The organism is Paenirhodobacter sp. CAU 1674, from assembly GCF_029222945.1.
In the GTDB taxonomy this organism is placed as follows: Bacteria; Pseudomonadota; Alphaproteobacteria; order Rhodobacterales; family Rhodobacteraceae; genus Rhodobacter.
This window is the reverse complement of the sequence record NZ_JARHUH010000004.1, coordinates 109553-165341: the sequence shown is the minus strand read 5'-3', so window position 1 is coordinate 165341 and position 55789 is coordinate 109553. Positions and strand designations below refer to the sequence as shown.

At 67.6% G+C, this 55789-nt stretch carries 49 protein-coding genes, 1 tRNA gene and 1 pseudogene (2 of these 51 cut by a window edge); 26 read left to right on the top strand and 25 right to left on the bottom strand.

All coding sequences use genetic code 11. The features are described from left to right. Positions 1-670, top strand: the 3' portion of a protein-coding gene (locus P2G62_RS07470; protein WP_275734253.1) for an SDR family oxidoreductase. Its footprint begins 140 nt before the window's first position; the window shows 670 of its 810 coding nt (coding positions 141-810); its start codon lies beyond the left edge, outside the window; its stop codon occupies positions 668-670. A gap of 21 nt (positions 671-691) precedes the next feature. Here P2G62_RS07470 and P2G62_RS07465 read toward each other — a convergent pair whose 3' ends face one another. Continuing rightward, positions 692-1102: a hypothetical protein gene (locus P2G62_RS07465; RefSeq protein ID WP_275734252.1), complete on the bottom strand. Its 411-nt coding sequence runs from the start codon at positions 1100-1102 to the stop codon at positions 692-694. 109 nt (positions 1103-1211) lie between these two features. On the opposite strand from P2G62_RS07465, the gene hemF reads away from it, so the two are divergent. The 4 genes and pseudogenes from hemF (at position 1212) to P2G62_RS07445 (ending at position 5427) form a co-directional block, all read left to right on the top strand. Further along, positions 1212-2111 (top strand): oxygen-dependent coproporphyrinogen oxidase, encoded by a 900-nt coding sequence (gene hemF / locus P2G62_RS07460; RefSeq protein WP_275734251.1) that lies wholly within the window; start codon positions 1212-1214, stop codon positions 2109-2111. Between the two features lie 45 nt (positions 2112-2156). Next, positions 2157-2774, top strand: a complete 618-nt coding sequence (locus P2G62_RS07455) for a LysE family translocator (protein ID WP_275734250.1) — start codon at positions 2157-2159, stop codon at positions 2772-2774. Between the two features lie 91 nt (positions 2775-2865). Further along, positions 2866-3441: pseudogene (locus P2G62_RS07450) on the top strand (LysE family translocator). Between the two features lie 63 nt (positions 3442-3504). Further along, a complete protein-coding gene (locus tag P2G62_RS07445) occupies positions 3505-5427 on the top strand; it encodes a DEAD/DEAH box helicase (RefSeq protein WP_275734249.1) in 1923 nt (640 codons plus the stop codon). Positions 5428-5512: 85 nt separating this feature from the next. Here P2G62_RS07445 and hemE read toward each other — a convergent pair whose 3' ends face one another. Continuing rightward, positions 5513-6544 carry a uroporphyrinogen decarboxylase gene (gene hemE / locus P2G62_RS07440; RefSeq protein ID WP_275734248.1) on the bottom strand — a complete coding sequence of 344 codons (1032 nt, stop codon included), beginning with the start codon at positions 6542-6544 and terminating at the stop codon, positions 5513-5515. Between the two features lie 97 nt (positions 6545-6641). On the opposite strand from hemE, the gene hemC reads away from it, so the two are divergent. From hemC to P2G62_RS07420, 4 genes are all read left to right on the top strand, one after another. Beyond that, entirely contained in the window at positions 6642-7595 is a 954-nt protein-coding gene (hemC, locus tag P2G62_RS07435) for a hydroxymethylbilane synthase (protein WP_275734247.1), read from the top strand. A gap of 139 nt (positions 7596-7734) precedes the next feature. Beyond that, positions 7735-9117 (top strand): FAD-binding oxidoreductase, encoded by a 1383-nt coding sequence (locus tag P2G62_RS07430; RefSeq protein WP_275734246.1) that lies wholly within the window; start codon positions 7735-7737, stop codon positions 9115-9117. A gap of 69 nt (positions 9118-9186) precedes the next feature. Continuing rightward, positions 9187-10398: a hypothetical protein gene (locus P2G62_RS07425; RefSeq protein ID WP_275734245.1), complete on the top strand. Its 1212-nt coding sequence runs from the start codon at positions 9187-9189 to the stop codon at positions 10396-10398. A gap of 51 nt (positions 10399-10449) precedes the next feature. Next, entirely contained in the window at positions 10450-11118 is a 669-nt protein-coding gene (locus P2G62_RS07420) for a YceI family protein (RefSeq protein ID WP_275734244.1), read from the top strand. Here P2G62_RS07420 and P2G62_RS07415 read toward each other — a convergent pair. Further along, positions 11115-11801 (bottom strand): arylesterase, encoded by a 687-nt coding sequence (locus P2G62_RS07415; protein WP_275734243.1) that lies wholly within the window; start codon positions 11799-11801, stop codon positions 11115-11117. The genes P2G62_RS07420 and P2G62_RS07415 overlap by 4 nt on opposite strands. On the opposite strand from P2G62_RS07415, the gene P2G62_RS07410 reads away from it, so the two are divergent. Together P2G62_RS07410 and P2G62_RS07405 are read left to right on the top strand one after the other, a co-directional pair. Then, entirely contained in the window at positions 11800-12468 is a 669-nt protein-coding gene (locus tag P2G62_RS07410) for an ABC transporter ATP-binding protein (RefSeq protein ID WP_275734242.1), read from the top strand. The two genes, P2G62_RS07415 and P2G62_RS07410, sit on opposite strands and share 2 nt — an antisense overlap. Then, positions 12465-14966 carry an FtsX-like permease family protein gene (locus P2G62_RS07405; RefSeq protein WP_275734241.1) on the top strand — a complete coding sequence of 834 codons (2502 nt, stop codon included), beginning with the start codon at positions 12465-12467 and terminating at the stop codon, positions 14964-14966. Before P2G62_RS07410 ends, P2G62_RS07405 begins: the two co-directional genes overlap by 4 nt. A gap of 102 nt (positions 14967-15068) precedes the next feature. On the opposite strand, the gene P2G62_RS07400 is transcribed toward P2G62_RS07405, so the two are convergent. Further along, complete coding sequence (locus P2G62_RS07400) at positions 15069-15590, bottom strand: lytic transglycosylase domain-containing protein (protein WP_275734240.1); 522 nt, start codon at positions 15588-15590, stop codon at positions 15069-15071. A 107-nt stretch (positions 15591-15697) separates the two neighbouring features. Between P2G62_RS07400 and glpD the strand changes: the two genes are divergently transcribed. Together glpD and glpK are read left to right on the top strand one after the other, a co-directional pair. After that, complete coding sequence (gene glpD / locus P2G62_RS07395; RefSeq protein ID WP_275734239.1) at positions 15698-17263, top strand: glycerol-3-phosphate dehydrogenase; 1566 nt, start codon at positions 15698-15700, stop codon at positions 17261-17263. A 29-nt stretch (positions 17264-17292) separates the two neighbouring features. Next, complete coding sequence (glpK, locus tag P2G62_RS07390) at positions 17293-18774, top strand: glycerol kinase GlpK (protein WP_275734238.1); 1482 nt, start codon at positions 17293-17295, stop codon at positions 18772-18774. Between the two features lie 24 nt (positions 18775-18798). Here the strand turns inward: glpK and P2G62_RS07385 are convergent, their stop codons facing one another. Next, a complete protein-coding gene (locus P2G62_RS07385; RefSeq protein ID WP_275734237.1) occupies positions 18799-21258 on the bottom strand; it encodes a heavy metal translocating P-type ATPase in 2460 nt (819 codons plus the stop codon). A gap of 137 nt (positions 21259-21395) precedes the next feature. Here P2G62_RS07385 and P2G62_RS07380 point away from each other — a divergent pair, with 137 nt between their 5' ends. The 3 genes from P2G62_RS07380 to mnmH all read left to right on the top strand — a co-directional run bounded on the left by P2G62_RS07380 (position 21396) and on the right by mnmH (position 23357). Continuing rightward, a complete protein-coding gene (locus P2G62_RS07380; protein WP_275734236.1) occupies positions 21396-21605 on the top strand; it encodes a DUF2892 domain-containing protein in 210 nt (69 codons plus the stop codon). 109 nt (positions 21606-21714) lie between these two features. Then, complete coding sequence (locus tag P2G62_RS07375; RefSeq protein WP_275734235.1) at positions 21715-22308, top strand: L,D-transpeptidase; 594 nt, start codon at positions 21715-21717, stop codon at positions 22306-22308. Further along, positions 22308-23357: a tRNA 2-selenouridine(34) synthase MnmH gene (gene mnmH, locus P2G62_RS07370; protein ID WP_275734234.1), complete on the top strand. Its 1050-nt coding sequence runs from the start codon at positions 22308-22310 to the stop codon at positions 23355-23357. The genes P2G62_RS07375 and mnmH overlap by 1 nt, the downstream gene beginning before the upstream one ends. Here the strand turns inward: mnmH and selD are convergent. Further along, a complete protein-coding gene (selD, locus tag P2G62_RS07365) occupies positions 23347-25515 on the bottom strand; it encodes a selenide, water dikinase SelD (RefSeq protein WP_275734233.1) in 2169 nt (722 codons plus the stop codon). The two genes, mnmH and selD, sit on opposite strands and share 11 nt — an antisense overlap. A gap of 146 nt (positions 25516-25661) precedes the next feature. Here selD and P2G62_RS07360 point away from each other — a divergent pair. Next, a tRNA-Met gene (locus P2G62_RS07360) sits at positions 25662-25738 on the top strand. A 63-nt stretch (positions 25739-25801) separates the two neighbouring features. Here the strand turns inward: P2G62_RS07360 and P2G62_RS07355 are convergent. Together P2G62_RS07355 and P2G62_RS07350 are read right to left on the bottom strand one after the other, a co-directional pair. Continuing rightward, positions 25802-26941: a cytochrome c peroxidase gene (locus P2G62_RS07355; protein WP_275734232.1), complete on the bottom strand. Its 1140-nt coding sequence runs from the start codon at positions 26939-26941 to the stop codon at positions 25802-25804. A 7-nt stretch (positions 26942-26948) separates the two neighbouring features. Then, on the bottom strand, positions 26949-29588 hold the full coding sequence (locus tag P2G62_RS07350) for a TonB-dependent receptor plug domain-containing protein (protein WP_275734231.1): 2640 nt from the start codon (positions 29586-29588) through the stop codon (positions 26949-26951). Between the two features lie 275 nt (positions 29589-29863). Between P2G62_RS07350 and P2G62_RS07345 the strand changes: the two genes are divergently transcribed. Both P2G62_RS07345 and P2G62_RS07340 read left to right on the top strand, forming a co-directional pair. After that, positions 29864-30166 carry an SH3 domain-containing protein gene (locus tag P2G62_RS07345; protein ID WP_275734230.1) on the top strand — a complete coding sequence of 101 codons (303 nt, stop codon included), beginning with the start codon at positions 29864-29866 and terminating at the stop codon, positions 30164-30166. 256 nt (positions 30167-30422) lie between these two features. Next, positions 30423-31232, top strand: a complete 810-nt coding sequence (locus tag P2G62_RS07340; protein WP_275734229.1) for a transglutaminase family protein — start codon at positions 30423-30425, stop codon at positions 31230-31232. 31 nt (positions 31233-31263) lie between these two features. Here the strand turns inward: P2G62_RS07340 and P2G62_RS07335 are convergent, their stop codons facing one another. Genes P2G62_RS07335 through P2G62_RS07320 form a run of 4 tightly spaced genes read right to left on the bottom strand, consistent with a single transcriptional unit; the run spans position 31264 to position 35024 of the window. Continuing rightward, entirely contained in the window at positions 31264-32058 is a 795-nt protein-coding gene (locus P2G62_RS07335) for a heme ABC transporter ATP-binding protein (protein WP_275734228.1), read from the bottom strand. A gap of 2 nt (positions 32059-32060) precedes the next feature. Beyond that, positions 32061-33116: an iron ABC transporter permease gene (locus tag P2G62_RS07330; protein WP_275734227.1), complete on the bottom strand. Its 1056-nt coding sequence runs from the start codon at positions 33114-33116 to the stop codon at positions 32061-32063. A gap of 7 nt (positions 33117-33123) precedes the next feature. Further along, a complete protein-coding gene (locus P2G62_RS07325) occupies positions 33124-33984 on the bottom strand; it encodes an ABC transporter substrate-binding protein (protein ID WP_275734226.1) in 861 nt (286 codons plus the stop codon). After that, a complete protein-coding gene (locus tag P2G62_RS07320) occupies positions 33981-35024 on the bottom strand; it encodes a ChuX/HutX family heme-like substrate-binding protein (RefSeq protein ID WP_275734225.1) in 1044 nt (347 codons plus the stop codon). Before P2G62_RS07320 ends, P2G62_RS07325 begins: the two co-directional genes overlap by 4 nt. A 197-nt stretch (positions 35025-35221) precedes the next feature. On the opposite strand from P2G62_RS07320, the gene P2G62_RS07315 reads away from it, so the two are divergent. Next, positions 35222-37324 (top strand): TonB-dependent receptor, encoded by a 2103-nt coding sequence (locus tag P2G62_RS07315; RefSeq protein ID WP_275734224.1) that lies wholly within the window; start codon positions 35222-35224, stop codon positions 37322-37324. A 58-nt stretch (positions 37325-37382) separates the two neighbouring features. Here P2G62_RS07315 and P2G62_RS07310 read toward each other — a convergent pair whose 3' ends face one another. Continuing rightward, the gene (locus P2G62_RS07310) at positions 37383-37640 is read right to left on the bottom strand and encodes a DUF6525 family protein (RefSeq protein ID WP_275734223.1); all 258 of its coding nucleotides are present in this window, start codon (positions 37638-37640) and stop codon (positions 37383-37385) included. Beyond that, positions 37637-38845 carry a GTP-binding protein gene (locus tag P2G62_RS07305; RefSeq protein ID WP_275734222.1) on the bottom strand — a complete coding sequence of 403 codons (1209 nt, stop codon included), beginning with the start codon at positions 38843-38845 and terminating at the stop codon, positions 37637-37639. The genes P2G62_RS07310 and P2G62_RS07305 overlap by 4 nt, the downstream gene beginning before the upstream one ends. A gap of 138 nt (positions 38846-38983) precedes the next feature. On the opposite strand from P2G62_RS07305, the gene pth reads away from it, so the two are divergent. Further along, positions 38984-39685 (top strand): aminoacyl-tRNA hydrolase, encoded by a 702-nt coding sequence (gene pth, locus P2G62_RS07300; RefSeq protein WP_275734221.1) that lies wholly within the window; start codon positions 38984-38986, stop codon positions 39683-39685. A 21-nt stretch (positions 39686-39706) separates the two neighbouring features. On the opposite strand, the gene P2G62_RS07295 is transcribed toward pth, so the two are convergent. Genes P2G62_RS07295 through P2G62_RS07285 form a run of 3 tightly spaced genes read right to left on the bottom strand, consistent with a single transcriptional unit; the run spans position 39707 to position 42551 of the window. Continuing rightward, complete coding sequence (locus P2G62_RS07295) at positions 39707-40135, bottom strand: VOC family protein (RefSeq protein ID WP_275734220.1); 429 nt, start codon at positions 40133-40135, stop codon at positions 39707-39709. 54 nt (positions 40136-40189) lie between these two features. Next, positions 40190-41632, bottom strand: coding sequence for a hypothetical protein (locus P2G62_RS07290; RefSeq protein ID WP_275734219.1), 1443 nt, complete (start codon positions 41630-41632; stop codon positions 40190-40192). Beyond that, on the bottom strand, positions 41619-42551 hold the full coding sequence (locus P2G62_RS07285) for a hypothetical protein (protein ID WP_275734218.1): 933 nt from the start codon (positions 42549-42551) through the stop codon (positions 41619-41621). The genes P2G62_RS07290 and P2G62_RS07285 overlap by 14 nt, the downstream gene beginning before the upstream one ends. 269 nt (positions 42552-42820) lie before the next feature. Between P2G62_RS07285 and P2G62_RS07280 the strand changes: the two genes are divergently transcribed. The 5 genes from P2G62_RS07280 to P2G62_RS07260 are packed head-to-tail and all read left to right on the top strand — an operon-like array spanning position 42821 to position 46036. Further along, positions 42821-43654 carry a thymidylate synthase gene (locus tag P2G62_RS07280; RefSeq protein ID WP_275734217.1) on the top strand — a complete coding sequence of 278 codons (834 nt, stop codon included), beginning with the start codon at positions 42821-42823 and terminating at the stop codon, positions 43652-43654. Between the two features lie 3 nt (positions 43655-43657). Beyond that, positions 43658-44137 carry a dihydrofolate reductase gene (locus P2G62_RS07275; RefSeq protein WP_275734216.1) on the top strand — a complete coding sequence of 160 codons (480 nt, stop codon included), beginning with the start codon at positions 43658-43660 and terminating at the stop codon, positions 44135-44137. 3 nt (positions 44138-44140) lie between these two features. Next, the gene (locus P2G62_RS07270) at positions 44141-44848 is read left to right on the top strand and encodes an ABC transporter ATP-binding protein (RefSeq protein WP_275734215.1); all 708 of its coding nucleotides are present in this window, start codon (positions 44141-44143) and stop codon (positions 44846-44848) included. After that, the gene (locus P2G62_RS07265; RefSeq protein WP_275734214.1) at positions 44842-45462 is read left to right on the top strand and encodes an energy-coupling factor transporter transmembrane protein EcfT; all 621 of its coding nucleotides are present in this window, start codon (positions 44842-44844) and stop codon (positions 45460-45462) included. Before P2G62_RS07270 ends, P2G62_RS07265 begins: the two co-directional genes overlap by 7 nt. A 1-nt stretch (position 45463) precedes the next feature. Continuing rightward, entirely contained in the window at positions 45464-46036 is a 573-nt protein-coding gene (locus P2G62_RS07260; protein WP_275734213.1) for a biotin transporter BioY, read from the top strand. Positions 46037-46201: 165 nt separating this feature from the next. Here the strand turns inward: P2G62_RS07260 and P2G62_RS07255 are convergent, their stop codons facing one another. From P2G62_RS07255 to xdhB, 8 genes are all read right to left on the bottom strand, one after another. Then, a complete protein-coding gene (locus P2G62_RS07255) occupies positions 46202-47485 on the bottom strand; it encodes an FAD/NAD(P)-binding oxidoreductase (protein ID WP_275734212.1) in 1284 nt (427 codons plus the stop codon). Between the two features lie 201 nt (positions 47486-47686). After that, positions 47687-49522 (bottom strand): OmpA family protein, encoded by a 1836-nt coding sequence (locus P2G62_RS07250; protein WP_275734211.1) that lies wholly within the window; start codon positions 49520-49522, stop codon positions 47687-47689. A gap of 180 nt (positions 49523-49702) precedes the next feature. Next, positions 49703-50785, bottom strand: a complete 1083-nt coding sequence (locus P2G62_RS07245; RefSeq protein WP_275734210.1) for a BMP family ABC transporter substrate-binding protein — start codon at positions 50783-50785, stop codon at positions 49703-49705. A gap of 69 nt (positions 50786-50854) precedes the next feature. After that, complete coding sequence (locus P2G62_RS07240; protein WP_275734209.1) at positions 50855-51784, bottom strand: ABC transporter permease; 930 nt, start codon at positions 51782-51784, stop codon at positions 50855-50857. Beyond that, positions 51781-52860, bottom strand: coding sequence for an ABC transporter permease (locus P2G62_RS07235; RefSeq protein WP_275734208.1), 1080 nt, complete (start codon positions 52858-52860; stop codon positions 51781-51783). Before P2G62_RS07235 ends, P2G62_RS07240 begins: the two co-directional genes overlap by 4 nt. Then, positions 52857-54365: an ABC transporter ATP-binding protein gene (locus P2G62_RS07230; protein WP_275734388.1), complete on the bottom strand. Its 1509-nt coding sequence runs from the start codon at positions 54363-54365 to the stop codon at positions 52857-52859. Before P2G62_RS07230 ends, P2G62_RS07235 begins: the two co-directional genes overlap by 4 nt. A gap of 8 nt (positions 54366-54373) precedes the next feature. Then, entirely contained in the window at positions 54374-55312 is a 939-nt protein-coding gene (xdhC, locus tag P2G62_RS07225) for a xanthine dehydrogenase accessory protein XdhC (protein ID WP_275734207.1), read from the bottom strand. After that, positions 55309-55789, bottom strand: partial view of a xanthine dehydrogenase molybdopterin binding subunit gene (gene xdhB, locus P2G62_RS07220; RefSeq protein WP_275734206.1) — the final stretch only. Its footprint extends 1811 nt past the window's final position; the window shows 481 of its 2292 coding nt (coding positions 1812-2292); its start codon lies beyond the right edge, outside the window; it ends in the stop codon at positions 55309-55311. Before xdhB ends, xdhC begins: the two co-directional genes overlap by 4 nt.

Genomic DNA, 55789 nt, shown 5'->3' with positions numbered 1-55789 from the left:
ACTGGGCGAAGAGGCCAAGACCGAAGGCCCCGCGCGCTACTTTGCGGGCGATCTGTGCCAGAAGCTGACGGTGAACAACCTGCTGTCGGCCACCATCGACGCCTTCGAACGGATCGACATTCTGGTCAATGCGGCGCGCGCTTTCGCGCCCTCGGACCCGCTCGATCCCTGCGAGGATACGCTGGATGCGATGCTCAACCACAATATGAAAGGCGCGCTGCGGTTGTCGCAGATGACCGCCAAGCGGATGATCGCGCAGGCCGAGAAAGAGGGCCGCACCACGGGCGAGGTCGGCTGCATCATCAACATGTCTTCGCTGGCGGCCTGCCGGACCCATCCGTCCCTGTTGTCCTATTCGATCGCCTGTGCCGCGCAGGATCAGGCCACGCGCAGCCTGGCGGTGGCCCTTGCGCCGCACCGTATCCGGGTGAATGGCGTGGCCTTCGCCTCGGTGATGAGCGCCTCGCTGCAGGCGACGCTGAAGGAAAACGGTGACTGGCGCGAGGCCATCACCGCAGGCACGCCCTTGGGCCGGATTGCCCCGCCCAGCGAACTGGCGGAAACGGTGCAATATCTGGCCTCGTCGGGGGCGGGTTTCGTCACCGGCCAGATCGTCACGGTCGACGGCGGGCGCGGTGTGCTGGATGCCGTGCAGGTCCCGGCCTACTGAGCGCGCCGCGCGCCGGTCGTTTTATTCGGGATAGGCGATCTTGCAGGCGGCGATATTGGCCTCTGCCTGCGGGGTCAGCGCCTTGATCTTGGCAATCAGCCCGTCACGCTTGCGCGCTTCGGACACCGGGTCGATCGCGACCCGGCGCTGCTCGGTCTCGGAATGCGGGCGCATGCAGAACCGGGGCCGCTCGATCACCGTGCCGTCGGGTTGGGTCAGGGTGACGGTGCCGCAGATATCACGTTCCCAGCGGACGACCTCGTAATCCTCCCAGGCGTAGCCGCGCGCCAGATTGGCCTCTGTCTCATCCAGCAGTTTTTGCAGGGCGCGGATTTCGCGGGTTGAGCGATTGATGCATTGTTCCTGGGGTGTGCCGCAGGCGGCCAGAAAGGCAAGACCGGCAAGGGCAAGAACGGACAGGCGCGGGACCATGGCAGAATCTCCGATTTCTTGCCCGATCTTAGCCCTCTGACCGCAAAACGCAATTCACGCTTGCGGACAGGCCTGCTAAGCAGGCCGCACCAGATGAGGAGAAGCGCCGATGACCGAGACCGACGAATTCACCGCCCGCAAAGCGACGGCAAGCGCGTGGTTTTCCGAGTTGCGCGATCGGATCGTCGGCGCCTTCGAGGCGTTGGAAGATGGTTTCGAAGGCCCCGGCGCGCCCGGGCGGTTCGAGGTCACACCGACCACCCGCACCGGCCCCGCAGGCGAAGATCAGGGCGGCGGCAAGATGAGCGTGATGCGCGGCGGGCGCGTGTTTGAAAAGGTCGGCGTCAATATCTCGACCGTCTGGGGCACGCTGGCGCCGCGTGCACAGGCGGCGATGGCCGCGCGTGGCGTGCCGGGCATGGCCGAAGATCCGCGCTTCTGGGCCAGTGGCATCAGCCTGGTCGCCCATATGCAAAACCCGCATACGCCGGCAGTTCACATGAACACGCGGATGTTCTGGACCCCGGGCGCCTGGTGGTTCGGGGGCGGCGCCGATCTGAACCCCTGCATCGAATATTCCGAGGATACCGCGCATTTCCACGTCACGCTGAAGCAGGCCTGCGATGCGCATGACCCCGACTATTACCCGCGGTTCAAGGCCTGGGCGGACGAATATTTCTTTGTGCCGCACCGCGGGCGGGCGCGCGGTGTCGGCGGGATCTTCTATGATGACCTGAACACCGGCGGCGCGCTGTCCGACAGTTGGGATAAGGATTTCGCCTTCACCCGGGACGTGGGGGCGGCCTTCCTGCCCGCCTTCGTGCCGGTGACCGAGCGTCGCCTGGGCACCCCCGCCACGACCGACGACCGCGAGACCCAGCTGATCCATCGCGGGCTTTATGCCGAATATAACCTCGTCTACGACCGGGGCACGAAATTCGGGCTGGAAACCGGCCATAACGCCGATGCGGTGCTGATGAGCCTGCCGCCCGTAGCGAAATGGCCCTGAGGTCGGACGCGCGCGGGCCGGAGATGCAAGGGGCCGGGGCCGATCATGCTGTTTGAGACGCTGTTGGGCTTCGCGCTGACCAGTTTCGTGATCGAACTGACGCCGGGTCCGAACATGGCCTATCTGGCCGTTGTCGCCGCGACCGAGGGGCGGCGTCCTGCGCTTTCGGCGGTGGCGGGCGTGGCGCTGGGGCTTGGGCTCGTGGGGCTGGGCGCGGCGCTTGGTCTGGCGGCGGCGATTTCGGCATCGGATCTGATGTATCAGGGGCTGCGCTGGGGCGGCGTGGTTTATCTGCTGTGGCTGGCCTGGGACGGCTGGCGTGGCGCGGATGAGGCGGTGGCCCATGCGCCCCCCGGTTCGACCAACTGGCGCTATTTCCGGCGCGGGCTGGTGACCAATCTGCTCAACCCCAAGGCGGCGGTTTTCTACGTCGCGGTGCTGCCCGGTTTCCTGCTTACCCCCGAGGACGTGCTGCGTGAAACCCTGCTGCTGACCGTGATCTATGTGACCGTGGCGACGGCGGTGCATGCAACCATTGCCGTGCTGGCAGGGACGGCGCGGGCGTTGTTCGAGCATCCGGCCCGGGAACGTGCGCTGCGCCGCACGCTGTCGCTGGTGCTGGCCGCGATCGCGTTCTGGTTTGCATGGAAGACGGGGCGCTAGGCGCGCGATTGTAACGGGTGCAATCGTGCGCTTGGCGGTGCGCGCCGGGCGCGTCAGATTGGCGCCCTGACCTTTCTTGTGCGATGCCCCCATGAACACGCTGATCCTGCCGCTGATGTCCTTCGCCTTCGTCTCGTCGATCACGCCGGGGCCGAACAACCTGATGCTGATGGCCTCGGGGGCGAATTTCGGCTTTCGCCGCACGGTGCCGCATATGCTGGGCGTGGCGCTGGGGTTTACCTTCATGGTCTGACTGATGGGGCAGGGCGCGGCGCAGGTCTTCGCGCGCTGGCCGGTGCTGCGCACGCTGCTGGAGGGGGTGAGCGTCCTCTACATGCTGTGGCTGGCCTGGAAGATCGCCCATGCCAGCGCCCCGGGCGAGGGCATCGTGGGGCGGCCGATGACGTTTTTGCAGGCGGCGGCGTTTCAGTGGGTCAATCCCAAGGCCTGGGCGATGGCCCTGGGGGCGGTGACGATCTATGCGGCCTTGGGGCCCCTGGCGATCGCCGCGATCTTCGGGGCGGTCAACCTGCCGTCGGTCTCGGTCTGGGTACTGATGGGGCAGGGCGTGCGGCACTGGCTGGCAGCGCCTGCCCGGCTGCGGGCCTTCAACTGGACGATGGCGGCGCTGCTGGTCGCCTCGCTTTACCCGGTGTTGATGCATTGACCCTATACAGCGGGGCCAAAACCCATTAGAAGGCCGCTTTCCGCACTGTTGAAAGCCTCCTCCATGACCGATTTCCCGAATGTCCATCCCGCGCTGAACGAGGCGCTGGCGGCCAAGGGCTATGCCTCTCTTACGCCTGTTCAGGAGGCGGTGATCGACCCTGCGCTGGCGGGGGCGGACCTGCTGGTCTCGGCGCAGACAGGTTCGGGCAAGACGGTGGCCTTCGGTCTTGCGATGGCGGCGGAACTGTTGGCCGAGGGGCGCCTGGCCTTCGCCGATATTCCGCGCGCGCTGATCGTGGCGCCGACGCGGGAACTGGCGGTGCAGGTGCAACGCGAATTGCAATGGCTCTACGGTCCCTCGGGGGCGGTGATCGCGGGGGCCGTGGGCGGCATGGATGCCCGCGCCGAACGCCGGGCACTGGAACGCGGCGCCCATATCGTCGTCGGCACCCCGGGCCGGATCTGCGATCACATCCGCCGCAACGCGCTGGATCTGTCGGCGCTGCAGGTCGCGGTGCTGGACGAGGCCGACGAGATGCTCGACCTCGGGTTCCGCGAAGACCTTGAGTTCATTCTGGAATCGGCCCCGGCCGAGCGTCGCACCCTGATGTTTTCGGCCACCGTCAGCCCGGGCATCGCGAAACTGGCCACCAATTTCCAGCGCGACGCGCAGCGGATCTCGACCGTGTCGCAGCGTGAACAGCACGCCGATATCGAATACCGCGCGCTTCTGGTCGACAATTCCGACCGCGAAAACGCGATCGTCAACGTGCTGCGCTTCTACGAGGCCAAGCGCGCCATCGTGTTCTGCTCGACCCGGGCCATGGTCACCCATCTGACCGGCAAGTTCCTGAACCGCGGCTTCTCGGTCGTGGCCCTGTCGGGCGAGTTGAGCCAGGACGAACGCTCGCGCGCGCTGCAGATGATGCGCGACGGGCGCGCGCGGGTCTGCGTGGCGACCGATGTCGCCGCCCGCGGGATCGACCTGCCGGGGCTGGAACTGGTGGTGCATGCCGATCTGCCGCAGAACAAAGAGGCGCTCTTGCACCGGTCGGGTCGCACCGGGCGGGCGGGCTCCAAGGGCGTTTCGGCGCTGATCGTGCCCTTCGGTGGCCGCAACAAGGCCGAACGGCTGCTGGGATTCGCGCAGATCAACGCAACTTGGGCCGCCGCGCCCTCGGCCGAGGAAATCAACGCGCGCGACATCGAACGTCTGATGGGCGACGAGGTGCTGACCCGCACCGCCACTGCCGACGAGGCCGCGCTGGTGACCAAGCTGACCGGCGCCTATTCGGCCGAACAGCTGGCCGCCGCGGTCGCCCGGCAATATCTGGCGGGCCGCTCCGCGCCCGAAGATCTGGTTCCGGTCTCGCTCGATGGCGTGAAACCGCGCGCGCGGGTGGAATTCGACCGCGCCACCTGGCTGCGGCTGGATATCGGCCATGACGAACGCGCCGATCCGAAATGGCTCTTGCCGATGCTGTGCCGTGCGGGCGATCTGTCGCGCCGCGACATCGGCATGATCCGCATCATGGGCGATCATACCTTCGTGCAGATCCACGCCGATGCGACCGAACGCTTCCTGGCCGCGATCGGGCCCGAACGCGCGCTGGAAGACAAATGCGGCGTCGATCTGCTGCCGGGCCAACCCGAGGGGATGGAAGAGGCGCTGGCGCGTCAGGGCTCGCGCGCGGATCGCAAGCCGGCTCCGGGCAAGAAACCCTACGAGAAAAAATCCTTCGACAAGAAACCCTACGACAAGAAACCGCACCGCAAGGGCGGCGATTTCGAGGGCGAGCGTCCGGCCCGCCCCGCAGCCGCAAAACCCTGGGACAAGAAGGGCGCCGAGGGCAAACCCGCCGCCAAATACGGCAAGCCGGGCGCGAAACCCGCAGCCAAGCCCTTCGGCAAGCCGGGTACAAAACCGGCGGGCAAACCGGGCGCCAAGCCCGGTGCAAAACCCTGGGAAAAGAAGGGCCGCTAAGCCGCCCTTAATAACCAAAACGGCGGATCGGTCACCCGGTCCGCCGTTTGCATTTCTTCTTGGCAAAAATACTCGAAATCCGCGTTCAGGCCCCGCGCACGGTCTCGATCATCAGCGCCACATTGTCGGGGTCGGCATCGGGGGTGATGCCGTGGCCGAGGTTGAAGATATGCGGCCCGTTGCGGAACGCCCGCACCACCTCGCGCGTGGCCTCGATCAGCGCCTCGCCGCCGGTGACCATGTGGCGCGGGTCCAGGTTGCCCTGCACGCAACCGTCCTTTTGCACATTCGCCGCCGCCCATTGTGCGGACACCGAATTGTCCAGCGCGACGCAATCGGCGCCGGTCTTCTTGGCAAAGCCGACATAGCCCGGCCCCGCCTCGCGCGGGAAGGCGATGACGGGCAGGCCGGGGTGACGGGCCTTGAGTTCGGAAATGATCCGCGCCGCGGGTTTCACCGCGAAATCCTCGAAATCGGCGCCTTTCAGGCTGCCCGCCCAGCTGTCGAAGATCTTGATGACCTCGGCGCCGGCCTCGACCTGTTTGGACAGATATTCGATGCTCGCCTCGGTCAGCAGGTCGATCAGCGCGCTGAAGGTCGCGCGGTCGGTATCCTTGAGCAGATGCGCAGGCCCCTGATCCTTGGTGCCGCGCCCGGCGATCATATAGGTCGCCACCGTCCAGGGCGCGCCCGCGAACCCGATCAGCGTCGTCTCGCGCGGCAATTCGCGCGACAGGATGCGCACGGTTTCATAGATCGGCGCCAGATGGTCGTGGATGTCATCGCGGCCCTTGAGCGCGCGCAGTCCTTCCGGGTCGGTGATCGTCGACAGCCGCGGGCCTTCGCCGGTTTCGAACCACAGCTCGGCGCCAAGCGCCTGCGGCAGCAGCAGGATATCGGCAAACAGGATCGCCGCATCAAAACCGAAGCGGCGGATCGGCTGCAGCGTGACCTCGGCGGCCAGATCGGAATTGTAGCACAGCGACAGGAAATCCCCGGCCTGCGCCCGGGTCGCACGATATTCGGGCAGATAGCGCCCGGCCTGCCGCATCATCCAGATCGGCGGGGTGGGCAGAACCTCGCCCTTCAGGGCGCGCAGGATCGTCTTGTCACTCATCGGGGTCTCCTTGTTGGTCCCCACAAGCCCGCCCTGCGGCGTGATGTCAAGCTTTGTGCCGCTTGCAAGGGCCCATTGTCGCAGCTATCGGTGGGCCATGACACAGATGCCTTCCTCGATGGACCCGCTGAAGATCGGCACGCGCGGCAGCCCGCTGGCGCTGGCTCAGGCCCATGAAACGCGCGCGCGGCTGATGGCGGCGCATGATCTGCCCGAAGACGCGTTCGAGATCGTGGTGATCAAGACCAGCGGCGACAATGCCGCGCTGATCGCTGCGGACAAGCCGCTGAAAGAGGTGGGCGGCAAGGGCCTGTTCACCAAGGAAATCGAAGAGGCGATGCTGGCCGGCCGCATCGACATCGCCGTGCATTCGATGAAGGACATGCCGGTGCTGCAGCCCGACGGTCTGCTGCTCGATTGCTATCTGCCGCGCGAAGACGTGCGCGATGCCTTCGTCTCGCCCGTCTCGGAACGGCTGGCCGATCTGCCGCAGGGCGCGCGGGTGGGCTCGTCCAGCCTGCGGCGGCGCGCGCAGCTGGCGCATGTGCGCCCCGATCTGGAACTGGTCGAGTTTCGCGGCAATGTGCAGACCCGGATGAAGAAACTCGAAGACGGCGTGGCCGCGGCGACCTTCCTGGCGATGGCGGGGCTGAACCGTCTGGGCATGGCGCATGTCGCGCGCTCGGCCATCGAAGTGACCGAAATGCTGCCCGCCGTGGCGCAGGGCGCCATCGGGATCGAGCGCCGCATCGCCGATCCGCGCGCCGAGGCGCTGCTGGCGGCGATCCACGACACACCCACCGGCCAGCGGCTGGCCGCCGAACGCGCCTATCTCGCCACGCTTGACGGGTCGTGCGAAACCCCGATTGCCGGGCTTGCCGTGTTCGAGGGCGATCAGCTCTGGCTGCGCGGCGAAATCCTGCGCCCCGATGGCTCCGAAGCGATCGCGGGCGAGGCGCGCGGCGCGATTTCCGATGCGGCCGAGCTGGGCGCCGATCTGGCGCGCCGGCTGCTGGCGCAGGCGCCCGAAGGGTTCTTCAGCTGGCGCTGAGACCCGGCGGCTGCGCCTGCCGCAACCGGCGGATGCCTCCGGCGGGGATATTTGATCCAAAGAGAAAGCCCTTTCTTTCTGGTCTAAATATCCCCCGCGGAGCGTCCCGCCCTCTCCTCCAATCCTGCCGGAGCCGATGATGGACCTGCTTGCCCGCCTGCGTGATCTGATTGGCCCCGCCCATGTCCTGACCGGCGCAGATGCCGCGGGTTTCGGGCGGGAATGGACAGGGCATTACCAGTGGCAGCCCCTGGCGGTGGTGCGCCCCGGCAGCACCGCCGAGGTGGCGGGGGTGCTGCGGCTGGCGCATGCGACGGGCACGCCGGTGGTGCCGGTGTCGGGCAATACCGGGCTGAACGGCGGCACGGTGGCCGAGGGCGCGCTGATGCTGTCGCTGGCGCGGATGACTCAGATCCGCGATCTCAATCCCGCCGCGCGCACCATCACCGCCGAGGCGGGCGTGGTGCTGGAAACCCTGCATGCGGCGGCCGAGGCGCGGGGTCTGGTGTTTCCGCTGACCTTCGGGGCCAAGGGCTCGGCCATGGTGGGCGGGTTCTTGTCGACCAATGCCGGGGGCTCCAACGTGCTGCGCTATGGCTCGGCGCGGGCGCTGTGTCTGGGTCTGGAGGTCGTGCTGGCGGATGGCCGGGTGATGAACCTGCTCAGCGCGCTACACAAGGACAACACCGGCTATGACCTGCGCGATCTGATGATCGGGGCCGAGGGCACGCTGGGGGTGATTACCGCCGCCGTGCTGAAGCTGGCCCCGGCGCCGGTGGCCTATGGCACGGCGCTGCTGGGGATGGGCAGTCTGGGGGCCGCGCTGGATCTGCTGAACCGCTTGCAGGCCGGCAGCGGTGGCGCGGTCGAGGCGTTCGAATTCATGCCGGCGGGCTATATGCACCGTCTGGGGCGGATCAAGCCCGATCTGGCCTGTCCCTTCGCGCCGCAGCCGGTGAATATTCTGGTGGAACTGGCCAGCACGATCCCCGGCTCCGACCCCGCCGCGCAGATGGAGGACATGCTGGCTGGGGCATTCGAGGCGGGCGATCTGGCCGAGGCGGTCGTGGCGACATCGGGCGCGCAGCGGCGCAAGTTGTGGGCGATGCGCGAGGCGGCGGCCGAGATCACCTTCACCCAGCCGGTGCTGGTCGACACCGATGTGGCGCTGCCGCTGGACCGGCTGGAGGCGTGGCTTGCGCGGATGTCGGTGCGGTTGGCGGCAATTGACCCGGAGGCCGAGGAGCTGGTGGTGGCGCATCTGGGGGACGGCAATATCCATTACACCGCCTATCCCGGCCGCGACGACCCGGCGCATCTGGCGGCAATCCGCGCCGCCGTCGCCGAAGAGGCGGTGGCGATGGGCGGCAGTTTCAGCGCAGAGCATGGCGTGGGTCTGTCCAAACGCGCCACCATGGCCGCGCACAAGGACCCCGTCGCGCTGGATGTGATGCGGGCGATCAAGGCGGCGCTGGACCCGGCGGGCATCCTGAACCCGGGCAAGACGATCCCCGACGCCTGAGACCTGCCGGGTCGCTTGCAATCGGCGCGCCGCGGGCGCATCAGGGACTGTAACAGCCAGAGCCCAAACATGCGCCTTTTGACCCCGTTCCGCCCGCTGATCCGTGACCCCGCGCTGGCCCTGGCGGCGGGGCTTCTGGTGCTGTTTGGCGCCCATGCGGCGACGCTTGCCCCCTATGTCTCGGCGCTGGCGGTGACGGTGTTCGGGCTGTCGAACAGCGCCTATTCCGCACTGCTGGTTGTGGCCTCGGTGCTGTCGGTGGCCAGTTCGGTGGGCTTTGGCATTCTGGCCGATCAGCGGGCGAACCGGCGGGCGATCGCCCTGGCCTGCGTGGGGTTTCTGACCGCGGGCACGGCGCTGATGGCATTGGGGCCGTCGGTGCCCGCCTTCGTGCTGGCGCATGCGCTGGTTCTGCCGCTGTCGGGGTCGCTGTTCGGGCAGTTGTTCGCACTGGCACGGCTGGCGGCGACCACCCACCCCGAGGCCGACCGCCCCGCGATCCTGTCGACGCTGCGCGCGGCCTTTGCGCTGCCCTGGGTGGTGGTGTTGCCGCTGTGGTCGCTGGCCTTCGAGGCGGACGTGCCCTTGATGCGGGTCTATCCGGTCAGCCTGATCGTGGCGGCGGCGATGCTGGCGCTGGTCTGGGCGTTCTGGCCGCGCGATGGTGCCACCCGCTGGCCCGACCCGAAATCGGGGCTGAGCTTTCGTGACAGCCTGCGCGAGATGGCCGAGGGGCGCGTGCTGGCGCGGGTGCTGTGTCTGGGCACGGTGCATGGGTCGGTCACGCTGTATCTGGTGGTGATCGGGCTGGTTTTTGCCACGATCCCGTTTCGCGGGGCGGGGGATGTCGCGCTCTATGCCGGGGCGGTGGCCGGGCTGGAGGTGCCCTTCATGCTGGCGCTGCCGCTGGTGGTGGGGCGGATTGCGCGCGGCAAGCTGATCGTGATCGGCACCGCGCTTTATGCCACCCACCTGGCGTTTCTGCCGGTGCTGGCACCCACGCCTTTTGTCTGGCTGCTGGTGCTGCCCGCGGCCCTGGGCGGCGCGGTGGTTCTGACCCAGCCGATGGCTTATCTGCAGGATCTGCTGGCGGCGCGCCCGGGGGCTGGGGCCTCGCTGATGGCGCTGCAGAAACTCGCGGGCGATGCGATCTGTGCCAGCGTTTTCGCCGTCGGCACGGCGATTGCGGGCTATGGTCTGGCGGCAGCGCTTGGCGCGGGGCTGGCGCTGTGCGGCGCCACGACGCTGTGGCTGATGGACCGGCACCAAACGCGGGCGTGAGTTGACAGCCCCGCCCGCAGCGCGGACCATGGCGGAAACGAAAGGCAGATCATGCGCGCACCCCTTCTGGCCCTGACCCTTGCCCTGATGCCGCTTGCCCCCGCATGGGCCGGCCCGCAGATCGAGCCCGCGCCGACGCTGGCGCCCGCGGGTGACTACCACCTCGACCCGGCGCATGCCCGGCTGATGTTTCGCGTCAACCATCTGGGATTTTCGAATTACACCGCGTTCTTCCGGGATTTCGACGCGCAGCTGACCTTCGATCCGGTCGATCCGCAGGCGATGGTGCTGCAGGCTAGCGTCGATCCGGCCTCGGTCGAGACGCTGTTTCCCGACCCGGGCTTCGATTTCAACGCGGTGATCGCGGGGCCGCAGTTTCTGGATGCCGCGCAATTCCCCGAGATGCGCTTCGACAGCACCAAGATCACCCTGACCGCCCCCGACCGCGCTGCGCTGAGCGGCCTGCTGACCCTGCATGGCGTCACCCGTCCGGTGACGTTGCGCGTCACCTTCAACGGCGGCTATGGCGGGCACCCGATGGACCCGGGCGGCGCGCGGGTGGGGTTTTCGGCCACCGGCACGCTGTTTCGGTCGGATTTCGGCATCGGCTTCGGCATTCCCGAACCGGGCAGCAGCCTTGGCGTATCGGATGCGGTCGAAATCGTGATCGAGGCCGAATTCATCAACCCCGCCGCCTCGGGCGTGCAGGTCGGGCCTTAGGGCGCGGGAACTTTCGCCAGCAACTCCAGCACTTTCGGCCCCAGTGCCGCAACCACCAGCGCAACGCCCGCAGGCGCGGGATGGATGTTGTCGTCCTGCATCAAATTGGCGCCAATCCGGTCTTCCAGCGGCAGTTCGGCAATCGGGGCCAGCAGATTGGGCACCAGAACCACGTCGTATTGCGTGGCCAGATCGGGCCAGATCGCGTCGAATTCCGCCTGATAGGCGGGGCCGTAGTTGCCCGGCGCGGGCAGCCCCGCCAGCAGAACCGGCAGCCCGCGCGCCTGCACAGTGACCAGCATCGCCTCCAGATTGGCGCGGGCTTCGGCGGGGGGCAGGCCGCGCAGCAGGTCATTGCCGCCAAGCGCGATCATCACCGCGTCAACCTCGGGCGTCAGCGACCAGTCGAGCCGCGCCCGCCCGCCCGCCGTCGTGTCACCCGACACACCCGCGTTGATGACCGTGACCTCGGCGCCCTGCGCGGTCAGCCAGGCCTGCAATTGTGGCACCAACCCGTCCTCGGGCGCCAGACCATAGCCCTGGGTCAGGCTGTCGCCCAGGGCCAGCAGGGTCACCGGCTCGGCCCATGCGGGGGAAGCCGCGAAAATAACCGCCGCCGCAAGGTTGCGCGCGCCCCGGATCGGCCCATATCCCTTTGAGACCCAACGAAAGACCGATTTCATGACCGACCCTGTTCTGAGCCTTTCCGACGCCCGTCTGACGCTGGACGGCAATGCAGGCCCGGTCGAGATCTTGCGGGGTATCACGCTGGCGGTGGCGCGGGGTGAAAGCGTGGGGCTTACGGGGCCGTCGGGGTCGGGCAAATCATCGCTCCTGATGCTCATGGGCGGGTTGGAACAGGCCACGGGGGGCACGGTCACGGCGCTCGGCCAGGATCTGTCGCGCATGGGCGAGGACGATCTGGCGCGGTTCCGCAGGGGGAATATGGGGATCGTTTTCCAATCCTTCCACCTGATTCCGACCATGACCGCGCTGGAAAACGTGGCCCTGCCGCTGGAAATCGCGGGCGCGCCCGATGCCTTCGACCGCGCCGCGGCAGAGTTGCAGGCCGTGGGGCTGGCTCATCGCGCGGGCCATTACCCGACCGAGATGTCGGGCGGCGAGCAGCAGCGCGTGGCGCTGGCCCGCGCCATTGCGCCGCGCCCGGCGATCCTGCTGGCGGATGAACCCACCGGCAATCTGGATGCCGCCAACGGCGCGGCGATCATGGATCTGCTGTTCGGCCTGCAGGCGCGCCATGGCGCCACGTTGATCATGGTGACCCATGCGCCCGAACTGGCGGCGCGCTGCGACAGGGTGGTGGCGCTGGCCGACGGGAGGCTGGCATGAGCCTTGCGCTGCGTCTGGCGGGGCGCGAGCTGCGCAGCGGGCTGCGGGGGTTTCGGGTCTTCGTTCTGTGCCTGATGCTGGGGGTGGCGGCGATTGCGGCGGTTGGGCTGGTGCGCGCGGCGATCCACGCCGGGCTGGCCGATCAGGGCGCCGTGCTGTTGGGCGGCGATGCGCAATATGAATTCACCTATCGCCGCGCCACGCCCGAGGAACGCGCGTGGATCGACAGCCGCGCCGATGCGGTGTCCGAGGTTATCAGTTTCCGCTCGATGCTGGCGGTGGGGGATGAACGCGCGCTGACGCAGGTCAAGGCGGTCGACGGCGCCTATCCGCTGGTCGGGCAGATGGCGCTTGATCCGCCTGTGGGGATGGCGGCGCTGGCGGGGCAGGGTGGTCGACCGGGGATTTTTCTTGATCCGGTTCTGGCAGATCGGCTGGGGGTGCAAATCGGCGATCCGGTCAGTCTGGGCGGGATCGAGTTTGTGCTGCGCGCGCGGATCTTGCGCGAACCCGACAGCATGGGCACGGGCTTTGCCCTTGGTCCGCGGTCCGTCGTGGCCAGTGCCGCGCTGGAGGGCAGCACGCTGCTGGCGCCCGGCGCGCTGTATGAAAGCCAGTATCGCGCGCTGCTGCCGCCCGGCACCGATCTGGAGGCGACAAAAACCGCCGCCCAGACCCGGTTTGAAGGCGCGGGCATGCGGTGGGCCGACAGCCGCCGTGCGGCGCCCGGGGCCGAACGGTTCGTCGACCGGCTCGGCTCGTTTCTGGTTCTGGTCGGTCTGGCCGGTCTGGCCGTGGGCGGCGTGGGTATTTCCGCCAGCGTGACCGCTTGGCTGGAGCGCAAGGCCGAAACCGTGGCCACCCTGCGCGCATTGGGGGCCACCGGCACCACGATCCGCGCGGTCTTCCTGTGGCAGCTGGCGGGGCTTGGCGCGCTGGGGATCGCGGCGGGTCTGGGGCTGGGCACCGGCGCGGTTCTGGCGGCATCGGGCGCGATTGCGCGGGCGATGCCGATTCCGGTCGAGATTGCGATCACCCCGCGCCCGCTGGCCGAGGCGGCGATCTATGGCGCGCTGGTCGCGGCGATCTTCGCGCTTTGGCCGCTGGGGCGGATGGCGGCAATGCGGGCCGCCACGCTTTATCGCGACACCGGGCCCGCGCGCCGGGGGCTGCCGGGGCAGGGCACCGTGGTGCTGGTGCTGGCGCTTCTGACGGGGCTGGTGGCGCTGGCGGTGTGGTTTTCGGGGCTGTGGGCACTCACGCTGGGGTCCCTGGGCGGTCTGGCCTTGGCACTGGCGCTGCTGGCGCTGGCCGCCGGTGCCGTGCGGCGCGCGGCCTGCGGGCTTGCGCATCGGGCGCGCGGGCGCCCGGCGCTGCGCGCGGCACTCGCCGCCATCGGGGCGCCGCGCTCGGACACGGCGGCGGTGATCCTGTCGCTGGGGCTCGGGCTGTCGGTGCTGGCCGCGGTGGGGCAGGTCGACGCCGGTCTGCGGGGCGCGATCAACCGCGATCTGCCGCAGACTGCGCCCGCCTATTTCGTGCTCGACATCCAGAACGATCAGCTGCCGGGATTTCTGGCAGAACTCGACGCGATGCCTGCGGTCGAAAAGGTCGAAACCGCGCCGATGCTGCGTGGGGTCATCACCGAAATCAACGGCCAGCCCGCGCGCGCGGTCAAGGGCGAGCATTGGGTGCTGCGTGGCGACCGCGGCGTGACCTATGCTGCCACCCCGCGCGAGCCGCTGACGGCGGGGGACTGGTGGCCCGAAGATTACGCAGGCCCACCGCTGGTCAGCTTCGCCGCAAAAGAGGCGGCGGAACTGGGCCTGAAACTGGGCGACAAGATCACCGTCAACATCCTTGGGCGCGACATCGTGGCCGAAATCGCCTCGTTCCGCGAGGTCGATTTCGGCACCGGCGGCATCGGCTTTGTGCTGACCTTCAACCCCGCGGCCCTGCAGGGCGCCCCGCACAGCCATCTGGCGACGATCTACGCCCCGCCCGAGGCCGAAGCCGCGATCCTGCGTGATCTGGCGCGGGCCTATCCCAATATCACCGCGATCCGGGTGCGCGATGCCATCGCCCGCGTGACCGAGGCCCTGGGCGCGATCGCCCGCGCCACCTCGCTGGCCGCGTCGGTGACGCTGCTGACCGGATTCGTGGTGCTGATCGGCGCGGCTGCGGCGGGCGAACAGGCCCGCGCCCGCGAGGCGGCGCTGCTCAAGGTGCTGGGCGCCACGCGTGGCACGATCCTGCGATCCTTCGCGCTGCGGGCCGCACTGATGGGGGCCGCAGCCGGGCTGGTGGCCTTGGGGTTCGGGGCGCTGGCGGGCTGGGCAGTGGTCAGCCTGGTGATGGAGGCGGGGTTCCGCTTTGCGCCCGGACCCGCGCTGTGGATCATCCTTGGCGGTATTCTGGCCAGCCTTGGGGCCGGGCTGATATTCGCCCTGCGGCCCTTGAATGCGCGGCCTGCGGGTGTTCTGCGGGCAAAGGAATAAAGGAAGAATGGATATTTGAACCAGAGAGAAAACAGCTTTCTTTCTGGTCTAAATATCCCCGCGCCGGAGGCGTCCGGCGCAGATCTCAGGCGCTGGCGGGGGTCAGGCGCGCAGCCCGGCTTCGCGCAGGATGCCGCGGCGCTTGGCTTCGTAGTAATAGCCCTTAGCATACCACATCACGGCGCGGTCGTGCGAGCCATCGGCACACAGCCACGCCCCGCGAAGGTATTTCACGCCGTATTTCAGGTTGGTCTCGGCGCGCAACAGATCGTTGGGCGTGCCCCGGAACCCCATGCCCTGCGCGGTCTGCGGCAGGATCTGCATCAGCCCGTAATAGGGGCCGTTGCGTGCGCCCGGATTATAGCTGCTTTCGCGCTGGATCACCCGGTGCACCAGGCTGCGCGGCACTTCGTATTCATCGGCGTAATGGTTGATCAGGCGGCGCAGTTCGGGCGTTTCGCCCGGATGCAGCTCATACAGGTCTTTCGCGGGGGCCTTGGTGGATTCGCGCGGGTTTGAACCGCAAGCGGCGAGCGCAAACAGGCCCAGCAGGGCGGAACGGCGGGACAGCTGCATGAAGACCTCGGATTTGTTCTGTCCGAATTCATAGCTGCGCGCGGCCATTCCGCAAAGCGGCTTGCCCGCGCGTAAGCGGAGCTTTGCCGAGTTTGGCTTTGACAAGCCTGCCGCGATGGGCCCCACTGCCCGAAACCGGCCGAAAAGAGGATGAAATGCGCGGCATTGCTGAAAATCCGGTCGATCTGTTCATCATCGGCGGCGGGGTGAACGGCTGTGGCATCGCGCGCGATGCCGCCGGGCGCGGGTTGAGCGTGACCCTGGCCGAACAGGGCGATCTGGCGCAGGCCACCTCTTCGGCCTCGACCAAGCTGTTTCATGGCGGGCTGCGGTATCTGGAATATCTGGAAATCCGGCTGGTGCGCGAAGCGCTGCACGAACGCGAGGTGCTGTTGCGCGCGATGCCGCATATCAGCTGGCCGATGCGCTTCGTGCTGCCGCTGAGCCCGGATATGCGCTTTGACAGCGATACGCCGGTCAGCCGTCTGACCGCGCGCCTGCTGCCCTGGCTGAAGGGGCGGCGCCCGGCCTGGATGATCCGGGCGGGGCTGGCGCTGTATGACGCGCTTGGCGGGCGCAAGATCCTGCCTGCCACGCGCGCGGTGGACCTGCGGCGCGATCCGGCGGGGGCGGCTTTGAAACCCGCCTTTCGCCGCGCTTATGAATATTCCGACTGCTGGGTCGACGATGCACGGCTGGTGGTGCTGAACGCGCGCGATGCGGCGGCGCGCGGCGCGCATATCCAGACCGGCTGCACCGTGCTGGAGGCGCATCGCGAGAATGACCTGTGGCGGATCGTGACCTCGGGCGGCATCCATTATGCCCGCACCTTGGTCAATGCGGCGGGTCCCTGGGTCGGCGCGGTGATCCGCGACACGATCCATGTGCCCTCGACCGAGGGCGTGCGGCTGGTGCGGGGCAGCCATATCGTCACGCGCCGCCTGTTCGATCACGACCGCGCCTATTTCTTTCAGGGCCGCGATGGGCGGATCTGTTTCGCGATCCCCTACGAGGGCGATTTCACCCTGATCGGCACAACCGATGCCGACCATCACGGCCCGCCCGGCGAGGCGCACTGCACCGAGGAGGAGGCGGATTATCTGTGCGCCTTCGTGTCCGAGTATTTCGCGCGGCCGGTGACGCGCGCCGATGTGGTCTGGTCCTATTCCGGGGTGCGGCCGCTTTATGACGACGGGGCGAGTTCGGCGACGGCGGCGACGCGCGATTATGTGCTGCGGCTTGATGCGCGGGGCGCGCCGCTGCTGAACATCTTCGGCGGCAAGATCACCACCTACCGGCGGCTGGCCGAGGCGGCACTGGCCCGGCTGGCCCCTTATTTCTCCGATATGGGCGGCGACTGGACGGCGGGTGTGGCCCTGCCCGGCGGGGCCTTTGCGGTGGATGGGGTGGAGGCGCTCTGCGCCGAGTTGCGCCGCGATTATCCGTTCCTGACCGCGCCCTGGGCGGCCCGTCTGGTGCGCGCCTATGGCACCGATGCGCGGCTGGTGCTGGGCGGGGCGCGGACCGCCGCCGACCTGGGCCGCGATTTCGGCGCCACCCTGACCGAGGCAGAGCTGCGCTGGCTGCGCGCCCGCGAATGGGCGGTGACGGTGACCGATGTGATCTGGCGCCGCTCCAAACTCGGGCTGCGGCTCAGCCCCGCCGAAGTCAACGAGATCGCACGCTTCATGGCCAGCCCCGACTTCACATCGCCGGGCTGAGCGGGCAGTCTGGGCCGGAGGAGGACAGCATGACCGATATCGTGGCGCTCGATCAGGGCACGACCTCGTCGCGGGCGATCCGCTTTGGCGCGGATCTGCGGGTTCAGGCGGTGGCGCAGCAGGAATTTCCGCAGATCTATCCCGCGCCGGGCTGGGTCGAGCATGACCCGCAGGCGATCTGGCAGACCACGCTGGCCTGCGCGCGCAAGGTCGTGACGGATCGGACCGCCGCCATCGGCATCACCAATCAGCGCGAAACCGTGGTGATCTGGGATCGCGCGACGGGGCGGCCGATCCATAATGCGATCGTCTGGCAGGACCGCCGCACCGCAGACACCTGTGCCGCGCTGGCCGCCAGCGGCCATGGCCCCGAGGTCAGCTTCAAGACCGGGCTGCTGCTGGACCCGTATTTCTCGGCCACGAAAATCGGCTGGATTCTGGACAGCGTGCCGGGTGCGCGGGCGCAGGCCGAAGCGGGCGCACTGGCCTTTGGCACGATCGACGCGTTTCTGATCTGGCGGCTGACCGGCGGGCGGGTGCATGCGACCGACGCCACCAATGCCGCGCGCACGATGCTTTATGACATCGGGCGCGGGCAGTGGGATGCCGAACTGTGCCGCCTGTTCGGCGTGCCCGAGGCGCTGTTGCCCGAGGTGCGCGATTGCGCCGATGATTTCGGCACGACCGACCCGGCGCATTTCGGCCGGGCGATTCCGATTGCCGGGGTGGCGGGCGATCAGCAGGCGGCGACGATGGGGCAGGCCTGTTTTGCGCCGGGCATGATGAAATCGACCTATGGCACCGGGTGTTTCGCGTTGATGAACACGGGTGCGCGGCGGGTGGCCTCGGGGCATCGGCTGCTGAGCACCATCGCCTGGCGGCTGGACGGGCAGGTGAGCTATGCGCTGGAAGGGTCGATTTTCATTGCGGGGGCGGTGGTGCAATGGCTGCGCGACGGGCTTGGGGTGATTGAAACGGCCAGCCAGACGCAGGCCTTGGCCGAGGCGGCGGACCCCGCGCAGGGCGTGGTGATCGTGCCCGCCTTCACCGGGCTTGGCGCGCCCTACTGGCGCCCCGAGACGCGCGGTGCGGTGCTGGGGCTGACGCGCAATTCCGGCCGGGCCGAGATGGCGCGCGCGGCGCTGGAATCGGTGGGCTATCAGACCCGCGATCTGTGGGCCGCGATGCGCGCGGACTGGGCGGCGGCGGGCGGTGGCGAGGGCCCGGACACCGTGCTGCGCGTCGATGGCGGCATGGCGTCCAGCGATTGGACGATGCAGTTTCTGGCCGATATTCTGGGCGCGCCGGTGGATCGCCCCGTGGTGACCGAGACCACGGCGCTTGGGGCGGCGTGGCTGGCGGGCTATCGTCTGGGGATCTGCCCCGGCCTTGCGGATTTTGCCGCGACCTGGGCGCTGGAACGGCGCTTCGACCCCGCGATGCCCGATGCGGAACGCAGCGCGAAATACGCCCGCTGGCAGCGCGCCGTGGCCGCGACGATGGCATTCTGAGCGGCGCCCCCTCAGGCCCCGCCCTCAGCCCCCCGCGCGCCGCAGCCGCAGCGCGTTCGTCACCACGAAGACCGACGAGAACGCCATCGCGCCCGCAGCCAGCATCGGCGACAGCCCGGGGCCGCCAAAGGGCACCAGCACCCCCATCGCCACCGGGATCAGCGCGGTGTTGTAGGCAAAGGCCCAGAAAAGGTTCTGCTTGATGTTGCGCATCGTGGCGCGCGACAGCGCATAGGCGCGCGCCACGCCCTGCGGGTCGCCCTGCATCAGCACCACCTCGGCCGCCTCGATTGCGACATCGGTGCCGGTGCCGATGGCGATGCCGACATCCGCCGCGGCCAGCGCGGGCGCATCGTTGATGCCGTCACCCACGAAGGCCACCGCGCCGCGGGCGTGCAGATCGCGCACGGCATCGACCTTGCCTTCGGGCAGCACCTCGGCCACCACGCGCAGGATGCCCAGCTCGCGCCCGACCGCCTGCGCCGTGGCCCGCGTGTCACCTGAAATCAGCGCCACCTCGACCCCGTCATATTGCAACGCCGCCACCGCATCATGGGCGTATTTCTTCAGCGGGTCGGAAACCGCCAACAGCGCCGCGAGTTGCCCGTCGACGGCCAGCCAGATCGGGGTCTTGCCCTCGCCCGCCAGCGCCTGTGCGGCGGGGGCGAGCAGGGCGGTCTCGACACCGGCCTCGGTCATCGCGCGGGTATTGCCCAGAAGGACGGCGCGACCGCCCACCTCGGCCGAAAGCCCGCGGCCGGGCAGCGCCTTGACCCGGCGCGCGGGCGCGGGGGTGACGCCGCGATCCGCCGCCGCCGCCAAGAGCGCCTGCGCCAGCGGATGTTCGGAACGCGCCTCGGCCCCGGCCGCCATGCCCAGCAGCTCGTCAGGGGCGAAGCCGGGCGCCGCGGGGATCAGATCGGTCAGCGCGGGGCGGCCCTCGGTCAGGGTGCCGGTCTTGTCGAAGGCGACGATTTCAATCTCGGCCAGCCGTTGCAGCGCATCGCCGCGGCGAAACAGCAGCCCGAGTTCGGCGCCGCGCCCGGTGCCCACCAGAATCGAGACCGGCGTCGCCAGCCCCATCGCGCAGGGGCAGGCGATTATCATCACCGAAATCGCCGCGATCAGCGCATGGGTGAATCCTTGTCCGGCCAGCATCCAGATGGCGAAGGTCAGCAGCGACAGCCCCATCACCGTGGGCACGAAGACGCGCGTGATCTTGTCGACCAGCGCCTGCACCGGCAGCTTGCCGCCCTGCGCCTCGGCCACCAGCGCGATGATCCGCGACAACACCGTGTCGGCGCCGGTCGCGGTCACGCGGAAGCTGAGCGCGGATTGCCCGTTCACCGTGCCGCCGGTGATCTTGGCGCCGGGGGTTTTCTCGACCGGGACGGGCTCGCCGGTCAGCATGGATTCGTCGATCCAGCCGTGGCCCTCGGTCACCTCGCCGTCCACCGCGACCCGTTCGCCCGGGGCCAGCAGCACGATGTCGCCCGGTGCCAGTTCCTCGACCGGCAGTTCGACCACGCCCGAGGCGCGCTCGACCCGTGCCGTGGCCGGGCGCAGCCCGACAAGCCGCGAGATCGCCTCGCCCGCGCGGCCCTTGGCGCGCGCCTCCAGCCAGCGGCCCAGCAAGATCAGGGTGACGATCACGGCGGCGGCCTCGAAATAGACCTCGCGCGATTGCGGCGGCACCAGGCCCGGGGCCAGCACCACGACCGCCGAATAAAGGAAGGCCGCCAAGGCCCCCATTGCCACCAGCGAGTTCATCTCGGGCGCGCCGCGCAGCAGGGCGGGGATGCCCAGCCGCAGGAAGATCCGGCCCGGGAAGGCCAGCACCAGCGCGGTCAGAACGAACTGTATCCACCAGCTTGCAGGTTCGCCGATGGTGCGCGCGATCCAGTGGTGAAAGCCCGGGATCATGTGCGCGCCCATCGCCAGGATGAAGACCGGCGCGGTCAGCACGGCCGAGATCAGGACCGCGCGTTTCAGCCGCGCTGTCTCGGCGGCCTGCCGGTCGGCCACCGGGGCAGGGGCCGCGCCCTGTGCCTGCACCCGCGCGGGGTAGCCCGCCGCCGTGACCACCTGCGCCAGTTCCGAGGGCGCCACCGTGCCCTGCGCATAACCCACCGTGGCCGATTGCGTCGCCAGATTGACGGCGGCCGAAATCACGCCGGGCGTGGCGGTCAGCGCACGTTCGACCCGGCCTGCGCAACTGGCGCAGGTCATCCCCTCGATATCCAGCCGCGCCTCGGCGGTGCTGACCGGATAGCCCGCGCGCTCCAGCGCGGCGGCAAGGCTGGCGGGCGTGGCCGGGGCGGTGAACTCGACCCGCGCCGAACGTGCCATCAGGTTGGCGGCGGCCGACACCACGCCCGGCTCTGCCGCAAGCGCGCGTTCGACCCGCCCCGTGCAGGCGCCACAATGCATCCCGTCGATCACGAAAGTGGTATGCGCGGTGTCGGGCAGCGGGGCATCGGTCATGGCAGTCTCCTTTGCCCCTAACTTGGCCGCATCGCGCGCTGGGTCAATGCCATGCCAAGACATTCGTGAACTTGAATTTGAGCGGCGCCAATGCTACCTCGGCGGCAAGGCAAACCAACCCATTTCGGAGACTTCCCATGTCGCTCGACCGTATCATGTTCGCTTTCGCCGGTGCGATGGTTCTGATCAGCGTTCTGCTGACCCAGTTCGTGTCGCCCTATTTCATGTGGTTCACCGTGTTCATCGGCGCCAACCTGCTGCAATCGGCGTTCACCGGCTTCTGCCCGGCGGCGAAAATCTTTGCGGCCCTGGGCTTCAAGACCGGCTGCGCCTTCGAAGGCAAGTAAGCCGGATTCAAGAAAAATTGCGGGGCGCGGGGGAACTCGCGCCCGCTTTGGCGGTTGAGTGGTGACAGGGCGTTTGCTAGCCTTGCAGCAACGTAACCCGGAGATCTGCATGAACCGCCGCGCTTTTGTCACCACGCTTGCCGCCCTGCCGGTCCTGGCCGCACCCTCGGTCGGCCTGACGCAGGCCGCAAAGGCGCCTGCGACGGCGCCCGAAGCGCCGAAATGGCCGATCGCGCCGCAGTTCTATCCCACCGAAGTGCGGGTTCGCAAAGATCTGGCGGTTGGGTCGCTCATCATCGTGTCGGACAAGTTTTTCCTCTACCACATCGTCGCGCCCGGTCGGGCGATGCGTTATGGCGTCGCGGTGGGCAAGGGCGAGCTGAAATTCCGTGGGCAGGCGGTGGTCGGGCGCAAGGTCGAATGGCCGAGCTGGAAACCCACGCCGGAAATGGTGCAGCGCAGCCCCGAACATTACGCGCGCTATGCCGAAACCGGCATGCCGGGCGGGCCGAAAAACCCGCTGGGGGCGCGGGCGATGTATCTGTATCAGAATGGCCACGACACCGCGATCCGCATTCACGGTACGACCGAGCCAAGCTCGATCGGGCATGCGGTTTCGAACGGGTGCCTGCGGATGGTCAATGACCATGTGATCGCGCTTTACGATCAGATCGAACTGGGCACGCCCGTCACGGTCTATTGATGCAGCTGACCGGGATCGCGCAGGTCGGCACGCTGGGCTTCGATACGATCATCGACGTGCGCAGCCCGTCGGAATTTGCCGAAGATCATATCCCCGGCGCGATCAACCTGCCCGTGCTGAACGATGTCGAGCGCGCCGAGGTCGGCACGATCTACAAGCAGGTTTCCCCCTTTGACGCGCGCAAGATCGGCGCGGCGCTTGTCGCGCGCAATGCGGCGGCGCATCTGCTGGGGCCGCTGGCCGACAAGCCCGGCGGCTGGCGCCCGCTGGTCTATTGCTGGCGCGGGGGGCAGCGCTCAGGCTCTTTCGCGACCATCCTGCGGCAGGTGGGCTGGCGGGCTGAACTGGTCGACGGCGGTTACAAGACCTGGCGGCGGCTGGTGGTCGAGGCAGTGGCCGCGTCGGTCCTGCCGCCTGTCGTGGTGCTGGACGGCAATACGGGGGCCGCAAAAACCGCGATCCTGCAGGCGGCAGCGGCGCAGGGCGCGCAGGTGATCGACCTGGAAGGATTGGCCAATCATCGCGGCTCCATCTTCGGGGGGATGCCGGGCGGGCAGCCCTCGCAGAAGGCGTTCGAGGGGCGTCTGGCGCAGGCGCTGGCGGCGCTCGATCCGGGCCGGGTGCTGCTGCTGGAGGCGGAAAGTTCAAGGATCGGCGATCTGAACTTGCCCAAGGGGATCTGGGCGGCGATCTGTGCCGCGCCCCGGGTGCAGTTGCAGGTGGCGGCGCCCGAACGCGCGGCCTATCTGGCGCGCGCCTATGCCGATGTGGCGGCGGACCCGGCGCAACTGGCCGCGCTGATCGACAAGCTGCGCCGCCTGCATGCGGCCGAGGTGATCGCGCAGTGGCAGGACTGGGCCGCGGCGGGCGATCTGGCCGCGCTGGCGCAGGATCTGATGATCCGGCACTACGACCCGCGCTATGAAAAGCACCGCGCGCGCCATGTGCAGCACGGGGTGACGCTGCCGGTGCAGAGCCTTGCGCCCGAGGCCTTGCCCGACCTTGCCGCCCGGGTGGTGGGCGCGGCCGAGGCGCTGGTTACCCGCTGACCCGCAACATCGGCGCCCCGGCGACAAGGGTGCCGATCCGGGCTGCCGGGGCGCCTGCGGCGCGCAGGGCCGACAGAACCGCATCGGCCTGACCCGCGGGCACGGCGGCCAGCAATCCGCCCGCCGTTTGCGGATCGTAAAGCAGTTCTGTCCGCGGGCCGGGCGGCGCGGTGATCCGCCCCGCGCAGGCCGCGATATTTGCGGGCAGAAGGCTCGACCCATGCCCCGCGGCGGCCAGATCCTCGGCCCCCGGCAGCAGCGGCAGATCGGCCAGCCGTAGCGTGGCACCACCCCCCGCAGCCGCGCAGATCCCCAGCAGATGCCCGGCCAGCCCGAACCCCGTCACATCGGTCATCGCATGGGCCACCGGCGCAAGGATCGCCGAGTCCGCCGCCAGCGGCCGCGCCATTGATGACAGCGCCTCCGCCACCGCATCGCCGGGCGCGGCTTTCTGCATCTCGGCCGCCAGAATCACACCGCTGCCCAGCGGTTTGGTCAGGATCAGCGCATCGCCGGGCTGCGCGCCCGCCTGTCCGATGGGTGCGCCCGCCAGCCCGGTGATCGCGAAGCCAAGGCTCAGTTCCGCGCCGATGCTGGTGTGGCCGCCGACCAGATCGGCCCCGGCGGCCCGGATCACCCCGCCCGCTGCCGCCAGCACCTCGGCCAGGGTGCGCGCGGCCAGTTCGTCGGACATCCGCGGCAAGGTGACCTGCGCCAGCGCGGCCTGTGGCTGCGCGCCCATCGCCCAGATGTCGCCCAGGGCATGCACGGCCGTGATCCGCGCAAACAGCCACGGATCTTCGGTGAAGGCGCGGACATGATCGGTGGTGAAGACCTGCGCCCCGGCGGGATGGTCCAGCACCGCCGCATCGTCGCCCGCGCCCGCCCGCACATCGGCGCGGGCGGGTGGCAGCAGGGTGCCCAGAACGCTGCGCAGCGCGCCTGCGCCCAGCTTGGCCCCGCAGCCCCCGCACAGCGGCTTCGGCCCCAGTGCCTCGGCCATGCCCTGCGCATGGACGCGCGGCAGGGCGGGGCTGGGCATCGCGGGCAGGTCGTGAACCTTTTCCATGAACCGCAGGTCGATCCGGTTCTTCCAGCGCCACAGCCAGGCGCCATCCAGCGGCAGGCCCCATTTGTCGGCCACCGCGTGCTTGTCGCCTGTGGAAATCAGCTTGAGGTAATCGCGCTGCGGGCGATAGGCGCGCATCGCCCCGCCAGAGGCCGCCGCGCGCAGGTTGTCAAACAGCACCGGCGCCTCGCGCACCGCATAGACGCCCGCCTTGGGTCGGGGGGAAAAGCCAAGATGCGCGATGTCCCCGGCGGCAAAGATCGCGGGGTCCGAGCTTTGCAGGCTGGGGCTGACAGTCACGAACCCCTCGTGCAGCGCAAGGCCCGTGTCGGCCAGCCAAGGCGCGGGTTTGGTCGCCCCCGTGCCCAGAATGAAATCTGCCGGATCTTCGCGCCCGCCTTGCAAGACCACGGCGCCCGCCTTGGCCGCAACCATCCGCGCGCCGGTTTCGATCTGCACGCCCAACCGCGCGCAATGGGCGGCCATGCGCGCCCGTGCGCCGCGCCCCAGGGCGCTCAGCGCGACAGGGCCGGCCTCGTAGACCGTGACGCGGGCGTCGGGCAGCCGATGGGCGAAGGCAAGGGCCAGTTCGACCCCGGCCACGCCGCCGCCCACAACCGCGATTCGTGCGCCCGGCCGGGCCTGCGCGGCGAACCGCTCCCACGCATCAGCAAAGGCGTCAAGCGGCTTGGCCGGTGTGACATGTTCGGCAAAGCCCGGGATCTGCGGCATTTCCGCAGTGATCCCCGTGTCGATCGAGGCGATGTCATAGCCGACCGGCGCGCGGTTTTCCAAAAGCACCTGGCCCGCCGCGCGGTCGATGCCGCAGGCCCGATCCAGAATCAGCCGCGCGCCCGCGTGCCGCGCCAGCTTCACCAGATCCAGCTGCAGTGCCGCGCGCGGGTAATGCCCGGCGATATGGCCCGGCAGCATTCCCGAATAGGCCGCCGTGGGCAGCGGGTTGATCACCGTCAGCCGCACGCCGGGCAGCGGTGCCATGCCCCACATCCGCAACACCAGTGCATGCGCGTGGCCGCCGCCGATCAGAACGATGTCGCGCGTCAGCGGCAGGGCGGGGGTGGGATGCATCGGCGGGTCTCCTTCCGACCCAGACCTAACTTGCGCGCCACGCAAGGCCAACGGGCATGTTGCCCCACCGATCGCGCACGGGCGCAAAATTTCTCTGATTCTGCCCTTGACGCCCCGCGCGCTCTGCCTTAGCTACCCGCACCAATGGCTAGGTAGCTCAGCTGGTTAGAGCACGTGACTCATAATCACGGGGTCGGGGGTTCAAGTCCCCCCCTCGCCACCACTTCCCCCTTTTTCGATGATTTTGCGTGCCCCTGGGGCTACAGCCCCATGGTGCGTCACCGGATCACAGCGCGTTGAGAAAGGCCACCAGCGCTTCTTGCTCGTCCCGGGTCAGCCCAAGCGGCCGAATGTGCGGCGAACTGGTCGCCGCCGCGTCGAACAGCGGGTCGGAACGTGTCTTTGCATCCCGGGCATGCGACGCGCCGCCGCCGCCGTTATACAGCCCCACCACCCCGGCAAGGCTGGGAAACAGGCCGTTGTGCATGTAGGGCGCCGATCGCGCCACATGGCGCAGGCTCGGGGTCAGGAAACGCCCCGCGTCCTCGGTCACGCCGGTCGCCTCGAACCGGCCCAGATCCTGAAAGCGACGCCCGAAATAGGACAGGCCGATATTGTGGAACCGCTGATCCGACAGGGTGGGGCCGAAATGGCAATTGGCACAGCGCGCCTTGGTGCGGAACAGATGCAAGCCGCGCAGTTCAGTGTCGCTGAGGGCGCCGGGGGTGCCCGCAAGGAAGCGATCGAGCCTGCTGGGCGTGTCGAGCTGTCGCTGAAAGGCCGCCAGGGCCGAGGTGATCGTGACAAGCGTGATCTCTTCGCTGCCGAAGGCCTGGCCGAAAAGCGCCGGGTAGGGCGGCTTGGCCGCGACCCGCGCCACCATCGCGGCCAGGTCCTGCACCGCCATTTCATCAGGTGCGGTCAGCGGGCCGATCGCCTGATCTTCCAGACTGGCGGCGCGGCCATCCCAGAACAGGGCCTGCCGGGTGCCCGCCGCAAACAGCGCGGGGGCGTTGCGCCGTCCCTCGGTGCGGCCATGTCCGAAGGACCGCGGCAGCCCGTCGGACCAGCCCAGACGGCGGTTGTGGCAGCTTTGGCAGGCGATGTGGCCCGAGTCCGACAGCACCGGGTCCTCGAACAGCCGTTGCCCCAAGGCGATGCGTGCCGCCTGCGGGCTGTCGGGGGCGGGGGGCGCGGGCAGCATCATCGGCGCCAGTTCGATATACGCCACGCCTGCGTCGATCCAGGGGGCGGGCCAGCGTGCCGGATCGCCAGAATACAGCGCGCGCAGGTCGTCGGGGTCGGTCAGGTCGGGGCGGCGGCCTTCTACCGCCCCGACCAGCAGCACCAGCGCCACCGCCCCCCAGACCGGCCAGAGCCAGCGCTGCGCCCGCAGTCCTCTGGCCACCGAGAAAAAGCGCGTCATCATCCGCTCACCACGTCATCGAGGTGCCAAGCCAGACCGAGCGCCCGGCGATCCAGGGATTGACCGAGCTCGCGGTCTTGTTGCCGCGCTGGTTGAACAGGTTGGCGACCTTCAGATCAAGCGACACCGGATTGCCCCGCACCTCGGCCACCCGGGCCTGCAGGTTCAGATCGACCGTCACCACGGGTTCATAGTGGAAGGGGACATACAGCAGATGCGGCTGGGTGCCGTAGATCGGATGGTCCCGATCCGACTCGGCGCAGTCGGAGGTCGACGAAGACTGGCATCGGGCACCGTCATAGGCAAAGGTCACCCCGGTCGAGACGCCGGCTTTCAGGCCGCCATCGTTCCAGCTGCCGGTCAGGTCCACAGCCGCCCGCACGGGGATGTCGAAGCTGCCGGTTGCCGCGGTGAACTCGTCGCGCGTGTAGGACTGGTCTTCATACCAGATGAATTCCATCGCCTCGCCATCTTCGGACCCGCCGAAATAGCTCTCGGCCGAGACCCTGCGCTTGGCGATGACACCCGAGAAGGTCAGCCCGACATAGTCGAGGCGGCCTTTCTTGCGCGGCTGCCAGCGCTTTTCATATTCTAGCGTGAAGGATTGATAGCGGCTGGTGCCATCATTGGTCAGCCGCTGCGTCAGCGAGCGGGTGTCGTCGGTCCGGCCCTCGTAGGTGCCGACGAATTGATCCTTGCCGTGCCTGTCGATGATGCGCGCGCGCCAGGTGCCATCGGTCAGCCCGTCGGTCCAGGTGGCGCCCAGCGACAACTCGTCCGTGTAGGGCGTTTTCAGATCGCCCTGCGAATAATAATAAAGCCCGTTGTCCAGCAGGGTCGTCCACTCACCCACGACGCCCCCGGTCGCGGTGCGCCGCTGCGTCAGCCCCCGGGGCACCCCGTCATGGATCGCATAGGTCATGTAATCGTCGCTGTAATAGCGATTGGCCCCGAACGTCAGGGTGAAGTCCGGCTTGGGCGTCCAGGTGGCGACAAGGCGGGGCGCGATATCCAGATTGTCCAGATAGTCGTTGTAATCGGCGCGCAGACCGGCGCGCAGGCCGAAATCGCCCGATGTCTGATCGAGTTCCAGGAACGCCTCGGCCTTGGTTGCATCGACCTTCACGTCATAGGCGGGCTGCACGACGCGGGTTGAAAAGAACTGAGTCGGCAGGCAGTCGTCCGACCCTTCGGGGCAGATGTAGCTGCCCGTTGTAGTGCGGGTGGTGGACGAGTTGTGGACATAGCCCTCGCCCTTGCGGCGCGCGTTCACACGCTCTAGCGCGCCGCCCAGCTTGAACGTCCCGCGCCAGATGTCGCCTTCCAGCTTGCCCGAGATCCGCGCGCGCTGGTCTTCATAGGCCCGGTCGCCGATGCCGCCGGTGCGGCACGGAACCCCGGTCGCGGTGCCATAATCAATCGAACTGTCGCACCAGGCATCGAAGGCATCGGTCTGGTATCCGCCACGATAGGCGCCATACCACGAATAATAGGTGTTCGCATTGGCCAGGTTCTGGACGGAATTGTCCTGATAGCTGGCGTCCAGCGAAAACCGCATGTTTTTCAGCGCCACGCCAGCCAGCGACCGGTCCCCGAGCCCGCCTTCCCATTTCGCCGTCACGGCCCGCGAATCGTTCGTCTGGTGGATCTGCTGCCCGTCGACGTAGTGCGATTCCCATTCCCGATCGTAATCGTTCCAGGTCGCGGTCAGGTTGAGCGTGTTGTCGCTGCTGAACTCATGCTCGAAGCCAAGCAGCCAGAAGCGGGAATCGCTCTCGCTCGTGACGCTGCCGCGGCGGTATTGCGGCAAGACTTCCTTGGTCGCTTCCGCATGTTCCGTCGAATGGCCGAAAACCAGCGCGGAAGACGTGCCCACCGGCAGCGTCTGTTCGAACGCATAGCTTTGCTTCGTCCATTCGGGCTTGGGCTTGTCATCGGGATTGGTGCGGTCGTCGGTGCCCAGCTCATAGCTGGTCATGCTGTCGTTCTGGAACGAGAAGCTGGCCTTGCCCGAAACCTCGCGCGAGGGTTTGACCAGCTCATACTGCACCACTCCGCCCTGAAATCCGCCGAATTCCGCCGAGGCGTTGGAATCGGTCAGTGTGGCGGTGTCCAGCAGGCTGGACGGGATGAACTGGGTTTGCGAGTGCAGCCCGTAGATCGAATTGAAGTTGACGTTCCCCGTCTCTTCGTCAAGGGGTGTGGCCCCGAACGGATCTTCGTTGCCGGTCAGCGAGTTGACCGACATGCCATTGACGATGATCGTGTTCTGATCGGTCCGCGCGCCCGAAATCGACATCTCGCGCGGGCGCAGATCCAGCACGCTGTCGCCGTTCTCGCCCGCGGCATTGTCCGCATCGCCCGCGATCTGCACCGTCGGCATCTTGGTCAGGGCCTCGTTGGCATCGCTCGATCCGTCGCCGCGGGTGCGCAGTGCGTCGGCGCCCATCACCGTGGTGCCGGTGTCGGCCTTGTCGTCGGTCAGCAGGGAACTCAGCCATTCCGCAAAGCTGGTCCGCACCGTGATCGGGTCCAGCATGACGCTTTCCTGCGCATGGGCAGTGGGCGCAGCCAGCATGATCGCGCTCAGGGCGCAGCCACCGAGCAACAGGACGCGTCGCGCACGCGTCGGGGTTCCATAAGACATGATGCCATTTCCGTTTGTTATGGTTGGCGGAACTGGCGTGCGGCGGTGCTGGCTATCCCCTTCAAGCGCATGCCCAAACCATATCCGATAGTTTTAATCAACAAAAGGTGAGGCGCCGCCCGCCGTGTGCTCCGGGCCTGTTGTCAACGTGTCACACTTGCTCGGCCCCGGGGCACTGTGCAGTGCCGTCCTGCTACCGCAGCGGTTGCCGGGCCGTTCCTTTTGGCGGGCTGAGCGGCTAAGCTGGCGGACGAGGCAGAAAACAGGAGAGAGCGATGGGCAGAGCCCTTTTTGTTGCGCTGGCGGCAGGCATTTTGGCAGCAATCCTGAGTGCGGAACCGGCCGCGGCCGCCTGGCGCGAGCGCTACGAGGTGCATGGCGTCGAGGGCGATGACATGCTGAAGATGCGCGCGGGGCCGGGCACCGGATACGTCGTGATCCTAGGTTTGCCGAACGGCACCGTGCTGCGTGTCCACAGTTGCCAGCAGACCGGCGGCACCCGCTGGTGCAAGGTCTCGCTGGAACGGGCGCCGGGCCTGAAGGGGTATGTCTCCTGGGCGTATCTGCGGGAAATGTAAGCGGCTGGGGGGGCGGCCTGGCGCGTGTGATCTGATGGAAAATGGGGCGTTCGTGCCGGATTTTGTCGCAGATCGTCCGGGGGCGGGGATTTTACCCCGCAGGGCGGCAGAAATCCGCAGCCGCAGGGGCGAATGCGGGGCAGGATCAAGGCATGCGGATTTTAGCGATCTGAAATCAACGTGTTAAGATGCGCCTGCCGCTGCGGCGCGCCCGACACAGCAGGCCGCCCCTCGGTGGCGGGCCCCCGGAGATCCGATGCTCATACGCTATGGCTACGAAATCACCCTGACCTGCCCGCACCCCACACATATGGTCTGCCTGCTGGCGGTGCAGGACGACCGCGCGGCCGATCTGCGCACCTCCGAGACGTTCTTCACCACCCCCGCGGATCTGCCGAGTTCGAGCTATCGTGACATCTTCGGCAACCGTTGCCGCAGGCTGACCGCGCCTGCGGGGGATGTGACGATCTGGGGCGATGCGACCATCGCGGACAGCGGGCGGCCGGATGCCTGCTGCCCGGATGCCCGCGAAGTCCCGGTGGCAGAGCTGCCGGACGAGGTTTTGCTGTATCTGATCGGCAGCCGCTATTGCGAGACAGACCGGCTCAGCCAGATCGCCTGGGATCTGTTTGGCGGGCTTGCCCCGGGCTGGGGGCGGGTGCAGGCGGTGTGCGATTTCGTCAATCGGCACATCACCTTCGACTATATGCAGGCCCGTGCCACCCGCACCGCCTATGAGGCCTATCAGGAGCGTGTCGGCGTGTGCCGCGATTTCGCGCATCTGGCGGTGGCGCTGCTGCGTTGCCTCAATATCCCCGCGCGTTATGTGAACGGCTATCTGGGCGACATTGGCGTGCCCGAGGCGGGGCCGATGGATTTCAGCGCCTGGATCGAGGTCTGGCTCGACGGGGGCTGGCACACGTTCGATCCGCGCAACAATACGCGGCGGATCGGTCGGATCGTTGTGGCGCGGGGGCGCGATGCGACCGACGTGCCGCTGGTCAATTCCTTCGGCCCGCATGTGCTGAAATCGTTCCGGGTCTGGACCTATGAGGTGACACCGTAACCCGGAGCTGAACCGGGGTGGGCGGCCCTGCTCAGGCCTGCGCGCCGAACCCGGCAGGCCACGACGGCAGGACCCACGGCCCCCCCTGCGCGGGCGGCATCCCCACGCGCAGCGCGCAGCCATAGGTGCGCGAAAGCAGATCGTCGCGCATCACCTGTGCCGGTGTTCCGACGGCCTGAACCCGCCCCCCTGCCAGCAGCACCATCCGGTCGGCCACCATCGACGACAGGTTCAGATCGTGCATCACCGCCACCACGCCACCGCCCGCACGCGCGAAGCGGCGCATGATCGCCATCACCTCGAGCTGATGGCCGATGTCCAGGCTCGCCACCGGCTCGTCCAGCAAAAGCCAGCGGGGGCCGGCATGGCCGGTGGCCTGCCAGATCTGCGCACGGACACGGGCCAGATGGGCGCGCGCCTGCTGGCCGCCCGACAGCTGCTGGATCGGGCGGTGGGCCTCGGCGGACAGGCCGACCTCGGCCAGGGCGGCATCGACGATGGCGTCGTGATCGGCCTCGATCCCGGCCTGCAGGCCAAGCCGGACGACCTCGGCCACGGTGAAGGGGAAGGCGACCGAGGCGGATTGCTCCAGAACCCCGCGCAGCGCCGCCAGCCGCCAGCCTTCGGTCCGGGCGACCTCGTGGCCCTGCAAACGGATCGAGCCCTGATAGGGCAACTCGCCGCTGACCGCGCGCAAGAGCGTGGACTTGCCCGATCCGTTGGGCCCCAGAATGGCGGTGATTTCGCCGGGGTGGGCATCCAGGTCGATCCCGTGCAGCACGGCGTTGCGCCCGAGCGTGACGTGAAGATCGGCGATCTGCAGCATCCCTATAACCCCCCAAAGCCGCGACGGCGCAGCAAGATCCACAGGAAGACCGGCGCACCGATCACTGCGGTGACGATGCCGATCGGCAGCTCGGCCGGGGCGACGACCAGCCGCGCGATCAGGTCGGCCAGAACCAGCAGCGTCGCCCCCATCAGCGCGGCATTGGGCAGCAGTGCGCGGTGGTCGGGCCCCGCGGCCAGCCGCAGCAGATGCGGCACCACGATGCCGACAAAGCCGATCCCCCCCGCCAGCGCGACCGACGCCCCCGCCAGCGCCGCCACCACCAGCACCGCGTGGCGTTTCAGCCGTTCGACATCCGTGCCCATATGTGCCGCCGCCGCCTCGCCGAGCGCCAGCGCGTTCAGCCCCCGTGCCAGCCGCGGGGCCAGCGCCAGCGCGGGCACGATCAGCGCGGCGCCCGTGGCCAGCTTGGGCCAGCTCGCCCCGGCAAGCGACCCCATCCCCCAGAAGGTTAGGTCGCGCAGCTGCCGGTCGTCGGCAAGATAGGTCAGCACCCCGGTCAGCGCCCCCGCCATCGCCGCCAGCGCGATCCCGGCCAGCAGGAGCGTTGCGACCGAGGTGCGCCCCCCGCGGCTGGCCACGCGATAGAGCAGCAGCGTCGCGGCCCAGGCGCCCAGGAAGGCCGCGACCGGCACCAGATGCTGCCCCAGCAGAACGGTCAGCGCGCCGGGCAGCATCCCGCCCAGTACGATCGCCGCAACCGCGCCCAGCCCCGCGCCAGCCCCCACGCCGATGATCCCGGGATCGGCCAGCGGGTTGCGAAACAGCCCCTGCATCACCGCGCCCGCAACCGCGAGCCCGGCGCCCACCATCACCCCCATCACCAGCCGTGGCAGCCGGATGTCGAGCAACACGACCTTGTCGCGCGCGCTGATCCCGTTCCCCGACAGCGCGTCGCCCAGCACCTGCAACAGCGACACGCCCGCAGCGCCCGTCGCCACGGACAGCACGCCCGCCACCAGCAGCAGCGCCACCAAAGCCGCCCGCAGTCGCAGGGGCCCCGGGCGTGGCGTGCCTGTGGTGGCAAGATGCGTCATGGCCATCTCAGCCGTTCTCTGCCGTGCGGGGATAGAGTGCGCGATGCAGTTGGGCCGCGGCCTGCGGTGTGCGCGGGCCAAAGCCCAGCAGCAGCATGCCGTCCATGCGGATCACCGCGCCTGCCTGTGCGGCGGGGGTGGCCCCCAGTGCGGGATGGGCCAGAATATCGGCATTGCTGATCGCCAGATCGCCCTCGCGGTCCATCATCAGGATGACATCGGGGGCGGCGGCCAGCACGGCCTCGTCGGTCATCTGCTTGTAGCCTTCGAAACCTTCGGCCGCATTGACCGCGCCCGCAAGCCGGGTGATCGCATCCGCTGACGAGTTCGCCCCGCCTGCCATCACCCGCCCGCCCTGGATCGCCAGAACGAACAGCACCCGTTTGGGTGTTTCAATGGCCGCCGCCTCGGCGCGGACCTGCGCCATCGCCGCGCTGAAGGCATCGGCCAGCGCCTGTGCTTCGGCCGGGCGTTCCAGTGCCGCGCCGACGGTGGTGATCTTGGCCAGCACGCCCTCGGGTGACGCCTCGCCGGGCAGGGCGACATAGTCCACACCCGCGGCTTTCAGCACCTCGACCGCCTCGACCGGCCCGGCGGTGGCCTCGGCCAGGATCAGTTGCGGATCGAGTGCGAGCACCCCTTCGGGTGACAGCGCGCGGACATATCCGACATCGGGCAAGGCCTGCACCGAAGGCGGAAATTCCGACGTGGAATCGCGCCCGACGAGCAGGGATTCTGCCCCCAGGGCCGCGACGATCTCGGTCACCGCGCCGCCCAGGGCTATCACGCGCTGGGGCGGTTCGGCCTGCACTGGCGCGCCTGTGGCCAGACCCGTGCTGAGCGCGGCAATCAGGGCGAGGCGTTTCATGCGCCCGCCTCCAGCCGCGGCAGACCGGCCAGCATTGCATTGAACTCGGCGATGCCGCCATCCTTACGCGAGCCGAAGATCTGCAGGATCAGCCCGCCCTCGGCATCGAAGGCCTCAAGGCTCAGCGCGGGGCCGTTTTTCGTGGGCTTGTCGACCAGCCAGACCTCGGCGATGTGGTCGCCGCGCAGATGCAGGTTGAAGCGCGGGTCGAGCACGTTGATCCAGGGGCCCATCGGGGTGACGGTCTCGATCCGGCCGCCGTGGATTTCGATGCAGCCCATGTTGCCGACGAAGATCATCACCGGGATTGCCTGCGCGGCCGCCTGTTCCAGCAACAGCCGCACGGCGTCGGTGGCCATCGCGGTGGCCAGCGGGTCGCCCGCGATCCGATAGGCGCCCAGCCGGTTCATCTTGAGCTTCGACACCAGCCGCAGGAACTGATGCGTGTCGGTCATCTGTGCCCATTCGGCGCGCAGGATTTCGGCCTTGGCCGGGTCTGCCTTGGGGGCCTCGGTGGGCGCGCGCGGCGCCAGATCCAGCGTCTGGGACTGTTCGGGCAGGCGCAACTCGGCGACCAGGCGGTCAAAGGCCGCCACGTCGCTTTCGGGTTTCAGATGGATCTTGTGGATCGCATCGCCCGCCGCGTCGAAGATCTGGACCGAGCGTTTGCCCCCTTCGTCCAGCGCGAAGGCATGCACCCAGTGGCGGGCAAAGATCCGCAGGTCGATCTCGGAACCCAGCACCATCTGTGCATGCCCGCCCGAGTGATAGGCCTCATAGGTGCCGCGCCGTTCGATCACGCAGCTTTCATTGCGCGTCAGCGCCATCACGTCGCCCAATGCCGTGACCAGCGGCATCAGCGCGTCTGGGTGCGGCGCGATCCGGGTCGCGCCAGCGCCCACCTGCGCGGCCACAAGATCGGCCTCGCGCAGCCCGTGCTGGGCGGCGAAATCGCGGGCGCGCAGCTTGGGCGCCTCCGCGCGCAGGGCACGGATATGGGCGGGGGACATGAGGTCGGAAGTGGAGCCATCGGCAGCCATGCAAGATCCTTTCGCGGTCTTTTGGAAGGCGCGGATCTGGCGGGAGGCGGGGCCTCGGGCTGGGCGCAGGGGCGAACATATCGCCAAGATATACTTGACTAGTTTTGTCGGATTCCCTAATCGACATTCACGGGAAGTTCAAGACAGATTCTGCTGCCAGCCTCGTGCCAGCCCCTCGCAGACAAAAAGGGGATATCATGGCACGCATGCCGTCAGCCCGACGCGGGCATCTTTTCACATCCGTCACCACGGCCGCGCTGATCGCCGCCGCACCCATGCCGGCGCTGGCACAAGAAGGCGAGGACGTCATCACCCTGTTGGGGCGGATCGTTTTCGGCTGGGGGCAGCCCAAGGTGGCGATCGACACGCCGCAGGCGGTCAGTGTGCTCGATCAGCAGGATCTGGACCGTGAGCAGCCGCGCACCCTGGGCGATCTGTTCGCCAATGTGCCGGGCGTGCAGGCCGCGGGCGCCTCGGCGCGGGCCCTGGGGCAGGCGTTCAACATCCGCGGTATCGGCAATGCCGAACAGGCGGGCAGCCAGAACCGGATCATCGTCACTGTCGACGGCGCGGTGAAGTTCTTCGAGCAATACCGCACCGGCTCGTTCTTCGGTGACCCCGAGCTTTACAAGCGTGTCGAGGTGCTGCGGGGGCCTGCATCCTCTACGCTTTACGGGTCCGGGGCGATTGGCGGTGTGGTGAATTTCACCACCAAGGATGCGGCCGATTTCATCCCCGAGGGAAAGACCGGCGCGGTCCGCTTCAAGGGCAGCTATGACAGCAACGGCGACGGGCGGATCGGCACGGTGACGCTGGCGCAGACTCTGGGCGAGAATGCCGATTTGCTGGCCAGTTTCTCGCTGGGTAGTTCGGGCGACATGAAAGACGGCGGCGGCGATACGATCCCGGCGACGGCGGGCGATCGCTGGTCGGGGCTGATCAAGGGCAACTATTACTTTGGCGAGAATGACGACCAGCGCCTGACGCTGAGCCTGTCGCGCACCGACAGCGATCTGGACGACGCCGCCGTGGCACAGACCGGGGGGGCGGTTGCGACCTATTTCGGCACCTCGGATCTGCATGCCATCGACGACACGGTGACACTGACCTATGCGCATGAAGGGGCGGACAATCCCTGGCTCGATTTCGAGGCGTCGCTGAGCTATTCCGACACCTCGACCGAGCGCGACAACTTCTCGCTGGGGTTCATGTGTGGCGCCGGCACGATGCAGGTGCTGTGCCCGAACACCGCCAGTTATGAAACCACGGCGCTCAGGCTGGAAAATACCGTCGAGATGAGCAAGGGCGCCTGGCAGAATTATCTGACCTTCGGCACGCAACTGTCGCATCAGGATCGCTTCGCGCGATCCAGCGTCGGGGCGCCTGCGTTCCACCCGGGGGGCACCGAAGACAAGCTGGGCGTCTATGCGCAGGGCGAGCTGATCTGGAACGAACGGCTGACGATCACCCCGGGGCTGCGGATCGACCGTGCGTGGCTTTCGCCCGATGCCTCGGCGGCTGCGGCGGGGGGCACCGATCAATCGGATACGGCCATTTCGCCCAAGATCGCCGCGCTTTACAAGCTTGACGAAAGCTGGGGTGTCTTCGGTTCGCTCGCGCGCACCGAACGGATGCCGACGCTGGACGAGCTGTATTCGAGCGACGGCATCGGTGCGGCGGGCCGGATGCCGAGCCTCAATCTGGACAAGGAAAAGGCCACCACCGTCGAGCTGGGCGTGACCTATCAGGCGCAGGGCGTTTTCAGCGCGGAGGACAGCCTGACCGCGAAGGCTACGCTGTTTCACAACGACCTGACCGACCTGATTGCGGCAAACCCTTCGGGCTCGGCCGGGCTGCCGTATTTCCGCAACATCAATGCCGCCAAGATCTGGGGGGCTGAACTGGAAGCGGCCTATGATGCCGAGCGCTGGTTCGGTCAGCTGGCCTGGTCCAAGGTGCGTTCGAAGGATGAATCGACCGGCCTGACGCTGACCGACACGCCGGCCGAGAATGTCGCGCTGACGCTGGGGGCGAAATTCCCCGATCGGGGGGTGCGGATGGGCTGGCGGGTGCAGGGTTTCGCGGCGATCGCCACCGCGTCGGCCACGACCTCGGCCGGGGGCTATGCAGTGCATGACGCCTTCGTCAGCTGGCAGCCGCAGAGCGAGGCGCTGGCCGGGCTGTCGGTCAACCTGACGGTCGAGAACGTGTTCGACCGCGATTATCGCAACAACCTGTCGCTGGATGATGCGCCCGGGCGCAACGTCAAGATCGCGCTGGCAAAGGCGGTGACCTGGTAAGACCGCCGGTCCGTTTCGCATGGATCGTCCACGCCGCCCCGAAAGGGGCGGCGTTATTTCATTGCCCGGCCGCCTGCGACCGGGCGCGTTCCCGTGCGAGCGTGGCGGCCTCGGCCGCGGCCAGCCGTGCCACGGCGGCGGCTTCGCTGCCGGTCTCGCGCAGGGCCCGCGTCCAGATCCGCCCGACCGAGGCGGCCGACCACGGCAGCACCGCTTGCGCCACCCAGGCGCGGGCCGGGGCGGGCAGACGGTCGAAGGCGGCCATTGGCGCGGCCCGGGTGCGCGTGGGCAGCCGGGTGGCCAGATTGCGCCTCATGCGTCGGCCTGCGCCGCTGCACCCCACCGCGGGAACGGGTCGGGCAGGGTGGCCCAGACTTCGGGGATGAAGCGGGTCTCGGGCACCAGGCAGCGGTCGAGCATGGCCTCGATCCGGGCGCGGTTCATGGTCCCAAGCATGCCGATGAAGACCATCTCTTGCCGCCGGTCGCCGAATTCCTGCGCCACGGCGGCGGCCATCCGGGCGCGCGCCTCGGCGGGCCAGCGGCTTTCGGGTACCGCCGCCCACCACAGCCCGAGCCCGCGCACCTCGAGCATCGGCCCCGCCACCGAAAATTCGCCCGCCCAGTCGGGCCGCGTCGCCAGCCAGAAGTGCCCCTTGGCGCGGATCACCCCCGGCAGCGGCGTTTCAAAGAATTCGGCCAGTTTCGCGGGGTCGAACGGGCGTTCGGCGCGATAGACGAAAGAGGTGATGCCATATTCGGCATCTTCGGGCACATGATCGGCAAAGCCATACAGCTCTTGCGCCCAGGTCGGGTGACGGTGCGCGGCCTCGAAACTGAAGCGCCCGGTGCCCAGGATCTCGGACGGATCGACACGGCCGAAATCGGTTTCGATGATCTTTGCATCGGCATTCAGGGCCCGCAGGATCGCGCGGGCGGTCGTGCGCTGCGCTTCGGTCGCGGCGCCGATCTTGTTCAGCACGATCACGTCGGCAAATTCGATCTGCTCGGTCAGCAGCTGCACCAGACTGCGTTCGTCCTCGGGGCCCAGCTCGGCGCCGCGGTCGGCCAGAAAATCCTGCGTGCTGAAATCGCGCGTCAGGTTGGCGGCATCGACCACGGTCACCATCGTGTCGAGCCGGGCCACATCATCCAGCGCCAGCCCGTTTTCGTCGCGGAATTCGAAGGTCGCGGCCACCGGCAGGGGTTCGGACACGCCGGTCGATTCGATCAGCAGATAGTCGAAGCGGTTCTCGGCGGCGAGCCTGCGCACCTCGGTCAGCAGGTCGTCGCGCAGCGTGCAGCAGATGCAGCCGTTGGTCAGTTCGACCAGCTTTTCCTCGCCGCGCGTCAGGCTGCCCCCGGCGCGGATCAGATCGGCGTCGATGTTCACCTCGGACATGTCGTTGACGATGACGGCCACGCGCTGACCGGCGCGATTGGCCAGAATGTGATTGAGAAGCGTGGTCTTGCCGGCCCCGAGGAAGCCGGAAAGCACGGTGACGGGAAGACGGTTGGTCATGGCGATTCCTGTTATAGTGTAACGAGTGTTATACAGTAACATTTGGGCGGGGCAAGACCCGCCCCCCCCCCGGGCGCCGCAAATCCGGGCTGGCCGCGCGGGGCTGGCGCGGCTAAAACGCGATCAAAGGAGAATGCGATGCAGCTTTGGGTCGGTCTGGGCAATCCCGGTGCGAAATATGCGGGCAACCGGCACAATATCGGGTTCATGGCGCTGGACCGGATCGCGGCGGATCACGGCTTCGCGCCGTGGCGGGCGAAGTTTCAGGGCCAGCTGAGCGAGGGGCGGCTCGGGTCAGAGCGGATTGTCCTGCTCAAGCCCGAAACCTTCATGAACCTGTCGGGGCAGTCGGTGCGCGCGGCGGCGGATTTTTACAAGATCGCGCCGTCCGAGATCGTCGTGTTCCATGACGAACTGGATCTGGCGCCGGGCAAATGCCGGGTGAAATCGGGGGGCGGGCATGCGGGCCACAACGGCTTGCGCTCTATCCATGCGCATATCGGCGATGCTTACGACCGTGTGCGGCTGGGCATCGGGCATCCCGGTCACAAGGATCGCGTGGCCGATTATGTGCTGAGCGATTTTGCCAAGGCCGATCAGGACTGGCTTGACGACCTGCTGCGCGGCATTTCGGATGGTGCGCCCGCGCTGGCGGCGGGCGAGGGCGGCAAGTTCCTGAATGCGGTCAGCCTGCGCACCGCGCCGCCGCGCAGTTCGGGCGGGGCCGGGGCTGCGCCGCAGGCAAAGCAGGCGCCCACCCCGAAACCCACACCACCCGCAGCTGCGCCCGCCGATCCCCGCTCGGCCCTGGAAAAACTGGCCGACAAGTTCAAACGCTAAGCCCGGCGCAGGGGGCGCGTCTTACCAGTGGCCGGTGTTGGGCATGCTGGCCCAGGGCTCTGCCGGGGGTAGGGCGGCGCCATTCTGCAGCAGCTCGATCGAGATATTGTCGGGGCTGCGCACGAAGGCCATGTGCCCGTCGCGCGGGGGGCGGTTGATGGTGACGCCATTGTCCATCAGGTGCTGACAGGTGGCATAGATGTCATCGACCCCATAGGCGAGGTGGCCGAAATGGCGGCTGTCCGAGGGCAGGCCCGTATCGCCGTCCCAGTTGAAGGTCAGCTCGACGGGGCATTCCTCTTGCCCCTCGGGGGCCATGAAGACCAGCGAGAAACGCCCGGCCTCGTTGTCGTAGCGGCGGGTCTCGCGCAGGCCCAGCAGCTTGTAGAACGCCATGCTTTTTTCCAGGTCCAGAACGCGGACCATCGTGTGCAGATATTTCAGGCTCATCTCGGCTCTCCTTTGCCTTGCCCAACCTAAAGCGCGCGGGCGCGGTGGCAAGGCTCAGAAGGTCGAGCGCAGGCCCACCGCGACGGCCAGTTCGCTGCTTTCGAAACGGCTGATGTTGCTGTCGGTGACAATGCTTTGCAGCTTCACCTCGGGGGCGAACCCGGCATAGCTGACCGCGGGGGCCCACAGGCCCAGTTCGGCAAAGACGCTGTTGTCCTGACGCCCGCCTTCGGGGTGAAAGAACAGCACCGTATAATCGGGATAGACCGTGCGGCTGAGCCCGGCGCCCAGGCTGATCGCCAGCGGACCGAGCCGCAGGTCGGGTTCGTAATGCACCGATCCCGAAACCGACCAGTAGCGCGCATTGTCCAACCGCGATTGCAGCGCGCTGAGCGACACCCCCGCCGAAAATTGCCCCTGTGCCAAGGGTTGCGCATAGCTCAGGTTCAGCCTGCGGCGAATGTCGGTGCGGGTATCGTCGTCGCGGGCGCGGGCCTCGGCGCTGGCACCAAAACTCAGCTGCGGGGTCGCGGGGCCGGTGCCGATCCGCCGGGTGCCATTCAGGTCCAGCCCGGCGTAGTGATAGGCCGCATCGCCGCCTTCCCAGACCTGACCGGCCGTCGCCTTGAGGCCAAGCCCGTAGCTGCCCAGAACCCGGGTATGACCCAGGCTGACACCCACCGCCGCGCCGGAATAATCCGAATTCGGAATTTCCGCGGGCAGGGTGCCGGGCGGGCTGCCGGGGGGCGGCAGGGCGATCGGGTGGCCTTCCAGATCGACCGCGCGCACATAGGTGTCCAGCCCGATCCGGGTTTCGCTGGTCTCGCCGCGCGCCAGCCGATAGCTGATGTCGAAACTGGCGGTGCCGACAAGCCCGGGCAGGGCCATCGCGTCGTCGCTCAGGTAGCCCACCGCATCATAGCCGTCGATGATGTTCAGCCGTTCGTCCGCACCGCCATTCGCGTTGTTCGAGGGGCGAAGCCCTAGCTTCACGCTCCACGCAAGCGGGCTGATGGCGCGCAGACGCTTGAAATCCCGCACGGCAACGGCGCGATAGCGCGGATCGGGTGCGTATTGGATCGTCTGGCGCGCCCAGTATTGCGCGGGGATCCAGCGTTGATCGGCCACCGCGACCTTGGCCGCCAGCCGGGCGGCTTCGTAATGCTGGCGTTCGGTTCCCGCTTCGGCGAAACTGCGTTTTGCGGCGGTGCGTGCGACCTGGGTCTGCCCCGCGCGCAGCATCACCAAGCCTACGACATAATGCCCCAGCGGATCGTCGGGGGCGCGCAACAACAGCGCCTCGGCGACGCGCAAGGCCTCGGCCTCGTGCCCCGTGGTGGTCAACGCCGTCGCCAGCCGCTGCAATTGCGGCACGCTCAGATCGGCAAGCTGCACCTCTTCGGCCCGGGCAGGCAGAGCCCAGATCGCCAGAGCGGCCAGAGCCGACCACGCGGCCCGCCGCAGCGGGCCGCGCAGCTGTCGCTCAGGGCGCGACATGGTTGCAGGGGGCAGAGGTGTTGTCCGGGCCGCATTTGGTCAGTACGAAGGTGCCGTGTTCCACTGCATTGGGCAGGGAAGTCACGTTATCTATATAGACGACGCCCGCGACCGAATTCGCATCGGTGCCGCCAAAGATCCCGCCGTAATCGCCAATTTCTTGCAGGCTGGGGTTTTCCACCTTGCCTACAAATGTGCCATCGGTGCCGATGCTGCTGGGAACCAGGATCACATCTTCCAGATTGAAGTTTTCATCAATCATCACCCGGTCATAGATCGCGCCATTGACCAGATTGTCGCTGAAGTTGGCGTTGAGGAAAATCGTGCCGCTGACCCGCGAGGATTGCCGCGGCAGGGTAGCGGGATCGGCATCGCCGGGGTCCAGCAATTCGCTGGTCGGGTCGCCGTATTGCACGCGGCCGTTCATCACCGCCGCATAATCGCCCGCGTAGGAAACCTGCCCTTCGGCCGGTCCGTCGCCGATTTCGGGACGGTCGAAGCTGCCGTTTCGGCTGTAGATCCCGCCGCCGAAATGGCGGTTGAACTGGCCGCCGTCGGACACCGTCGCCGCCGTGACCGCGCCATCGTCCGAGGTCTTGGCCAGCGCCACGAACATCCGGTCCAGCGCGTCTTCCTGCATCTTGTAAGCCTTGTAACCCGCCACATCCAGCGAGGCGACGCGGTCGAACTCGACCAGCGTCGGGGTCGAATCGAGACCTGCGATCTGCACCTGCAACGTCGTACCGTCATAGGCGATGGCCTGCAGGTCGCCCTTCAGCACCGTGGGAATCGTCGTCGTCTCGGTGCCGCCATCGGTCGTGCCACCGGTTCCGTCCGGGCTCGATATGACGGCGGGGCCATTTCCGCTGCAGCCTGCAATCGCCAGCAGGGCCGCCAGCGGCCAAATAACTCTCGACATTATGGTTCTTTCTTTAAATCCTGCCTGCTGTGAGGGTGCCGAAAATGTCGAAAAAAGTCAATTTCTGTAACGCCTTCGCGAGGTCGGTGTGGCGGGCTGTGCCCCTGTGGCGACACCCCGCGATGCAGGGCACAGCATCTCGCGGCCAGCCGTGGGCGGGGTGGCAAATCTGGTGTGGGGCCGGTCCGGGCGGCAGGATCGGCTTTGCCCTGCCGCGTTGAAGTCGTTATACCCCGAGACAGGCGCAAACGACGGCGGAGGACACAGGCGTGCGGCAGTATTTGGACGCTCTGCAAACGGTTCTGGATCATGGCGAGGTCTCGACCGACCGCACCGGCACCGGCACGATTTCCTATTTCGGCCTGCAGTGCCGCTATTCGCTGGCCGATGGCTTCCCGCTGGTGACGACCAAGAAGCTGCACCTGAAGTCGATCATCCACGAATTGTTGTGGTTTCTGGCGGGCGATACCAACATTCGCTATCTGAAGGAAAACGGGGTTTCGATCTGGGACGAATGGGCCGATGAAAACGGCGATCTGGGGCCGGTTTACGGGCACCAGTGGCGCCGCTTTCCCAAGCTTGTTGACAGTGGCCAGGCGGTGAATGGCCGGACGCTCTATTTCGCGGAAAGCGTCGATCAGATCGCCGATCTGGTGGCCGCGATCAAGGCCACGCCCGATAGCCGGCGGCTGATCGTCTCGGCCTGGAACCCGGGCGAGGTGGGGCAGATGGCGCTGCCGCCGTGCCATACGCTTTGGCAGGTGCGCATCATCGGCCGCAAGATGCATCTGCAGCTGTATCAACGTTCGGCCGACATGTTCCTGGGCGTGCCGTTCAACATCGCGTCCTATGCGTTGCTGCTGGCGATGCTGGCGCATGTGACGGGCTATGAGCCGGGCGATTTCGTGCATTCGATCGGCGATGCGCATATCTATTCCAACCATCTGGAGCAGGTGAAAACCCAGCTCGCGCGCAGGCCCAAACCGCTGTCGCAGTTGCGGTTGACCCGGGATGTGGACTCGATCTTCGATTTCAAATTCGAGGATTTCGCCTTCGACAATTACACCCCCGATCCGGCGATCAAAGCGCCCGTGGCGGTCTGAGCCATGCTGTCGCTGATCGTCGCCCGCGCCCGCAACGGGGCCATCGGAAAAGACAACACGATCCCTTGGCACGCGCCCGAGGATCTGGCCTTCTTTCAGCGTGAAACCACGGGCGGTGCAATCGTCATGGGCCGCAAGACCTGGGAAAGCCTGCCGTTCAAGCCGTTGAAAGGGCGTCTGAATATCGTCGTGTCATCGGATGCCACCCTGACCGAGCACGTTTTCCCCGATGTGCGGCAGGCCGTCGATTTCGCCCATGCGCAGGGCTATCGGCGGGTCTATGGCATCGGTGGGCAGGGGATCTATCGCGCACTGATGGATCTGGCCGACCGTCTGCTGATTACCGAGGTCGACCTGGAGATCGAGGGCGCGGATGCCTTCTTTCCCGATCTCGACCCCGGTCAATGGGACCATGTCGGGGCAACGCCCCTGCGCGCGGCGGGGCCGGCCTGCGTGGCGCATGAATATCTGCGGCGGCGCTGAGCGATGGCGGCCCGGATCGGCATCGAGGCGGTGCGCCTGACCCGTGAGGGTCGGCCGGTGTTCGACGGTCTGGATCTGCGGATTTCCGAACGGCGGGTGGGGATTGTCGGGCGCAATGGCTCGGGCAAATCCTCGCTGATCCGGCTGATCGCGGGGCTGGTTGCGCCACAGGCGGGGCAGGTGCGGGTCGATGGCGTGGACGTCTTGCGCGATCGGGCCGGGGCCCTGGCGACGGTCGGCATTCTGTTTCAGAACCCCGACCACCAGATCATCTTTCCCACCGTGATCGAGGAACTGGCGTTCGGGCTGGAGCAGCAGGGCCAGAGCCGGGCGCAGGCGCGGGCGGGGGCGCAGGCGGTATTGGCGCGCTTCGGGCATGCGGACTGGGCGGACCGGCTGTGTCATACCCTGTCGCAGGGCCAGCGCCAGCTGGTGTGCCTGATGGCGGTGCTGGCGATGGAACCGGCCTGGGTGCTGTTTGACGAGCCGTTCAACAGCCTTGATATTCCCGCTGCGTTGCGGATCGAGGCGCAGATCGCGGCGCTGGCGCAAAGCGTTGTGCTGATAACCCACGATCCGGCCCGGGTGGCGGGGTTCGACCGCGTCATCTGGCTTGAAGCCGGGCGGGTGGCTGCGGATGGCCCGCCCGACAGGGTGCTGCCCGCCTATAGCGCCGAGATGGCCCGCATCGCCCGGGCCGAGCCATGCTGAGCCTTGCGCTGCCGGGGGTCAGTTGGGCACATCGGCTGCCTGCGGGGGTGAAATTCGGATTGCTGGCGCTGGCGATGGTGGCGGCGATGCGGGTTACCGCGCTGCCCGTGCTGGGTGCCGGGCTGGCGGTCACGCTCGGGCTTTATCTCAGCCTTGGGCGCGCGGCGCTGGCGGCGGGGCTGCGGGCGCTGCGCCCGATCGTCTGGGTCGTGGCGGTGATTTTCCTGTGGCACCTGTGGCAGGACGAAACCCGGCAGGGCGTGGCCTTCGGACTGCGGGTCATTGTGATGATGGCGCTGGCCAATTTCGTCACGCTGACCACACCGCTGCATGAGCTGATCGCGCTGATCGAGCGGCTGGCGCAGCCCCTGGCGCGGTTCGGTCTGTCGCCGCGGATGCCCGCGCTGGCGGTGGCGCTGGTGCTGCGCTTCATCCCCGTGTTGCAGGGGCGGCTGGGGGCGCTGTCGCTGGCGTGGCGCGCGCGCTCGCCGCGCCGGGCGGGGCCCCGGCTGATCGCGCCCCTGTCCTTTTCGCTACTTGACGATGCGGATCATTTGGCCGACTCCCTGCGCGCGCGTGGGGGGCTGGCCCCGCGCCCTACAGGGAGAGACTGAGTTGGAACAGAATTTCACGCGGATCGTGTTGTTTGCCGCGCTGATCGCGGTGCTGGGGCTGGTGCCGCCGATCCCGCTGGCCTTCGGGGTGCCGATCTCGGCGCAGTCGCTGGGCGTCATGCTGGCGGGTGCGGTGCTGGGCAGCTGGCGCGGTGCGGCGGCGGTGCTGGTGGTGCAGCTGATCGTGGCGCTGGGGTTGCCGGTGCTGGCGGGCGGGCGTGGGGGCCTGGGCGTTTTCGTCGGCCCGACGGCGGGCTTCCTGATCGGCTGGCTGCCTGCGGCCTTCGTCACCGGGCTGGTGGTCGAGCGCATGCGCGCGCTGCCGGTCGGCGTAGCAGCGGGGCTGGGGGCCGTGTTGGGCGGCATCGTGGTGATGTATGCTTTCGGGATCGTCGGCTTCTATCTGGTCAAGAACGCGGGGCTTGGGCCGGATGATGCACGCATGAGCCTGGGCAAGGCCACGCTGATCATGGCGCCCTTCATTCCGGGTGACCTGATCAAAGCGGTGCTGGCCGGTATCCTGACGCGCACCATCGCGCGCTACCGCCCGGCGGCGCTGACCTCGCGCGCCTGAGGCTGGCTGCACGAAAATCACGCCCGGCCGGTTTCGACCTGGCCGGGCTTTTTCATGTGCGTTCGGCGGCCCCGGGCATGAAAAAGGCGGGCCAATGGCCCGCCTTCGCCCGCCTCAGCAGGCCATGCCGACGCAGGCCCCGAAGGGCCGGCTCCTCCCGGCATGTCAGCCCTTTTTCACCGCCTTCAGCTTGTCGATCCCCAGGGCCTTCATCGCGAATTTCTCGTAGAAGGTTTCCGAGGTGCCCTTGCGCAGCTTGTGCATGAAGTACTTCTCGAAGCCGATCTTGGCCATATGCACCCACTTGCCCGAGCTGGACCAGTTCACGTTGCGCGGCGGGATCTGCGGCTGCGCGACGAAGGCGATGCCGCTGTCGCCGAAATCGGCCAGACAGACCGCGTTCCAGGTGCCGGTGTGGCTGGGTTCTTCGCCACGCACGATCTGACCCAGGTTTTCCGCCGTGGCGGTGACCATGGATTCGATCATAAAGCCGGTCTTCGGCACACCGCAGGGCACCGGGGTCGGACCCATCGGCGGAATTGCAACGCAGACACCCACGGCAAAGACGTTGGGGTATTTCGGGTTGCGCTGATGCTTGTCGACGATGGTGAAACCGCGCGGGTTCGACAGGCCCTCGATCCCCGACACCGCCTTGATGCCACGGAAGGCGGGCAGCATCATCGCATAACCGAAGGGCATTTCCTTTTCGGATTTGACCGAGCCGTCATCGGCGATTTCCTCGACGATCATCTTGCCGTCTTCGACCTTTTTCACCCGCGACGAGGTCATCCACTTGATGTGCTTGTTGCGCATCTCGGATTCCAGCAACCCCTTGGTGTCGCCCACGCCATCCAGCCCGAGGTGGCCGACATAGGGTTCCGAGGTGATGAAGGTCATCGGCACCTGATCGCGGATCTTGGCCTTGCGCAGCGCGGTGTCCAGGATGAAGGTGAATTCATAGGCCGGGCCATAGCAGGACGCGCCCTGCACCGCGCCGATGATGATCGGGCCGGGTTTCTCGCAGAACCGGTCAAAGGCCACACGGGCCTGTTCGGCATGGTCGATATGGCAGATCGACTGGGTGTGACCTTCGGGGCCGAACCCCTCGATCTCGTCAAAGGCCAGTTCCGGGCCGGTCGCGATGACGATGTAATCGTAGCTGACCGACTGGCCATCGACCAGTTCGACGCGGTTTTCCTCGGGGTGCAGCTTCTCGGCCGCGACCGGGATGAACTCGATCCCCTTCTTCTTCATCGTGGGCGCCAGATCGACGGTGATGTCCTTGCGGTCGCGCCAGCCGACGGCGATCCAGGGGTTCGAGGGCACGAAGTGATACTTGGGGTCCTTGGTGATGACGGTGATCTTGTCTTCCTTGCGCACGGCCTCGCGCAATTCATACGCCATGATGGCGCCCCCAAGGCCCGCGCCCAGAACCACGATATGTGCCATGTCTCTCCCCTTTCCCGGTCGTTCTGCCAGGGTCTCAAAAAATATGCGTAAACGTGAATTTGGGCGCAGGTTCTGTCAAGCGCCATGATTCAGGTCAATACTGCGGCAAAGCCGGAAAGCATGCACGCGCCATCGCCGCAAGCCATGAAAAAAAGGGGCGCCGGAGCGCCCCTTTCAGGTGGGAGGGAAGGAAGGGGTCGATCAGTTCGCGCTGGCGACCTGCAGCAGGTCGGTGATCCGGCGCACGCTCACGCGGCGGTTGGCCTCTTCGCCGCGCTGCGTGTCGACCTTGAGGAATTCTTCGCCATAGCCCTGAACCACCAGGTTTTCGGGCGGCACGCCGAAATATTCGGTCAGTGCAAGGGCCAGCGATTCCGCGCGGCGGTCCGACAGGGCCAGGTTATAGGCTGCATCCCCCACGGCGTCGGTGTGACCTTCGATCAGGAAGATCTCGCGCGGGTTCTCGGCAATGCGGGCGCGGATCGTGTCACCCAGCTTGGCCAGCGCGCGGGCCTGTTCGGGCCGGATCGCGGCAGAGCCGGTGGCAAAGGTGATGTTCTCGACCGCGACCGCCGGGGCCAGCGCACGCACCTGGGCGATCTGGCGCACCTGCGCCAGCGAGAAGCGCCGGTCGATTGCGGTTTCGCGGGCCAGCGCGGCACGCAGCGCCTCGGTATCGGTGGTTTCCGCCGTCACCTGCGCGCGCGGCAGGGTGGTGATTTCGACCGGATCGGCTCCGATCGAGTCATCCACCAGCACATAGCGCTGACCGTCCGGGTCGATCCGCGTGCGCTGAATGATCCGGCGCTGCGCATCGTAGACGGTGATGATCTGCGTGCCATCGGCCTTGGTGCTGATGGTGCGGGTCGAGCCGTCGGCGTAGTTCTGCGTGCTGAGCGTGGTGCCGGGCTGGCGCAGCAGGGCGTTGTCGTCCTTGATGACGCGATAGCTGCCATCGGGGTTCTGCACCACGACGCGATCCCCCGAATTCACGGCGACCTCGCTGCCGTTTTTCAGGATCGCGCCAACCGCCAGGGCGCCAAGCCCCAGAACGGCGGCCTTTTCCAGCGTGGTCAGGCCCTTGCCGTCCTTCTTGTCCTTGGTTGCGGTTACCGCCTGCGTGGTGGCGTTGATCGCGGATTGGAAATCCTCGGCCGAAGAACGTGCGGTCTCTTCGGTGATGACCTCTTCGGTGACCGGCGCGTCGGCTTCGGCTGCGGCATCGGTTTCGGCCGCCAGCGCGGCGTTGCTGACCGGGGCACCGCTGTCCGCGGTTTCCGAGGCGGCAATCGCCTCTTCCAGTTGCTGCACGGCTTCGGTTTCTTCTGCACTGGCCGCCGGGGTTTCCGCCGTGGCGGTGGTCTCGGCGGTCGCACTCGCCTCCGCTTCCACCTCGGCCGGGGCAGGGGCCTCGGTCGTGGTGGTCACGGTGGGATCGGGCTCGGTCGTCGGCGCCGGTTCTGCGGGCGTCGGCGCTGTCTGTTCCGTCAGCATTTTCTGCAACGCGTCAGGATCGGTCGGCGCAGGGGTGCCCGCCTCGGTTTCGGCGGCGGTTTCGCCCGTGGCCTGAACTTCGGTGTCGGCGGCCGGGTCCTGTTCGGGGGCCGCGGTTTCCGTGGGGGCCTCAGGGGCGACTTCGGCGGTCGGGGCCTCCGCTGCGGGGGCTTCCTCGGCCTCGGGGGCAGCATCGGTCGTGGGCGAGATGGTCAGGGGGTCTTGGGGCATGGTGATCGACGTTGCGCCATCCACTTGCGCCTCGGCTTCGGGGGCGATCACCGGCGCCTCGGCGGTCGGTTCTGGCGCGGTGGCCTCGGCCTCGGTCGTGACCCCGGTTTCCGTCTGCTCCGGGGCTGCGGCGGCGGGGGTGTTGCCCCCTTCACAGGCCGCGCGGGCCGCGTCTTCGCTGCTGCCGCCGTCGATTTGGGTCTGGATGCAGGCGTCAAGATCTGCGCCCACAAGCGATTGGGCGGGCGCCAGGCTGGGCACCAGCGCGGTCAGGCCGGCAACAAGCGCAGTGGTGGTTTTCAGGCGTTTCATCACTTTTCCTCCGGCGGCAAGAGGCCGCGTTACGCCGTTTCAACGCGCGGGCGTGGCGCAGGTTCCATCATGGCCCCCGGGGTCATGGCCTTGCCAGTCACGTCTGCGCCAGCCTTGCGTGAGCGTGAAACGCAAAAGGGCGGGCCCGCAGGCCCGCCCCCAAAGCCGATGAAGCCTTGCTTACTTCGGCAGTTCGGCAGTGATGCCTTCGACGAAGAAGTTCATCCCCGCCAGTTCGCCATCCTCGGCCATCACGCCCTCGGCCAGCCAGGCGCTGCCGTCCTGCTTGTTCAGCGGGCCGGTGAAGGGGTGGTATTCACCCGCGACGATCTTGTCCTTCAGCGCCAGCGCCTCGGCTTTCACCTCTTCGGGCACGGCCGAGCTGATCTCGCCGATTTCGACCATGCCGGTGTCGATGCCGCCCCAGGTCGCTTCGGATTTCCAGCTGCCGTCCAGCATCGCGCCGACGCGCTTGATGTAATAGGGCGCCCAGTTGTCGATGGTCGAGCTGACGCGCGGCATCGGCGCGAAGGCCGACATGTCCGACGCCTGACCGAAGGTGATGACGTTGCCGGCCTCTTGCGCCTTGGCTTGCGGCGCGGTGGAGTCGGTGTGCTGCAGCAGAACGTCCACGCCCTCGGCGATCAGGGCGGCGGCGGCGTCGGCCTCTTTCGCGGGATCGAACCAGGTGTAGGCCCAGACGACCTTCATCTCGACATCGGGGTTGACCTTCTTGGCGTGGATATAGGCCGCGTTGATGCCCTGGATCACCTCGGGGATCGGGAAGGACCCGATGTAGCCGATCTTGTTGGTCTTGGTCATGCGCCCGCCGATGGTGCCCTGGATGGCGCGGCCCTGGAAGAATTTCGCGTCATAGGTGGCGACGTTGTCGGCCGATTTGTAGCCGGTGGCGTGCTCGAACTTCACGTTCGGGAACTTGGCGGCGACGTTCATCACCGCGTCCATGTAGCCAAACGAGGTCGCGAAGATCAGCGTGTTGCCTTCCAGCGCCAGCTGGGTCAGCGCGCGTTCGGCATCGGGGCCTTCGGGGACCGATTCCATGAAGGTGGTGACGACCTTGTCGCCATATTCGGCCTCGATCGCGCGGCGGCCCAGATCGTGCTGATAGGACCAGCCCATGTCGCCCACCGGGCCGACATAGATGAAGCCGACCTTCAGCGGATCGGCGGCCAGCGCGGGCAGGCCCGCGGCGCTGGCAAGGGCGGCAATCGCGGTGGTGGCAAGGAAGGATCTGCGGTTCATGGGAACTCCCCGTTGGTTGCGGGCCATCGGCCCGGGATTATGGCCCCCGACGGGGGCGCGTTGGATGCCTCAGTTCGAGGCGTGGAACGACCGGCCAAGCGCGGCGGGGGCGGCCGCCACGCCGTGCCGGTGAGCCGCGGACAGGATCACCAAAACGATGATCGTGATCACATAGGGTGCCATCGACAGCAGATGCACCGGAATGGCGTAACCTGCGGCCTGCAGCTGCAATTGCAGGGCGGTGATGCCGCCGAACAGATAGGCGCCGATCAGCACCCGCTCGGCGCGCCAGCTGGCGAAGACGACGATCGCCAGCGCGATCCAGCCCGCGCCCGCGGTCATGCCTTCGGTCCATTGCGGCACCCGCACAAGGCTGAGGTAGGCGCCGCCCATCCCCGCCAGCGCCCCGCCATAGGCCAGCGCGGCGAAGCGCACCGCCACCACGCGATAGCCCAGGGCATGGGCCGCGTCATGGCTTTCGCCGACCGCGCGCAGGATCAGCCCGGCGCGGGTATATTTCAGCACGGCCCAGGTCAGGGCGACCAGCACCAGCGAGGCATAGACCACCCAGTCGTGCGAGAACAGGATCGGACCCAGCACCGGAATGTCGGCCAGCGGGCCGAACTCGAGCTTGGCCGTCGGCGGCGGACGCACACCTTCGTAGCCTTTGCCGATCAGCGCCGACAGGCCCAGCCCGAACAGCGTCAGCGCCAACCCGGTTGCGACCTGATTGGACAGGAAGATCTGCGTCAGAACGGCAAACAGCAACGCCAGCAGGGCGCCCGCAACGGCCCCCGCGGCAAAGCCCAGAACCGGGCTGCCGGTGGCGGTGGCCACGGCAAAGCCGCCGACCGCGCCCATGATCATCATGCCCTCGACACCCAGGTTCAGAACGCCTGATTTCTCGGCCACCAGCTCGCCCGTCGCGGCCAGCAGAACCGGCGTCGAGGCCGCCATCAGCGTGGCGATCAGCACGATAATGTCGATGCCGCCCATCATGCGCGTGCCCCCCCGATGCGGATACGGTAATTCGTCAGCACGTCGAAGCCCAAGAGGAAAAACAAAAGCATCCCCTGAAACACCTGAATCGCCGCCGCCGGCAGTTGCAGTATCAGTTGCGCCATGTCGCCGCCGATGTAGGTCAGCGCCATCAGCAGACCGGCCAGCAGGATGCCCAGCGGATGCAACCGGCCCAGAAAGGCCACGATGATCGCGGTGAAGCCATAGCCTGCGTTGAAACTGTCGGTGATCTGCCCCGAGGGGCCTGAAACCTCGAACAGCCCGGCCAGCCCGGCCAGCGCCCCCGACAGGCCAAGGCAAAACACCACCAGCCGCGCCGGGACCACGCCTGCGAACCGCGCCGCACGCGGTGCCTCGCCCGCCACGCGGATGCGGAAGCCCGCGATATGGCGGTGCATCAGGATATAGAGCGCGATCACGGCAACAATCGCGGCCATCACCCCCCAATGCGCGCCGGTCCCTGCGATCAGTTCGGGGTTATGCGCCGAAGGGTATTGCTGCAAATTGCGCGAGCCCGGGAAGCCATAGCCCTGCGGGTTCTTCAGCGGCCCGAAGGCGACATAGGCCAGCAGGTTCTGCGCCACATAGACCAGCATCAGCGACACCAGGATTTCAGAGGTGCCGAACAGCGTTTTCAGCAGCGCGGGGATCATCCCCCAAAGCAAACCGCCCAATGCGCCGGCAATCACCATCGCCGGAAAAAGCCACGCACTTTCCGCAGGATAGACCGACAGCGCCACGGCGGCGCCACAGATCGCGCCGATGATATACTGCCCCTCGGCGCCGATGTTCCAGATGCCCGCGCGAAAGCCCACCGCCAGACCCGAGGCGATCAGGATCAGCGGCGCCGCCTTGACCAGCAACTGACTGCGGAAATAGGCGGCATTGGCGCCGAACAAAGGGTCCCAGAAGATCACGCGGATCGCCTCGACCGGGTTCTTGCCAAGCGCCGCGAACAACAGACCGCCCGCAACCATCGTTGCCAGAACGGCAACAATCGGCGTTGCATAGCTCCAGCCTTTCGAAGGCGTCGGTCGCTTGATGAGCGTGATCATACCGCCACCTCCTGCATGCCATGGGCGCCGCCCAGCATCAGCCCGATCTCGTCGATGCTCAGCCCCTCGGTCGGGCGCGGGGCGCTCAGCCGGCCTTCGTTCAGCGCGCAGAACTGATCGGCGATTTCCATCAGCTCGTCCAGATCCTGCGAAATCACGATCACCGCCGCGCCCTTGCCCGCCAGATCCAGCAGCGCCTGCCGGATCGCCGCCGCCGCCGCCGCATCGACGCCCCAGGTCGGCTGGTTCACGATCAGCACCTCGGGATATTGCAGCACCTCGCGGCCGATGACGTATTTCTGCAAGTTGCCGCCCGACAGCGCGCGCGCGGCCACATGCGGGCCCGGCGTGCGCACGTCGAAGACGCGGATGATTTCCTCGGCGAACAGCTTCGCGGCCTTCATGTCCAGAAAACCCTTGCGGGTCAGCGGGCGGCGCACCGTGCCGGTCAGCAGCGTGTTTTCGGTCAGGCTCATGTCCGGCACCGCGGCATGACCCAGCCGTTCCTCTGGCGCGGCCTGCAGGCCAAGGCGGCGGCGTTCATTGGGCCCCAGCGTCGCGATGTCCTGCCCGTGCAGCAGCACCGTGCCGGGGGCCGAGACGCGTTCGCCCGACAGCGTCGCCAGCAATTCTTCCTGCCCGTTGCCCGCGACCCCGCCGATGCCCAGCACCTCGCCCGCGCGCAACTGCAGCGAGACCTGTTTCAGCGCCGGGCCGAATTGCGACATTGGCGGCAGATCCAGGCCTTTGACCTCGAAAATGGTGTGGCCAAGGGTCCGCCCGGCGCGGTCGGTCGCGGTGAATTCGCCGCCGACCATCAGTTCCGCCAGCTCACGCGCCGATTTCTCGCGCGGGGTGCAGGTGGCCACGACCTTGCCGCCGCGCAGGATCGTGGCGCGGTCGCACAGGCTGCGGATTTCTTCAAGCTTGTGCGAGATATACAGGATCGCCGTGCCTTCCGAGGACAGCTTGCGCAGGGTGTTGAACAGGATGTCGACCTCTTGCGGGGTCAGAACCGAGGTCGGTTCATCCATGATCAGCAGCTTCGGGTCCTGCAGCAGGCAGCGGATGATCTCGACCCGCTGCCGCTCGCCCGCGGACAGATCGCCAACCAGACGCGCGGGGTCCAGCGGCAGGCCGTAGGCCGTGGAAATCTCGCGGATGCGGGCTGACAGTTGCCCCATCGGCGGCGGGTTCTCCATCCCGAGCGCCACGTTCTCGGCCACATTCAGCGCCTCGAATAGCGAGAAATGCTGAAACACCATCGCCACGCCCGAAGCGCGTGCGGCGCGCGGTTCGGCGGGTGTGTAGGGCGCGCCCATCAGATGCATCGTGCCGGAATCTGGTTTGACCAGCCCGTAGATCATCTTGACCAGCGTCGATTTTCCGGCGCCGTTTTCGCCCAGCAGGGCATGCACTTCGCCCGGGCCGACACTGAAGCCGACGCCATCATTGGCCACAACCCCGGGATAGGCCTTGGTCAGGCCCGCGATTTCCAGCAGCATGTTCCCCGTCACCCGGCGCGTCCCTCTTGATTATGGGCCTTTTCGGCTCTTGTAGCGCTCGTTTCTTTCAGTAGCGCGGCAGCGACCGAAATCGCAATGGCCTGCGGATGCTTCCCCAGCGTTGGATCGCCTATCGGGCAGGCAATGCGCGAAATTTGGGCGTCCGCATGGCCAAGGTCGCGCAGTCGATTGCGAAACCGCCCCCATTTCGACGCCGACCCGATCAGGCCGCAGGCGCCGAACCCGTGGCCGAGCAGCCGGTGGCACAGTTCCAGATCCAGCGCATGACTGTAGGTCAGGATCAGGTGATGCGCGTCGGGCGGCGCCAGCGTGACCAGATCGGCGGGGTTTTCGGCGATCAGCGGCGTGACCCCCGCCGGGATGTCGGGGAACCGATCGGCCGCAGTATCGGCCCAAGACAGCGCCAGCCCCGGCAGCGGCGAAAGCGTGGCGACAATCGCGCGCCCGACATGCCCCGCGCCCCAGATCCAAAGCGGCAGGGCAGGGGGCGCCACCGGCTCTACCAGCCATTCACCAATCAGAAGGGGCGGCGCCTCGCCCCGGTCGCGTGCCCGCGCCAGGGCCCGGCGCAGGGCCAGCGGGGCGGTCGGATCACCCATCGGACGGGCGTGGTAATCGCCTGAAATCGTGGCCACTTTCCGACTGTTCAGCGGCTCGTAGGCCAGCGTCACGGCGCCCCCGCAGCACTGCCCCATGGCAGGCCCAAGCGCGATCCGTTCCAGTCGCGGGGCGGTGCAGGAGCGGGCCCGGGCGATCGCATCGAACTCCAGTTGGCCGCCACCGATCGTGCCTTCGGTCCGGTCCGGCCAGACCAGCATTTCGGCGCCCGCCTCACGCGGGGTCGAGCCGCGGACCTCAGCCACCAGCACCCGCACGAACGGTCCCCGTGAAGCGGCCTGCGCCAGTTTCTGCGGATCAAGGCTCATGCCGCACCACGCGCGCGTTTGACTGCGGCCAGCACCGCTTCGGGCGTGGCCGGGGCACGCAGGTCCGGCCAGTGCGGTCCACAGGCGGCGCAGGCTTGGCTCAGTGCCAGATAGGCCGAAATTCCCAGCATGAAGGGCGGCTCGCCCACCGCTTTCGACCGGAAAATCGTATCTTCGCGGTTCGGCGCATCCCACAGCGCGACGTTGAAGATGCGCGGGCGGTCCGAACACGCCGGGATCTTGTAGGTCGAGGGTGCGTGGGTGCGCAGGCGGCCCTTGTCGTCCCAGACCAGTTCTTCGGTGGTCAGCCAGCCCGCGCCTTGAACATAGCCGCCCTCGATCTGGCCGATGTCGAGCGCGGGGTTCAGGCTGGCGCCCGCGTCATGCAGGATGTCGGTGCGCAGGATCCGGTTTTCGCCGGTCAGCGTGTCGATCACCACTTCGGTCACCGCGGCGCCATAGGCGAAGTAGTAAAAC

Excerpts from the sequence above, each read along its gene's own strand:
- P2G62_RS07465 (WP_275734252.1), bottom strand. The coding sequence starts at position 1,102 with ATGGTCCCGCGCCTGTCCGTTCTTGCCCTTGCCGGTCTTGCCTTTCTG.
- hemF (WP_275734251.1), top strand. The coding sequence starts at position 1,212 with ATGACCGAGACCGACGAATTCACCGCCCGCAAAGCGACGGCAAGCGCG.
- P2G62_RS07455 (WP_275734250.1), top strand. The coding sequence starts at position 2,157 with ATGCTGTTTGAGACGCTGTTGGGCTTCGCGCTGACCAGTTTCGTGATC.
- P2G62_RS07445 (WP_275734249.1), top strand. The coding sequence starts at position 3,505 with ATGACCGATTTCCCGAATGTCCATCCCGCGCTGAACGAGGCGCTGGCG.
- hemE (WP_275734248.1), bottom strand. The coding sequence starts at position 6,544 with ATGAGTGACAAGACGATCCTGCGCGCCCTGAAGGGCGAGGTTCTGCCC.
- hemC (WP_275734247.1), top strand. The coding sequence starts at position 6,642 with ATGACACAGATGCCTTCCTCGATGGACCCGCTGAAGATCGGCACGCGC.
- P2G62_RS07430 (WP_275734246.1), top strand. The coding sequence starts at position 7,735 with ATGGACCTGCTTGCCCGCCTGCGTGATCTGATTGGCCCCGCCCATGTC.
- P2G62_RS07425 (WP_275734245.1), top strand. The coding sequence starts at position 9,187 with ATGCGCCTTTTGACCCCGTTCCGCCCGCTGATCCGTGACCCCGCGCTG.
- P2G62_RS07420 (WP_275734244.1), top strand. The coding sequence starts at position 10,450 with ATGCGCGCACCCCTTCTGGCCCTGACCCTTGCCCTGATGCCGCTTGCC.
- P2G62_RS07410 (WP_275734242.1), top strand. The coding sequence starts at position 11,800 with ATGACCGACCCTGTTCTGAGCCTTTCCGACGCCCGTCTGACGCTGGAC.
- P2G62_RS07415 (WP_275734243.1), bottom strand. The coding sequence starts at position 11,801 with ATGAAATCGGTCTTTCGTTGGGTCTCAAAGGGATATGGGCCGATCCGG.
- P2G62_RS07405 (WP_275734241.1), top strand. The coding sequence starts at position 12,465 with ATGAGCCTTGCGCTGCGTCTGGCGGGGCGCGAGCTGCGCAGCGGGCTG.
- P2G62_RS07400 (WP_275734240.1), bottom strand. The coding sequence starts at position 15,590 with ATGGCCGCGCGCAGCTATGAATTCGGACAGAACAAATCCGAGGTCTTC.
- glpD (WP_275734239.1), top strand. The coding sequence starts at position 15,698 with ATGCGCGGCATTGCTGAAAATCCGGTCGATCTGTTCATCATCGGCGGC.
- glpK (WP_275734238.1), top strand. The coding sequence starts at position 17,293 with ATGACCGATATCGTGGCGCTCGATCAGGGCACGACCTCGTCGCGGGCG.
- P2G62_RS07385 (WP_275734237.1), bottom strand. The coding sequence starts at position 21,258 with ATGACCGATGCCCCGCTGCCCGACACCGCGCATACCACTTTCGTGATC.
- P2G62_RS07380 (WP_275734236.1), top strand. The coding sequence starts at position 21,396 with ATGTCGCTCGACCGTATCATGTTCGCTTTCGCCGGTGCGATGGTTCTG.
- P2G62_RS07375 (WP_275734235.1), top strand. The coding sequence starts at position 21,715 with ATGAACCGCCGCGCTTTTGTCACCACGCTTGCCGCCCTGCCGGTCCTG.
- mnmH (WP_275734234.1), top strand. The coding sequence starts at position 22,308 with ATGCAGCTGACCGGGATCGCGCAGGTCGGCACGCTGGGCTTCGATACG.
- selD (WP_275734233.1), bottom strand. The coding sequence starts at position 25,515 with ATGCATCCCACCCCCGCCCTGCCGCTGACGCGCGACATCGTTCTGATC.
- P2G62_RS07355 (WP_275734232.1), bottom strand. The coding sequence starts at position 26,941 with ATGACGCGCTTTTTCTCGGTGGCCAGAGGACTGCGGGCGCAGCGCTGG.
- P2G62_RS07350 (WP_275734231.1), bottom strand. The coding sequence starts at position 29,588 with ATGTCTTATGGAACCCCGACGCGTGCGCGACGCGTCCTGTTGCTCGGT.
- P2G62_RS07345 (WP_275734230.1), top strand. The coding sequence starts at position 29,864 with ATGGGCAGAGCCCTTTTTGTTGCGCTGGCGGCAGGCATTTTGGCAGCA.
- P2G62_RS07340 (WP_275734229.1), top strand. The coding sequence starts at position 30,423 with ATGCTCATACGCTATGGCTACGAAATCACCCTGACCTGCCCGCACCCC.
- P2G62_RS07335 (WP_275734228.1), bottom strand. The coding sequence starts at position 32,058 with ATGCTGCAGATCGCCGATCTTCACGTCACGCTCGGGCGCAACGCCGTG.
- P2G62_RS07330 (WP_275734227.1), bottom strand. The coding sequence starts at position 33,116 with ATGACGCATCTTGCCACCACAGGCACGCCACGCCCGGGGCCCCTGCGA.
- P2G62_RS07325 (WP_275734226.1), bottom strand. The coding sequence starts at position 33,984 with ATGAAACGCCTCGCCCTGATTGCCGCGCTCAGCACGGGTCTGGCCACA.
- P2G62_RS07320 (WP_275734225.1), bottom strand. The coding sequence starts at position 35,024 with ATGGCTGCCGATGGCTCCACTTCCGACCTCATGTCCCCCGCCCATATC.
- P2G62_RS07315 (WP_275734224.1), top strand. The coding sequence starts at position 35,222 with ATGGCACGCATGCCGTCAGCCCGACGCGGGCATCTTTTCACATCCGTC.
- P2G62_RS07310 (WP_275734223.1), bottom strand. The coding sequence starts at position 37,640 with ATGAGGCGCAATCTGGCCACCCGGCTGCCCACGCGCACCCGGGCCGCG.
- P2G62_RS07305 (WP_275734222.1), bottom strand. The coding sequence starts at position 38,845 with ATGACCAACCGTCTTCCCGTCACCGTGCTTTCCGGCTTCCTCGGGGCC.
- pth (WP_275734221.1), top strand. The coding sequence starts at position 38,984 with ATGCAGCTTTGGGTCGGTCTGGGCAATCCCGGTGCGAAATATGCGGGC.
- P2G62_RS07295 (WP_275734220.1), bottom strand. The coding sequence starts at position 40,135 with ATGAGCCTGAAATATCTGCACACGATGGTCCGCGTTCTGGACCTGGAA.
- P2G62_RS07290 (WP_275734219.1), bottom strand. The coding sequence starts at position 41,632 with ATGTCGCGCCCTGAGCGACAGCTGCGCGGCCCGCTGCGGCGGGCCGCG.
- P2G62_RS07285 (WP_275734218.1), bottom strand. The coding sequence starts at position 42,551 with ATGTCGAGAGTTATTTGGCCGCTGGCGGCCCTGCTGGCGATTGCAGGC.
- P2G62_RS07275 (WP_275734216.1), top strand. The coding sequence starts at position 43,658 with ATGCTGTCGCTGATCGTCGCCCGCGCCCGCAACGGGGCCATCGGAAAA.
- P2G62_RS07270 (WP_275734215.1), top strand. The coding sequence starts at position 44,141 with ATGGCGGCCCGGATCGGCATCGAGGCGGTGCGCCTGACCCGTGAGGGT.
- P2G62_RS07265 (WP_275734214.1), top strand. The coding sequence starts at position 44,842 with ATGCTGAGCCTTGCGCTGCCGGGGGTCAGTTGGGCACATCGGCTGCCT.
- P2G62_RS07255 (WP_275734212.1), bottom strand. The coding sequence starts at position 47,485 with ATGGCACATATCGTGGTTCTGGGCGCGGGCCTTGGGGGCGCCATCATG.
- P2G62_RS07250 (WP_275734211.1), bottom strand. The coding sequence starts at position 49,522 with ATGAAACGCCTGAAAACCACCACTGCGCTTGTTGCCGGCCTGACCGCG.
- P2G62_RS07245 (WP_275734210.1), bottom strand. The coding sequence starts at position 50,785 with ATGAACCGCAGATCCTTCCTTGCCACCACCGCGATTGCCGCCCTTGCC.
- P2G62_RS07240 (WP_275734209.1), bottom strand. The coding sequence starts at position 51,784 with ATGATGGGCGGCATCGACATTATCGTGCTGATCGCCACGCTGATGGCG.
- P2G62_RS07235 (WP_275734208.1), bottom strand. The coding sequence starts at position 52,860 with ATGATCACGCTCATCAAGCGACCGACGCCTTCGAAAGGCTGGAGCTAT.
- P2G62_RS07230 (WP_275734388.1), bottom strand. The coding sequence starts at position 54,365 with ATGCTGCTGGAAATCGCGGGCCTGACCAAGGCCTATCCCGGGGTTGTG.
- xdhC (WP_275734207.1), bottom strand. The coding sequence starts at position 55,312 with ATGAGCCTTGATCCGCAGAAACTGGCGCAGGCCGCTTCACGGGGACCG.